The following is a 56,674-nucleotide window of genomic DNA, read 5'->3' as shown; positions in this document are numbered from 1 at the left end:
TTACTTATGGAAACGATCTATCAGCCACGGAAGTAACGTTGCGGTACAAATGGCATTTTACTTACACGTAATGGCACCTTTTTCCCACGCACCAGCGCAGAAACCTCGGTATCCAGTGCGGTAAAGGCGCTGTCCAGGTAACCCATCGCCAACGGTCCGCCCAGCGTGGGACCAAAGCCACCGCTGCACACGCTGCCAATCACCGCGCCCTCGGCATCGACGATTTGCGCGCCTTCACGTACCGGAGTGCGCTCCTGGGGCAACAAGCCAACGCGCTTGCGGCTCACGCCGGTTTGCTGCTGGGTGAAGATTCGGTCTGAACCGGGGAAGCCGCCGGCACGCGCGCCATCGGCACGGCGCGCTTTGGAAATCGCCCACAGCAGGCTGGCTTCGATTGGGGTGGTCTCGGTGTCCATGTCATGCCCGTACAGGCACAGGCCGGCCTCGAGGCGCAGGGAGTCGCGCGCACCCAGGCCGATCGCCTGCACTTCGGCTTCGGCCAGCAGGCTGCGGGCAAGGCTCTCGGCATTTTCAGCCGGTACGGAAATTTCGAAACCGTCTTCACCGGTATAGCCGGAGCGGCTGACGTAGCAGTCCACACCCAGCAGGCGCAGGGTGGCGAATTGCATGAACGTCATCTGGGTAACTTGCGGTGCCAGGCGCGCCAGCACCTTTACCGCCGCCGGGCCTTGCAGGGCCAGCAATGCGCGGGCTTCGAACAACGGTTCGATGCTGCACTGGTCGCCGATGTGCTGGCGCAGGTGCGCCAGGTCCTGGTCCTTGCAGGCGGCATTGACCACCAGGAATAGTTCGTCATTGCCCAGGTTGGCCACCATCAGGTCGTCGAGGATGCCGCCCTGCTCGTTGGTGAACATCGCGTAGCGCTGCATGCCTACCGGCAGGTCGATGATGTCGACCGGCACCAGGGTTTCCAGGGCTTTGGCGGCATTGGCGCCGGTCAGGCGGATCTGGCCCATGTGCGACACATCGAACAGGCCGGCCTGTTCACGGGTGTGCAGGTGCTCTTTCATGACGCCCAGCGGGTATTGCACCGGCATGTCGTAGCCGGCGAAGGGCACCATGCGCGCGCCCAGTTCGAGGTGCAGGGCGTGCAATGGGGTTTTCAACAGGGTTTCGGTGGACATGTTCAGCTCCTGAAACTTATTTTTCGAGGCCGACTCGGTCAAGTGTGGGAGGGAGCAAGCCCCTCCCAGATTTTTTGACCCCTTTCAGTCAGGCGGGTTACGCGTAGCTCTCGATTGACGGGCACGCACACACCAGGTTGCGATCGCCAAACACGTTGTCGACCCGGCCCACCGGCGGCCAGTACTTGCCTTCGATCAACGAGGCTACCGGGTACACCGCCTGTTCACGGCTGTACGGGTGCGTCCACTCGCCCACCAGTTCCGCTGCGGTATGCGGGGCGTTCTTGAGCGGGTTGTCGTCCTTGTCCAGGGTGCCGTTTTCCACGGCGCGAATCTCTTCGCGAATGGCGATCATGGCCTCGCAGAAGCGGTCCAGTTCTTCCCTGGATTCACTTTCGGTCGGCTCGATCATCAAGGTGCCTGCTACCGGGAACGACATGGTCGGCGCGTGGAAGCCGAAGTCGATCAGGCGCTTGGCCACGTCGTCCACGCTGATGCCGCTGCTGTCCTTGAGCGGGCGCAGATCGAGGATGCATTCGTGCGCGACCAGGCCGTTGCTGCCGGTGTACAGCACCGGGTAGTGCTCTTCCAGGCGACGGGAAATGTAGTTGGCATTCAGGATCGCCAACTGCGACGCGCGCTTGAGGCCCGCGCCGCCCATCATGCTGATGTACATCCAGGTGATCGGCAAAATGCTTGCGCTGCCGAACGGTGCGGCACACACCGCGCCTTCCTTGCGCGCCATGGCCGCATGGCCTGGCAGGAAGGGCGTGAGGTGCGACTTGACGCCAATCGGGCCAACGCCCGGGCCGCCACCGCCGTGGGGAATGCAGAAGGTTTTGTGCAGGTTCAGGTGGGAGACGTCGCCGCCGAACTTGCCCGGTGCGCACAGGCCCACCATGGCGTTCATGTTGGCGCCGTCGATGTACACCTGGCCGCCGTTGTCGTGGATGATCGCGCAGATGTCGCGAATGCCTTCCTCGAACACACCGTGGGTGGACGGGTAGGTGATCATCAGCGCGGCGAGGTGCTCGCGGTGCTCGATGGCCTTGGCGCGCAGGTCCTCGATGTCGACGTTGCCCCGTGCGTCGCAGGCGGTGACCACCACGCGCATGCCGGCCATGTTGGCGGTCGCCGGGTTGGTGCCGTGGGCCGATGATGGGATCAGGCAGATGTCGCGACGCGCTTCGCCACGGCTCTGGTGGTAGGCGCGGATCGCCAGGAGGCCGGCGTATTCACCCTGGGAACCGGCGTTCGGTTGCAGGGAAATGGCGTCGTAACCGGTGGCCGCGCAGAGCATGGCCTCCAGTTCGCTGGTCAGTTGCTGATAGCCGGCGCTTTGTGCGGCCGGGGCGAACGGGTGCAGGGCACCGAACTCGGCCCAGGTCACCGGGATCATTTCGCTGGCGGCGTTGAGTTTCATGGTGCACGAACCCAGCGGGATCATGGTGCGGTCCAGCGCCAGGTCCTTGTCGGCCAGTTTGCGCAGGTAGCGCATCAGCTCGGTTTCCGAATGGTAACGGTTGAACACCGGGTGGCTGAGGATCGGCGACTGGCGCAGCAGGGCGCTCGGCAGGGTGCTTTGGGTGGCGGCAAAGGTGGGAAGGGCCTTGCCGTCGGCGAAGATGGTCCACAGGGCTTCGATATCGGCCTGGGTGGTGGTCTCGTCGATCGACAGGCCAACGCGCTCGCCGTCCACTACGCGCAGGTTGATGCGCTGGGTGCGTGCCTTGTCGTGCAGGGCGGCGGTGTTTGCGCCGGTGTTCAGGGTGATCGTGTCGAAGAAGTGTTCCTGCTCGACCTTCAGGCCCAGGGCGGTCAGGCCCTTGGCCAGGATCGCGGTCAGTTGGTGAATGCGCTGGGCGATCTGGGTCAGGCCTTCAGGACCGTGGTAAACCGCGTACATGCTGGCGATGTTGGCCAGCAGCACTTGGGCGGTGCAGATGTTGCTGGTGGCTTTCTCGCGGCGGATATGTTGCTCGCGGGTCTGCATGGCCAGGCGCAGGGCCGGCTTGCCGAAACGGTCCACCGACACACCGACCAGACGGCCCGGCATGTCGCGCTTGAACGCATCCTTGGTGGAGAAGTACGCCGCATGCGGGCCGCCAAAGCCCAGTGGCACGCCGAAGCGCTGCGCGCTGCCGATGGCTACGTCGGCGCCGAACTCGCCCGGCGGGGTCAGCAGGGTCAGGGCCAGCAGGTCGGCGGCCACGGCGACCAGCGCATTGGCGGCGTGGAAGCGCTCGGTCAACTCGCGATAATCGAACACATCACCGTTGCTCGCCGGGTATTGCAGCAGGGCGCCGAAAAATGCGCTGACGTCGCTCAGTTCGCGCTCATCCCCCACTACCACATCGATGCCCAGCGGCTCGGCGCGGGTGCGCAGAACGTCGAGGGTTTGCGGGTGGCTGTGCACCGAGGCGAAGAACGCGTTGCTGCCTTTGTTCTTGCTCAGGCGCTTGCAGAAGGTCATGGCTTCGGCGGCGGCGGTGGCTTCGTCGAGCAAGGAGGCGTTGGCGATCGGCAGACCGGTGAGGTCGCTGATCAGGGTCTGGAAGTTCAGCAGCGCTTCCAGGCGGCCCTGGGAAATTTCCGGCTGGTACGGGGTGTAGGCGGTGTACCAGGCCGGGTTTTCCAGGAGGTTACGCAGGATCGGCGATGGCGTATGGCAGTTGTAGTAGCCCTGGCCGATATAGGTCTTGAACAGTTGGTTCTGGCCGGCGATGGTCTTGATCCTGGCCAGGGCCTGGGCTTCGCTCAGGCCGTCTTCCAGGCCGAGCACGCTGGTGCCCTTGATGCTTTCCGGGATCACGCTGGCGCTCAGGGCTTCGAGGGAGTCAAAACCCAGGCTGGCGAGCATCTGCTGCTCGTCTTCCTGGCGCGGGCCGATGTGGCGGGCGATGAATTCGTTGGCGGTGGTCAGATTAACGGTCATGGCGCGCTCCTCAGGCTTCAGCGTTGGCTTTGATCAGGCGGTCGTACGCATCCTGATCCAACAGCTTAGCCACTGCATCGGCGTCGGCTGGTTTAAAGCGGAAGAACCAACCTTCGCCCATCGGGTCTTCGTTGACCAGTTCGGGGCTGCCATCGAGTTTGTCATTCACTTCGAGGACTTCACCGTCCAGGGGCATGTAAACGCCGCTGGCGGCCTTGACCGATTCCACGGTGGACGCTTCGGCGCCCTTGTCGTAGGCCTGCAGCTCAGGCAGTTGCACGAAAACCACATCACCCAGCGCGTTCTGCGCAAAAGCGGTAATGCCCACGGTGACGCTGCCATCGGCTTCGGCGCGCAGCCATTCGTGATCTTCAGTGAAACGCAACTCGCTCATGGAAACTCCTCAGGGCCAGATTCGTCTGGTGGACGGGATTGGAATAATGGGGAGTTGCTTAGCAATATCGCGGCCAAGGTTATTAAAGTGTTACAAAACAATGGGTTATCAAAAGGGGTGGTGATGCTTTGGGTTTTGGCTGTAGCGATTTCGCTACAGTTCGACCTGAGAAAAAAAGACTATGTGGATCAAAGCCTTGCATGGCGCGCGAAAAGCAGGGTTGTAGCGATATCGTTACGCTGTAGCGCTTTCAGTACACAGAATGTCGTTCTCAGACCAAAAATTGGCAATACATTCCAAATGTGGGAGGGGGCTTGCCCCCGATTGCGGTGGATCAGCAATGGATGAGTTGACTGACACAATGCTATCGGGGGCAAGCCCCCTCCCACATGGGTTTGTATTCCACATTTAAATCTGCTGACTTTTGGAGCTAGGGCTTGTTTGGAATGCCGTACTTGCGCAAACGATGGGCAATCGCGGTATGGGAGGTTTGCAGGCGGCTGGCCAGTTGGCGGGTCGAGGGGTAGCTGGTGTAGAGCTTTTCCAGCAGGTCGCGCTCGAAGTGTTCCACCGCTTGTTCCAGGCTGTCGATTTCGCCGTCGCTCTGGCGGGCGACGGACGTGCCGGCGATGTCGAGGTCGCCGATGTCCACCAGGCTGCTTTCACAAATGGCGGCGGCGCGGAAGATCACGTTTTGCAACTGGCGCACGTTGCCCGGCCAACGGTTGCCCAGCAGCGCCGGGTAGGTGCCAGGCGCCAGGCGGCAGACGGGGCGCTGGATCTGCGCGCAGGCCTGCTGCATGAAGTAGCGCGCCAGCAGCAGGATGTCCTGGCCGCGTGCGCGCAACGGCGGTACTTCAACGTTGAGTACGTTGAGGCGGTAGAACAGGTCTTCGCGAAAGGTGCCTTCGCTGACCATCTTTTCCAGGTCGCGGTGGGTGGCGCTGAGGATGCGCACATTGACCTTCACTTCGCGGTCGCCGCCCACCCGACGAAAGCTGCCGTCGTTGAGAAAGCGCAGCAACTTGGCCTGCAGGTACGGCGACATTTCGCCGATTTCATCGAGGAACACCGTGCCCTGGTTGGCCAACTCCATCAGCCCCGGCTTGCCGCCGCGCTGGGCGCCGGTAAAGGCCCCGGGGGCATACCCGAACAATTCACTCTCGGCGAGATTCTCCGGCAGTGCGGCACAGTTCAGTGCCAGGAACGGTGCACTGTGACGGGCGCTGATCGCATGGCAGGCACGCGCCACCAGCTCTTTGCCGGTGCCGGTTTCGCCCTGGATCAACAGCGGGGCATCCAGCGCCGCCACGCGTTGCGCGCGCGCCTTCAAGGTGCGGATGACCGGGGATTCGCCCAACAGCGCGTCGAAACCTTCGGCATGGTCGTGGTGCAGCGCCGACAGTTGCTCGCCGATGCGGTTGGGCGGGTAGAGGGTGAGCAGGGCGCCGGCATCGGTGATCGGCGTGGCGTCCAGCAACAGGGTCTGGCCGTTGACGCTGATCTCGCGCAACGGCAGGCGAAAGCCATGTTCCAGCAAGGTGTCCAACAGCCCTGGGTCGCTGAACAGCTCGGCGATGCTTTCCCCGGCCGGTTCGCGCCCGTATAGAGCGATCAACGCCGGGTTGGCCAACAGGATCGTGCCCGCGCTGTCCAGGGCCAGCACCGGGTCGGTCATCGCCGCCAGCAGCGCGTCGAGTTGCAGGTGGCGGCGCTGGCCGGGAAGGATGTCGACCACCGTCACCGCCTGCACGCCCTGCACGCTGAACAACGCATCGCGCAGTTCCTCGAGCACCTCGGCGCTCAAGGTCGGTGCGTCGATATAGACGTTGGGCGGCATCATCTCCACCGCATCCAGGTTGAGGTTGCGCCCACCCAGCAGGGCCAGGACTTCCTGGGTGATGCCGACGCGGTCGATGAAGCTGACGTGGATACGCATGGGGCGATTGCAATTCTGGGGAGCAGAGGCGGCAAGTATGCCTTGGCGCGGGGCGCAGGTGAAATCTGACAACTGATGGAGATCAAATGTGGGAGGGGGCTTGCCCCCGATGCGGTGTGTCAGCTACAGACTTGTTGGCTGATTCACCGCTATCGGGGGCAAGCCCCCTCCCACATTTTGCACAGTGTTGTGTCAGTGCAGTGGGGTTACTCCAGGTGTTCGGGCTTGACCGGGTCGCCGGATTTCACATCCAGCTGATGGCGCACATCTTCGAACATCAAGTCGTACTGCTTGTGCATCGACCCGTTCAGCACGGCCATTTTCGGCATGCCGTATTTCTGCGCGATGTTCATCGCATGCCGGGCAAAGTCGAACGCCTGGTCCTTGGGCAGGAAGAACTCTTCCTTGAGGTCCTTGCCCTGCACCGAACCGTGCAGCTTGAACAACATGCCCTTGCCTTCCTTGGGGTCCTGGCTGACTTCATAGTCGATGCACAGGTTGTAGCTGTAGTCATGCTCGTTGAGTGCGTGACGTTCGACGTGCAAGTGTCCCGGTTCAAAGGTAGCCATAGGCAAATCTCCTCTACTTCACAGATAGGTGATGCCAGGTGTCGCCGTGCTGATGCGGGTGCCGGCGTGGCCCTGGACGATGGCTTCGATGTCCGAGAGTGAACCGATCACGGCGGTTTTGCCAGTCTGACGGGCGAACTCGCAGGCCGCTTGCACCTTGGGCCCCATGGAGCCGGCGGCGAAGCCGAGTTTTTCCATTTCGTCCGGGTGGGCGTGGCCGATGGCCTTCTGGGTGGGCTTGCCGTAGTCGATAAAGGCGGCGTTGACGTCGGTGGCGATCACCAGCAGGTCGGCGTCCAGTTGCGAAGCCAGCAAGGATGAACACAAGTCTTTATCAATCACGGCTTCAATACCGCGCAGCTTGCCGTCTTCGCCATACATCGTCGGAATGCCGCCGCCGCCGGCGCAGATCACGATGGCGTTTTTTTCCAGCAGCCACTTGATCGGGCGGATTTCAAAGATGCGTTTCGGGCGGGGGCTGGCCACCACACGGCGGTATTTGTCGCCATCCGGGGCAATCGCCCAGCCTTTTTCAGCGGCGAGTTTTTCGGCTTCGGCTTTGGTATACACCGGGCCGATGGGCTTGGTCGGGTTCTGGAAGGCCGGGTCCCTGGCGTCCACTTCAACCTGGGTAAGCAGGGTGGCGAACGGCACTTCGAAGTCCAGCAGGTTGCCCAGCTCCTGTTCGATGATGTAGCCGATCATGCCTTCGGTTTCGGCGCCCAGCACGTCCAGCGGGTAGGGCGAGACGCTGGTGTAGGCCGCCGCCTGCAACGACAGCAGGCCGACTTGCGGGCCATTGCCGTGGGCGATCACCAGCTCGTTGCCGGCGTGGATCTTGGCGATCTGTTCGGTGGCGATGCGGATATTGGCGCGTTGGTTGTCCGCGGTCATGGGTTCACCACGGCGCAGGAGGGCGTTGCCGCCCAGGGCTACGACGATGCGCATAATGCAATCCTTCTAGAGCTCGCAATCCTGTGTAGGAGCGAGCTTGCTCGCGAAGGAGGTCAACGATAACGCGCCCATTCTGAATGAACGCGGTGCCCTTGAGTTTTTCGCGAGCAAGCTCGCTCCTACAGTGTGATCGCAGCAGGGTTTAGATATCCGCCAACGCCGACACCAGGATCGCCTTGATGGTGTGCATGCGGTTTTCCGCCTGCTCAAAGGCAATGTTGGCCGGCGATTCGAAGACTTCCTCGGTCACTTCCACGCCATTGGCCAAGTGCGGATAGCGTGCGGCGATGTCCTTGCCGACCTTGGTTTCGCTGTTGTGGAACGCCGGCAGGCAGTGCATGAACTTCACCCGTGGGTTGCCCGAGGCCTTCATCATCCTGGCGTTGACCTGGTACGGCAGCAGTTGCTCGATACGCTCGTCCCAGGCTTCCACCGGCTCGCCCATGGACACCCAGATATCGGTGTGGATGAAGTCCACGCCCTTGACCGCTTCGGCCGGGTCTTCGGTGATGGTGATGCGTGCGCCGCTTTCTTCAGCGAAGGCCTGGCACTGCTTGATGAAGTCGTCGTGTGGCCACAGCGCTTTTGGCGCGCCGATGCGCACGTCCATGCCGAGCTTGGCGCCGATCATCAGCAACGAGTTGCCCATGTTGTAGCGCGCATCCCCGAGGTAGGCGTAGCTGATGTCATGCAGCGGCTTGTCGCTGTGTTCGCGCATGGTCAGGGTGTCGGCGATCATTTGCGTGGGGTGGAATTCGGCAGTGAGACCGTTGAACACCGGCACGCCGGCGAACTTGGCCAGCTCTTCGACGATCTCCTGCGCAAAGCCACGGTATTCGATGGCGTCGAACATGCGGCCCAGTACACGGGCCGTATCTTTCATGCTTTCCTTGTGGCCGATCTGCGACGACACCGGGTCGATGTAGGTGACGTGGGCGCCCTGGTCATGAGCCGCCACTTCGAACGCGCAACGGGTGCGGGTCGAGGTTTTTTCAAAGATCAGCGCGATGTTCTTGCCTTTGAGGTGTGCACGCTCGGTGCCGGTGTACTTGGCGCGCTTGAGGTCGCGGGACAGGTCCAGCAGGTAGTTCAACTCGCGGGTGGTGTGGTGCATCAGCGACAGCAGGCTGCGGTTGCGCATATTGAAAGCCATGATGGAATCTCCTTAATAGTCGATAGGGTCGCGGATGATCGGGCAGGTCATGCAGTGGCCGCCGCCACGGCCTCGGCCCAGTTCACCGGCGCTGATGGTGATGACTTCCACCCCGGCCTTGCGCAGCAGGGTATTGGTGTAGGTGTTGCGGTCGTAGCCGATCACCACGCCAGGTTCCACGGCCACCACGTTGTTGCCGTCATCCCACTGCTCGCGTTCGGCGGCGAAGCTGTTGCCGCCGGTCTCGACCACACGCAGGGCCTTGAGGTTGAGCGCTGCGGCGACGGTCTCGAGGAAGTTGGTTTTCTCGCGTTGGATATCGATACCGTGCGGCTTGCTCTCGTCAGGGCGCAGGGTGAAGGGCACGATCTGGTTGACCACTTCGGGGAAGACGGTGACCAGGTCGCGGTCGCAGAAGCTGAACACCGTGTCCAGGTGCATCGCCGCGCGGGATTTGGGCAGGCCGGCGACGATTACCCGTTCCACCGCGTTGTTCTTGAACAGATTGCGCGCCAGTTGGCCGATGGCCTGGTGCGACGAGCGCTCGCCCATGCCGATCAACACCACGCCGTTGCCGATTGGCATCACGTCACCGCCTTCCAGCGTGGCGGCGCCGTGGTCCTGGTCGGGGTCGCCGTACCAGATCTGGAAGTCGGCGTGGGTGAACTCCGGGTGGAATTTATAGATGGCGCTGGCCAGCAGGGTTTCCTGGCGTCGCGCCGGCCAGTACATCGGGTTGAGCGTCACGCCGCCGTAGATCCAGCAGGTGGTGTCGCGGGTGAACTGGGTATTGGGCAGCGGCGGCAGGATGAAACTGGCGTGGCCGAGGAAGTCGCGGAACATCTCGATGGTCCTGCCGCCGAAGCTGCTCGGCAGATCATCGGCCGACACGCCACCGATCAGGAACTCGGTGATCTTGCGCGGCTCCAGGCTGCGCAGCCAGGAACCGACTTCTTCGACCAGGCCCAGGCCAACCGTATTGGCGGTGATCTTGCGCTGCAGAATCCAGTCCAGGGCCTCGGGAATGGCGACGATGTCGGTCAGCAGGTTGTGCATTTCCAGCACATCAATGTCCCGCTCGCGCATCTTGGTGACGAAATCGAAGTGGTCGCGTTTGGCCTGGGCCACCCAGAGCACGTCATCGAACAGCAGTTCGTCGCAGTTGTTGGGGGTCAGCCGCTGATGGGCCAGGCCTGGGGAGCACACCATGACTTTACGCAGTTTGCCGGCTTCGGAATGGACGCCGTATTTCACTTTTTCCGTGGTCATTACAGATCCTCCAGTGAACAACAATTACAGGGTCAGGAAGCCGTCGTAGAGCCCATAGGCCGCCACCAGGGCGCCAATGACCACTGCGGTGAAAATCAGCTTCTCGACGTTGGTGAATATCGGTTTGCCCAGTTCACGCTTGGCCTTGGCGAACAGGATCGCGCCGGGGGCGTAGAGCAGGGCCGAAAGCAGCAGGTATTTGGTGCCGCCGGCGTAGAGCAGCCAGATCGCATAGATCAGCGCGAGGGCGCCGATGAACAGGTCTTTGCGCCGCTCTTTGAAGGCGTTCTCGTAGGTTTCGCCGCGTACCGCCAGCAGCAGGGCGTAGGCCGCCGACCACAGGTAGGGCACCAGGATCATCGAGGTGGCGAGGTAGATCAGCGACAGGTAAGTGCTGGCGGAAAACAGTGTGATGATCAGGAACAGTTGCACCATTGCGTTGGTCAGCCACAGGGCGTTGACCGGCACGTGGTTGGCGTTTTCGCGGCGCAGAAACGCCGGCATGGTGTGGTCCTTGGCGGCGGCGAACATGATCTCCGCACACAGCAGCACCCATGACAGCAACGCGCCCAGCAGGGAAATGATCAAGCCGACGCTGATCAGCACCGCGCCCCAGTGGCCCACCACATGCTCCAGCACGGCGGCCATTGACGGGTTCTGCAGCTTGGCCAGTTCCGGCTGGGTCATGATCCCCAGGGACAGCACGTTCACCAGCATCAGGAACAGCAGTACGGTGATAAAACCGATCACGGTGGCCTTGCCGACGTCGCTGCGTTTTTCCGCCCGGGACGAGAAGATGCTCGCGCCCTCGATACCGATGAACACCCACACGGTGACCAGCATCATGTTGCGCACCTGGTTCATCACGCTGCCCAGGTCCGGGTTTTTCACGCCCCAGATGTCCGCGGTGAAGATGTCCAGCTTGAACGCGAACACTGCGATCAACACGAACAGCACCAGTGGCACCACCTTGGCGACGGTGGTCACCAGGTTGATGAACGCCGCTTCCTTGATCCCGCGCAGCACCAGGAAATGCACGGCCCACAGCAACACCGACGCGCCAATCACGGCGGCGAGGGTGTTGCCTTCGCCAAAGATCGGGAAAAAGTAACCGAGGGTGCTGAACAGCAGTACGAAGTACCCGACGTTGCCCAGCCAGGCACTGATCCAGTAACCCCAGGCGGACGAGAACCCCATGTAGTCGCCGAAGCCGGCCTTGGCGTAGGCGTAGACACCGCCGTCCAGGTTTGGCTTGCGGTTGGCGAGGGTCTGGAACACGAAGGCGAGGGTCAACATGCCGATCGCGGTAATCACCCAGCCAATCAATACCGCGCCGACGTCGGCACTGGCGGCCATGTTTTGCGGCAATGAGAAGATCCCACCGCCAATCATCGAGCCCACCACGAGTGCAACCAGTGCGCCAAGCCTTAGTTTTTCGGGTGAATCAGACATTGTGTGACTCCAATGCAGGAGAGAGAGATCACAGAATAATTCCGTGGGCTAATCAAATAGCTGACTCAGATCACTTCATTGGCACATTCCATTGTAAATTAATGACTTGGCATGGAAGTTCGTGGGACGATGAAAATCCCGAAGAAGCGCTTTGCAGAGCGCTTCTTGCGTGTTGATTAATCATTTGGTGTGGCGTGGATGTATGACGCTAGTTCGTATTCGCGAATGTGCAAACTTCTTAATGAAGTTTGACGACTGCGTCATGTCGCGCTTATTTAAATTCTAAATACGCCTGAACTTTCTGTGTTTACATGCCTTTATGTTATGAGTGCGCTGCATGCATTAATTGAATTGATAGTGTGCCCAAGTGTCTGCTGAGAAACTTATTCGAGGAACTTCAATGTCCCAGCCCGCGCAGAAACTTCGGCTCGGTGCCCTGATCGCCTTGGTGGTGGGTTCGATGATCGGCGGTGGGATCTTTTCCCTGCCGCAGAACATGGCCGCACGCGCTGGCGTGGGCGCTGTGCTGATCGGCTGGGCGATCACCGCCATCGGCATGCTGACCCTGGCCTTCGTATTCCAGACCCTGGCCAACCGCAAGCCGGAACTGGATTCCGGCGTGTACGCCTACGCCAAGGCCGGGTTTGGCGACTACATGGGGTTTTCGTCCGCCTGGGGTTACTGGATCAGCGCGTGGCTGGGCAACGTCGGGTACTTCGTCTTGCTGTTCAGCACCCTCGGCTACTTTTTCCCGGTGTTCGGCCAGGGTAATACGCCGCTGGCCATCGGCTGTGCGTCGGTGCTGCTGTGGGCCGTGCATTTTCTGGTGCTGCGCGGTATCAAGGAGGCGGCGTTCATCAACCAGGTCACCACGGTGGCGAAAATTGTGCCACTGCTGATGTTTATCGTGATTGCTGCCGTGGCGTTCAAGGCCGACATCTTCAGTCGCGATATCTGGGGCCTGGGCAACCCGCAAATGGGCAGTGTGACGGAGCAGGTGCGCCACATGATGCTGGTCACGGTGTTTGTGTTCATCGGTATTGAAGGCGCCAGCGTCTACTCGGCGCGGGCCGAGAAACGCGCGGACGTGGGCCGGGCCACGGTGATTGGGTTTCTCGGCGTGCTGGCGCTGTTGGTGCTGGTGAATGTGCTGTCCCTGGGGATCATGAGTCAGCCGGAACTGGCGCAATTGCAAAACCCCTCCCTGGCCGGGGTGCTGGAACATATCGTCGGGCCCTGGGGGGCGATATTGATCAGCCTCGGCCTGGCGGTTTCGTTGCTGGGGGCGCTGCTGTCGTGGGCGTTGCTGTGTGCCGAAATCCTCTACGCCACCGCCCAGGACAAGACCATGCCGGCGTTCCTGAAGAAGGAAAATGCCAACCAGGTGCCGGTCAACGCGCTGTGGCTGACCAACGTGATGATCCAGGTTTTCCTGGTCATCACGCTGTTTTCAGCCAGTACCTACACCACCCTGATTTACCTGGCATCGTCGATGATTCTGGTGCCGTACCTGTGGTCGGCGGCCTATGCGGTGCTGTTGAGCGGGCGTGGGGAAACCTACGAAGGCGCCCAGCGTCGACGCATCAAGGACCTGCTGGTGGGCCTGATTGCCCTGGCTTACGCCGTATGGCTTTTGTATGCCGGCGGCCTGAAATACCTGCTGCTGTCGGCGCTGTTGTATGCCCCCGGTGTGATTCTGTTCGCCCAGGCCAGGCGCGAGCAGGGCCAGGCGTTGTTCACCCCGGTGGAAAAAGGCATTTTCGGGTGTGTACTGGCAGGCGCCGCAGTGGCGGCCTACGGGCTGTACAGTGGGGTGTTGTCGTTGTGACATGTCGGAAATTGATAGTGGGTGTACTGGCCCCATCGGGGCATAGGTATCTACACAACTCAGCAGCGCCCAACCGTAACCACGATGCGAAGCGAGCCGCTCTTGATCTTGCTCTGCTTTTGATCTTGATCTCAGGCGCCCCGTTAAACCACGCTGGCCGAACGCAGGCTTGAATCCGTGGGTAACCCGGCAGGACGCCGGGTTAGCCGCACTGGGCCATGGATGGCCCATTGCGGCGGCCCACGGATTCAAGCCTGCGTTCGGGCACACCGAGCCTAGGCGAGGTGCCGAGTGGTGGGGCAAGAGCGTTTTGCTTACTTTTGCGCTTTTCAAAAGTGAGCCGCCGTCAGGGCGGAACCCTAAGTGGCCGTTACCACAGAAACGGATATGTACTCGATCTGATCCAACATCCCGGTCGGCCCAGAGGCCGCCATCGGGGGCAAGCCCCCTCCCACATTTTGATTTGTGAACCCATTCAAAAGTGGGAGGGGGCTTGCCCCCGATGGCGGTCTTCAGATCACCACTGCGCTCGGTGTGACCCCAATTCCCCCGCCGGCAAATCCCATTGCAGCGGCGTACCGCTGATCGTCAGCGGCGCCAGCAATCGATGCGCCTGGCCCCAGGCGGTCTGTTCCACCACCAGACCTTGATCACCCGCCTCTTCAGCCCGCAACGCCGGTTGCTCCGGCACCTGCCCCGCATCCACCAATAACTTCGCCGTACGGGCCAGCGACAATCGCGCCGAACCCCCGCGCCCGGACTTCAAACGTTCGCTCAACGCCCGGATCGCACTGGCCGCCATCAGATACCCGGTCGCGTGGTCCAGCGCCTGCACCGGCAGCGGCGACGGTTTGTCCACCTGTTTCCAGGCCATCCCGGCCTCGGCAATCCCGCTGCTCATCTGCACCAGGCTGTCAAAGCCGCGCCGATTGCGCCACGGGCCGCTCCAGCCGTAGGCATTGAGGCTGACATCGATCAGGCCCGGCGCGATGCGTTGCAGCGCGTCGCCCGCGTAGCCCAGTTGCTCCAGCGCATCGGCGCGGTAACCGTGGAACAGAATGTCGGCGTTTCTGAGCAACGCTTCGAAGACCTGCCGACCCTCGGCGCTTTTCAGGTCAAGACGCGCGCAGCGCTTGCCCAGGGTCATTTCCGGTACCACGCCGGGTTCGTCCCAGGTGGGCGAGTCGATGCGCAATACGTCCGCGCCCAGGCCCGCGAGAAAACGACTGGCGACCGGGCCGGCCAGGACGCGGGTCAAATCCAGCACCTTGATACCGGCCAGCGGTCGGGCCGTGGTGCCGAGCCAGGGTTGGTTGCCGGCGGTGGCGAAGGCCTGCCGCTGTATCAGTGGCTCGGCATTCACCGCCAAGCCCTGGGGGTGGCCCTGCCAGGCTTGCCAGGTGCGCATTTGCGCCGCACAACCGCCTTCGTCGACCACCGCCTGTTCCAGTTCGGCGGCGTTCCACTTGGCGACGTTATGCGCCATTTGCGCGCGTTCAGTGACCTTGCCCAACACCCGTTCGGCCGCTGCGCGGTGATGGGGCGCGTTGGTGTGCAAGCGAATCCAGCCGTCGGCGCTTGCGTAGTCACCGGCTATCGGGTCCCACAGCGGCGGCACTTGCCAACCCAGCGGGCGAATCGATGAGGAAAACCACAACGAGGCGAGGCGACGGTCTACGCTGATGCTCGGCAAGCGAGCGGTCTGTTGACGGATAAGCTCGGCAACGGCCTGGCCGGCGGCGCCGATGCTGGCGGCGGCCAGGTCAGTCACGGCAAAGGCCGAGGGCAGGGCGCCGGGCTCGCTCAGGATCAGTGGGGTAGGAGGCAGATCGAGTGCGGCTTGGATGGGTGTCAGCAGGTCGGTCATCGAAGGCCCTCCATAAGAGAAGGGCCACTATAGAAGATCGTCAGGCCGGTGTGGCAACCCCGGGCACCAATGGCAGTTCGAGACTGGCGACAAAGCCGCCGCCCTGATGATTGGCCAGGATCAGTTGGCCGCCATGGCGTTCAGCGGCGCGACGTGCGATCGCCAGGCCCAGGCCGTGACCTTGCGCGGTCTGGCCGGGTGCGCGGTAGAACGGCTCGCCCAGTTGGTTCAGGTGCTCGGCTTCAACGCCGGGGCCGTGATCGCGCACGCTGATCAGGATCCGTTCGCCCTGACGCTGCGCGTGCAACTCGATGGCTTGGCCGGCCGGGTTGAAGCGCTGGGCATTGCGCAGCAGGTTGTCCACGGCGCGCTCGATCATGGTCGGCCAGCCCTTGAGGCGCAGGTCGGGTTCAGCCGTCAGTTGCACCTCTTGCTCCGGCGCGCTGAGCTGGGCGTCTTTTTGCAGGGTCTTGAGCAGTGGGTTGAGGTCGATCTCTTCGGCGCTGGCGTTGTCGGCATCCACCCGGGCCAGGACCAGAATCTCACTGATCAAGGCTTCCAGGCGGTCGCATTCGCGGGTCAGGCGCGGCCAGAGTTTTTCCCGATCTTCGGGGCTGGCGCGTTCGGCCAGGGCCAGGGCGATACGCAAGCGGGCCAGGGGCGAGCGCAGTTCGTGGGAGACGTCGCGCAACAGTTGGCGCTGGCTGCCGATCAGGCTTTGCAGGCGGGCGCCCATGCGGTTGAAGTCGGTGGCCAGGACGCCGAATTCATCGCGGCGGTTGGCCAGTTGCGCCAGGCTGTTCTGTTGATACGTGGCCTGGCCCAGGTCATGCACCGCGCCGCGCAGTCGGCTGAGCGGGCGGGTGATCGACAACGTCACCAACAGGCTGAACAGCGTCAGCACCACCAGGGCAATGGCCAGGGCGCTGAACGGCCATAACAGGCTGCTGCGGTGCCAGGCGTCCAGCTCCGGATGAGGAATGCGATAGATCAGCAGGTAGGTGTCGCCGGTTTTTTCGCTGGTGTATTCGGCGGTCAGGCGGCGCCAGGGCAGGTGGCTGTCCTGGCTGTCATTCTGCCGGGCTTCAAGGGCGGCGGCGCGGCGCGGGAAGGTGCCGCGTACCACCGGCTCGCCGCCCTCGTTGAGCACTTGCACGTCAATGTGGTACTGGCGCTTGCGTTGCTGCAGCAACTCCTGGGCAGCCTCTTCGCCCTGGGCTTCGTAGAGTTGCGTCCACTCTTGGGCCAGATTGTTGAGGCCGGGATGGCGGCTGAGAATCCAGGCGTCCTGATTCAGCATATGCCCAAGCAGGATCGACAACCCCGCAACCAAGGCGATGGCCAACCAGAAACTCGCCAGGATGCGCCAGAACAATGACCGCACGGGAAACCCTCAAAAAGGAAAAGCCCAGCGGCGGGGAGCCACTGGGCTGGGAGCATTAACGCTGGGGCATTATTGCGCTTTTTGTGGCTGTTGCGCTTTCCAGGCCTGGAATTCCTTCCATTCGGCACGACGCTGCTCTTGTTGCTTGACGATCTCGTCGAACTTCTTCTGCTGGTCGGGCTTGAGGATGGCGCGAATATCGGCCTGGGTTTTCTGCTTGCCGGCGGCGATCTCGTCCTGCATGGCTTTCTGGTCGGCGGCCGGCAGTTTGTCCAGGTACTTGCGGGTCAGGTCTTTGCGAGCGTGCCATTGGTCACCCATCAGCTTGCGGATCTGCTCGTGTTGTTCCGGGCTCAAATCCAGCTGGCGGAACGGGCCGCCTTTACCACGCGGGCCGTGTTCACCGTGACCCGGGCCACCCATCATGTGGCCTTCCGGACCGCCCATCGGGCCTGGGCCTGGACCTGGGCCTTCCGGCATGGCGGCCATGGCGACGGTAGGCAGTGCAGCGGCGAACATCAAAGCGATAAGGGTCTTGCGCATGGTGATTCTCCTGTCTCTATTCCGGTGAGTCCGGATGTGAGTAGATTACCCAGGGCAAGGTCAGCCGCCGTCAGCGGAGCGTAAAGGTTTGGTAAGGTTGAGGCGGCGGCTCCGATCGTTCCCACGCTCTGCGTGGGAATGCATCCCGTGACGCTGCGCGTCACCCAGGCTCAAGGTGCGTAGTAGTAACCACGACTACGCAGCGCCACGATCCGCGGCCGGCCGTCCGGGTGCGGGCCGATCTTCTTGCGCAGGTTACTCACGTGCATGTCCAGGCTGCGATCGTACAGGGTCAATTTGCGGCCCAGGGCGATCTGCGCCAGTTCCTGTTTATCCAGCGGTTCGCCGGGTTGGCGCAGCAAGGCCTCGAGCAGGCGGCTTTCGGAGACCGTCAGGGTAAATTCCTGTTCGTCGATGCTGACCACCCCGCGCACCGGGCTGAAGCACAGGTCGCCCAGCTCCAGTTGGGTCGACACCGCAGCCGGATGACTGCGGCGCAGTACGGCGCGCAGGCGCGCAGTGAGTTCGCGCGGGTCGCAAGGCTTGGCCAGGTAATCGTCGGCGCCCAGTTCCAGGCCGAGGATGCGGTCCAGGGGTTCGCCCCGGGCCGACAGCATCAGCACCGGCAACTCCGGGTGGTCGTTGCGCAACTGCTTGAGCAACTCCAGGCCACTGCCGTCGGGCAGCATCACGTCGAGCACCACCGCCGCCGGAGCGGCTTCGGCCAGGGCCTTGCGGGCGCTGGAGCCGTCATGGCAGGCGCGCACCTGGAAACCTTCCTGGCTCAGCCAACTGACCAGCAGCTCGCAGAGCTCCTGGTCATCATCTATCAGTAACAGCTCGCTCATGACTCACTCAATTTAGCCATTGTCGACGACGACGGTGCCCACCGCTGGCGAAGATGCCACACAGCAGGGCGATCAGTGCGACGCCCGCACCGGTGACAAACCACTGCTGCTGCTCGGTCAACCATCGGGTCAAGGCGCCGTCCTGTGTCTCTTTGAGTTGCTGGGCCAGGCGTTGGTTCTCCTGGCGCAGACGACTCAGTTGCGCGCTTTCGCGGGTGGCCTGCGCGCTTTGCAGTTGCTTGCTCAGCTCTTCGCGCAGCCCTTCGCTTTCTTTCAAACGTTGCTGCAGTTCGGTGACCTGGCTGTGGGGACTCAAGGACAGCGGCGTGGCGCTGCCGCTATTGGAGGTCTCTTCAGCCTGGGCCGTCGCCCCGAGGGTTAACACTGCCAACAGACACAACTGACGTAAGCGCATCGGAACTCCTGATTCCACACGAATATTCAGAACGTTATCGGCAGGTTACCGGGAATAATGAGCCATCAGGCGGGCGCCCAAGCGTTTTGGTCGGGCGCCACCGGGCTCAGGGCAGGACTTGCTTGAACGGCTTGATCACGACATCAGCGTAGACACCCGCCGCGACATACGGATCAGCCTTGGCCCACGCCTGGGCATCGGCCAGGGACGCGAACTCGGCAACGATCAGGCTGCCGGTGAAACCCGCGTCGCCCGGGTCGTTGCTGTCGACGGCCGGGTGCGGGCCGGCCAGTACGATGCGGCCTTCGGTTTGCAACTGCTTGAGGCGTTCGACATGGGCGGGGCGCACGCTCAGGCGTTTTTCCAGCGAGTTGGCAACATCGGTGGCAATGATGGCGTAGAGCATGTCAGTCCTCGGTTTTCGGCGTGGTGGCGGCAGTGTCATGCAGGTGGCGCGACAGGTAGATACCCTGGCCGACCAGGAACAGCAGGGTCATGGCCAGGCTGCCGAACACCTTGAAGTCGACCCAGTAGTCTTGAAAGGTAAACGCCACGAACAGGTTGGCGGCACCGCAGAAGAGGAAGAACACGATCCAGGCCACGTTCAAGCGTACCCAGATCGGCTCCGGCAAGGTCAGCGCGTGGCCCATGATCCGCTTGATCAGCAGGCGATCACCAATGAAGTGGCTGCCGATGAAGACCAGGGCGAACAGCCAGTTGACCACCGGGGCTTTCCACTTGAGGAAGGTTTCGCTGTGGAAGGCCAGGGTCAGGCCGCCGAATACCAGGCAGGCGACGAGGGTCAGCCACTGGCTTTTTTCCAGCTTGCGCTGGGAGATGAAGATGGCGCCGTAAACCACGATGGAGCTGATGATCAGCACGGCGGTGGCGCTGTAGATGCCGCCGAACGAGAGTTCGTGACCGGCGATGTCTATGACCCTGGGGTCGAGTTTGGTAACGATGAAAAACAGCAACAGCGGGATGAAGTCGATGAATTGTTTCACAGTAAGAGCCAGAAGCTGGATGTGGCGGCATAATAACAAACATCCTTGGTTGCGATAGCGCCAGCTGACTTGAGGTTACACACTCCCGTGAATGTTGATTTGCACTGCCACAGCACGGCCTCCGACGGCGCCCTGGCGCCTGCGGTACTGGTTGCGCGTGCGTTTGAAAAAGGCGTGCGAGTCCTGTCGCTGACCGACCACGACACCCTCGAAGGCCTCGACGAGGCCCGCACGGCGGCCCATGCACTGGGCATGCAACTGGTCAACGGCGTGGAATTGTCCTGCACCTGGGGCGGCGCCACCATTCATGTGCTCGGCTACGGTTTCGAGCAGAACGCCCCGGCCCTGGTGGCCGCCATCGCCCAATTGCACGATGGCCGCTGGCTGCGGTCCGAAGAAATAAGCCGCAAGCTCAGCCTCAAAGGCATGCCCGGCGCCCTTGACGGCGCCCGCGCCATCCAGCAGGAACTGGGCGACAGCGGTAACGCGCCGGCCCGTCCGCACTTTGCCGACTGGATGGTGCGTGAGGGGTTCGTCAAGGATCGCGCCGAGGCCTTCCGTAAATGGTTGGGCGCGGGCAAGCTGGGCGATGTGAAGCAGCACTGGCCGACCCTGGAAGACACCGTCGGCACCCTGCGGGCCGCCGGGGCCTGGGTCAGCCTGGCGCACCCCTGGCATTACGATTTCACCCGCAGCAAGCGCCGCAAGCTGATCGGCGACTATATTGGAGCGGGCGGCCACGCGATCGAAGTGGTCAACGGGCATCAACCTGCCGAGCAGGTTGGTAGCCTGGCGATCCTGGCGCGCGAATTTGGTCTGCTGGTCAGTGCCGGCAGTGATTTTCATGGCCCAGGCGGCTGGTCCGAGATCGGCGAGTATCGCCAGGTCCCGGAAGATCTGCCGCTGTTGTGGGGGCGATTCAAGCATGACCCCATTATTGCCACCGTCTGAACAGGTAGAACACGTGAGTCAATTCTTCCAGATTCATCCGGAAAACCCCCAGGCGCGCCTGATCAAGCAGGCGGTCGAGATCATTCGCGCCGGCGGCGTGGTGATCTATCCAACTGATTCGTCCTACGCCATCGGCTGCCAGATCGGCGACAAGGGCGCGGTCGAGCGGGTCAGACGCCTGCGTGAGCTGGACAAGAATCATAACTTCGCGCTGATCTGCAGCGACTTGTCGCAGTTGGGGCTGTTCGCCAAGGTCGACACGGGCACCTTCCGCTTGCTCAAGGCGCACACGCCGGGGCCCTACACCTTTATTCTCAACGCCACCCGCGAAGTGCCGCGCCTGCTGCTGCACCCGAAGAAGCGCACCATCGGCCTGCGCGTGCCGGAACACCCGATCGCCCTGGCTCTGCTGGCCGAGCTGGGCGAGCCGCTGATGAGCGTGTCGTTGATCATGCCGGGCGATACCGAACCGCTGGAAGACCCGTATGAAATGCGCCAGTTGCTGGAGAAGCAGGTGGATCTGATCATCGATGGCGGCTTCGGGGGCGGCAAGGCGTCTACCGTGATCAACCTGGCCGACGGCGAGCCTGAAGTGATCCGTGTGGGCTGCGGCGACCCTACGCCGTTTATGGTCGAGGCCTGAATGTCGGTCGTGGAAACCGTCGATCCCCAGGCGGGCGCCCAGCAGGAACTGCCATTTGCCATGGTCTATGGCCAGGCGGTCATGGAAATGCCGCTGGATTTGTACATCCCGCCCGACGCCCTGGAGGTCTTTCTCGAGGCCTTCGAAGGCCCGCTGGACTTGCTGCTGTATTTGATTCGCAAACAGAACATCAACATCCTCGATATTCCCGTGGCGGAAATCACCCGCCAGTACATGGGCTATGTCGAATTGATGCAGTCGGTGCGCCTGGAACTGGCCGCCGAATACCTGGTGATGGCCGCCATGCTCGCCGAGATCAAGTCGCGCATGCTGCTGCCGCGCTCGGAAGCGGTCGAAGCCGAAGAAGATGACCCGCGCGCCGAACTGATTCGTCGCTTGCAGGAATACGAGCGCTTCAAGGCAGCGGCCGAAGGTATCGACGGTTTGAGTCGGGTTGGCCGCGATGTAGTGGTGCCCAAGCTGGACGCGCCCGAGGCGCGCGCGCGCAAGTTGTTGCCTGACGTCAGCCTGGAAGAGTTGCTGATGTCCATGGCCGAGGTGCTGCGCCGTGGCGACATGTTCGAAAGCCACCAGGTCAGCCGTGAAGCCCTGTCCACCCGCGAGCGTATGAGCGATGTGCTGGAGCGCCTCAAGGGCGGCGGGTTTGTGCCGTTTGTCGAACTGTTCACCGCAGAAGAAGGGCGCCTGGGCGTGGTGGTGACCTTCATGGCGATCCTGGAGCTGGTCAAGGAGTCCTTGGTCGAGCTGGTCCAGAATGAGCCGTTTGCGGCTATCCATGTGCGGGCGCGAGCCGAATAACGAGCTGAATCGATGAATCTGACTGAACCCCGCGAACTGGCGCCCTTGCTGGAAGCTTTCCTCCTGGCCTCGGGCAAGCCGCAATCCCTGGAGCGCCTGTTCGAACTTTTTGAAGAGGCCGAACGCCCCGAACCGCCTGTGTTCAAGAAGGCGCTGGAGATCCTGCGCAAGTCCTGCGACGGTCGTGCCTTTGAGTTGCGTGAAGTGGCGTCGGGGTATCGCCTGCAGATCCGCGAGAAATTTTCCCCGTGGGTGGGACGCTTGTGGGAGGAACGCCCGCAGCGTTATTCACGGGCGATGCTGGAGACCATGGCGTTGATCGCCTATCGCCAGCCGATCACCCGGGGCGAGATCGAAGATGTGCGGGGCGTGGCGGTCAACAGCCATATCGTCAAGACGCTGCTGGAACGCGAGTGGATTCGCATCGTCGGCTACCGTGACGTGCCGGGCAAACCGGCGATGTTCGCCACCACCAAAGTGTTCCTCGACCACTTCAACCTGAAAAACCTCGACGACCTGCCGCCGTTGGCCGAGCTGCGCGAGATGGAAGCCGAGCCGGTGCTGGACTTCGACGACGCGCCGGTGCCGCAGAGCCTGCAGGAGCTGGCCGATGCCAGTGCCGAGCCGGAGGAGCCCAAGGACGAAACCAGTTTCCATACCTTGCTGCTGGAACTGGACGACATGGAGCAGGGGATCAAGACCGACTTTGATGATTTGCTGCGTGATGGCGCCGCTGAGCCGCAAACCGAGGTGAACGTTGAGCCCGAGCCCGACGTCGAAGAAGATATCCTCGGCGTCGCCGATGCCCGCGAAAAACTGCTGGCCGCCGTCGCCGCCCTCGAACAGCCGCCGCTGAGCGACGAGGAAGACGAAGCCCGGGCGCTGGCCGAGGCGATCGAAAACGAACGCCGCCAACTCGAAGACTGACAAGATCCAATGTGGGAGGGGGCTTGCCCACGATTGCAGTGTGTCAGTCAGCACAACCATCACTGATACACCGCAATCGGGGGCAAGCCCCCTCCCACATTTTGATCGCCGTTGTCCGAGAGCAACTATGACTTCGACCAAAGACCCCTGCATCAGCATCTGCAAGTTCAGCGACGACATCTGCGTCGGCTGTGGCCGCAGCAAGCGTGAAATCCGCGCCTGGAAGAAACTCGACAAAGTCGACAAGCGCACGGTGCTGGCCGAAGCCGAACTGCGCTTGCTGGCGTTGGGCGCCACCGGTCGGCGGAAAAGCAAATGACTTGGGTGTTATCGACTACTCTCTGATGCGCAACACGCGCCATGCGCGTATGATTCGCGACCCTTTGCCGACCTATTCGGCCAAAGCCCCGCTTTCAACACTCTTCAGGCCACGCCTGAATCGACCCACCGGGAGGTGCTTAAGATGAACGACAAAGACCAGAACGACAGCCAGGAAATCGGCCCAGCAGGCGAAAAACTGCAAAAGGTGCTGGCGCGTATCGGCGTGGGCTCGCGCCGCGACGTCGAAGCCTGGATCACCCAGAAGCGAATCAAGGTCAACGGCGTCGAGGCCACCCTCGGCCAGCGCGTCGACCTGCATGACGCGATCACCATCGATGGCAAGGTCATCAAGCGCGAAGAAGCCGCCGAATCGGTACGCCGCGTGATCATGTACAACAAGCCCGACGGCGAGATCTGCACCCGTGACGACCCGGAAGGCCGTCCGACCGTGTTCGACAAGATGCCCAAGCCCAAGGAAGGCCGCTGGATCAACATCGGTCGCTTGGACATCAACACCACCGGTTTGCTGATGTTCACCACCGACGGTGAATTGGCCAACCGCCTGATGCACCCCTCCTACGAGATGGACCGCGAATACGCCGTGCGCGTACGTGGCGAAGTCGATGACGAGATGATCGAGCGCTTGAAAGCCGGTGTGGTCCTTGAAGACGGCCCGGCCAAGTTCACCGACATCAAGCAGGCGCCGGGTGGCGAAGGGTTCAACCACTGGTACCACTGCGTGGTGATGGAAGGCCGCAACCGTGAAGTCCGTCGCCTGTGGGAATCCCAGGGCCTGGTGGTCAGCCGCCTGAAACGCGTGCGTTTCGGCCCGGTGTTCCTCAACTCCGACCTGCCGATGGGGCGCTGGCGCGAAATGAGCCAGTACGAAGTCGACATCCTCAGCGCCGAAGTCGGCCTGACGCCGGTCGCGATGCCGCAGATGAACGCCAAGAGCAAAGACAAGCTTGAGCGTATGCAGCGTAAATCGTCGCGCCCTGTGCCGCGTACCGAGCGCGTTGCCCGCACCCTGCGCCCGGCGTTGAATGCACCGGCAACCGGCGGGCGTATTTCCCGCGAGCCGCAGATTGAAGGTGAGCGCCGTCCAACCGCGCCATCGCGCCAGGAAGGCGAGCGTGCTCCACGCGCCCCGCGTCCGGCTCCGTCGGGTGGTCGCAGCAACCGTGGTGAAGCCGACCGTCCGGCCGACAACGCCAGCACCAAGCGTCCGGCCAAGCCAGCGGCGAACAAGCGCCCTGGCCCGAAGCTGGTGGCTGACGAGCCGTCGGGCAAGCGCCGTGGCGCTCCGGCGGGGTCCGGTCAGCGTCCGGGTTTTGGTCGTAAGAAGCCGCAGTGAGGCCGTAGCCGCTGCATAAAAAAGCCAACCCTGGGGTTGGCTTTTTTTTCCTCTAAATTTGAAATGCAATCAACTGTGGGAGGGGGCTTGCCCCCGATGGCGGCATCTGGGCCGACCAGGATGCTGGGTTGAGTACATATCCGTTTCTGCGGTAACGGCCACTTAGGGTTCCGCCCTGACGGCGGCTCACTTTTGAAAAGCGCAAAAGTAAGCAAAACGCTCTTGCCCCACCACTCTGCACCTCGCCTAGGCTCGGTGTGCCCTCACTCCGGCTTGAATCCGTGGGCCGCCGCCACGCGCCATCCATGGCGCGGGGCGGCTAACCCGGCGTCCTGCCGGGTTACCCACGGATTCAAGCCTGCGTTCGGCCAGCGTGGTTTAACGGGGCGCCTGAGATCAAGATCAAGATCAAGAGCGGCTCGCTTCGCATCGTAGTTACGGGTGGGCGCGGCTGCGTTGTGTAGATACCTATGTCCCGATGAGGGAGTGCCAGTGAACGCATCTACAGCTGACACACTGCAATCGGGGGCAAGCCCCCTCCCACAGTTGGATCTCCGGTGTTTTCGAGTGCTTTGCTCAGAAGGCAAACGTCCCATCAAACACCGGCTTGTCATCCAGCGCCAACACGCCGCTGGCAAAGATCAGGTCCAGGTGGTGACTGCCTTTCTGCCCGCCGCCCAAGCCCAGATGCAACCCGCAATGGCGTTCTTCAAAGCCTGCATTGCGCGCGTACAAATCCTTCACGCCTTCATTGGTGCCGATGCCCAGTTCTTCCACGCGGCGGTTGGACGGGTTGGCATTGAGGTACTTGTTGAAGTCATCCACCAACCCCGGCACGTCGCTGGCCACGCTGCAGATGGTGGAGTTCTCGATCCACAGTTCCAGGGGTGACTCCAGCACGCCGTATTTACGCGCAAAGGGGATGGTGCTGAGGAACGTCCCGACAAACCGCACTTGCCCGTTGATGGCCTCGCTGTGGGTGGCGATCTCGCCCGGGGCCAGGTCGTGGTTGCCGACGCCGTTGATATTGGTCCACTTCTTGATGCTGCTCATGGGGGCTTCAAGGCGTGAGCCGTGCTTGTCGGTGAAGCTCAGCACGGTGGCTTCGGACATGCGCCGGATCAAGGTGGCGTTGAGGTCGGCAATGCGCTGCGGTTCGACGCTGAAGGTGTCGTAGAAGTAGTCGCCATAATCCTTGAACAACAGCGACTTTTTCCAATGTTCGGCCATCACGCCCTGCAATGCGCGGATAAAATCCGGGCCTTCGGCTCGGGGGTTGGGCAGGGTCGAGGAATCGTAGAGAAACAGGTACAGGTCGCAGGCTTCGATGGCCTGGGCCAGGGTTTCACTGGCGCTCAGGTCCAGGCGCTGCACCTGGAAATTGAAACGGGCGGCGCTGCCGTGGGTGATTGCCTGGGCGATGGCGTCGTAGCGTTCGGTATGGCCCAGCAGTACGGTAGGGCGGCTCAGGCCTTGGAGGGCCGGGTGATGAGCGAGGTAGTAAAGAAAGTGTTCGACGGCGCGGGCCTTGTCCATGACGGGAGTCCTTCGGTGCCTTGGGTAAGGGGGCAGGTGCCGTGCACGGCACCTGCCGGATGCCTGCCGGGTATTAGAACGGCCACATCGCGGTGCCAAATGGCACAACGGCGTCGGCTTGCATCATTTCAACGGCGGCCTCATGGGTCGGCGCTTCAAACCAATCGTCGAGTTGCAGTTCGGTTTCCAGGTCTTTTTCCAGTGCTTGCATGGTGTATCTCCTAGAGGACGTTGTTTGAGAACGGCTTGCCAACGGGCTTCGCGGGCAAGTGCAGAGAACCTAGGAGAGAGTGTTTCAAAATGCAAAATATTTATTGACACGGTTTCATTTGGACTTTTTTTTCGGTTTTTTTGAAGAGATTTTTTATCGAGAAAAAACAGTTGATTGGCTGAACCGATTCTTCAGTTATGTCTGACCGACAATTTTCCGTAGACCGCCCCCTGAGCGTGGCCGTAAAGAAAACGTTCCGCACTGTAACGTCAGGTTTACGACGATAGTCGCGTAACGCTGGGTAGAAAATCCCTGTAAGGAATACCTGACAGATTGCCGAGTGCGCGTTGGTGGTGCGTGCCGAACCTGTCGAGCGGTGTACAATGCGCCGCGTTTTACTGTGACCCCCCCTTGCGTAACCACGCAAAAGGCCAAGACCCAGGGTTTACCTTCCCTGATCACTCCGCCTGGCCACGAGCCAGACGGGTTCGATTTCGTCACAGATAAAAACAAACAGGTGACGCATGACCGTTAGAAAGACGCTGTACTCCTGGTACCTGCGCTGGGGTTTGAGCGGCGCTGCTTGAGGCGGTAATTCAACGCAGCAACCTGCATTCAACATTCTCAAACCTTGCGTGAGACTCTTTTCATGAGTGGACCCCATTCCTCTTCAGGCGAGCTGAAACGCGGCCTGAAAAATCGGCATATCCAGTTGATCGCCCTCGGTGGCGCCATCGGTACCGGCCTGTTCCTCGGTTCGGCCGGGGTACTCAAGTCCGCCGGCCCGTCGATGATCCTGGGCTATGCCATCTGCGGCTTTATCGCCTTCATGATCATGCGCCAACTCGGTGAAATGATCGTAGAAGAGCCGGTCGCCGGCTCCTTCAGCCATTTCGCCCATAAATACTGGGGCGGGTTTGCCGGCTTCCTGTCGGGCTGGAACTGCTGGATCCTGTACATCCTGGTGGGCATGTCGGAGCTGACGGCCGTCGGTAAATACGTGCACTTCTGGTGGCCGCAGATTCCGACCTGGGCCTCGGCGGCGGCCTTCTTCGTGCTGATCAACCTGATCAACCTGGCCAATGTCAAAGTCTTCGGTGAGGCCGAGTTCTGGTTTGCGATCATCAAGGTGGTGGCGATTGTCGGCATGATCGCCCTGGGCAGCTATCTGCTGGTGAGCGGCAGCGGCGGGCCACAGGCGTCGGTGACCAACCTGTGGGAGCACGGCGGCTTTTTCCCCCATGGCGTGGGTGGGTTGGTGATGGCCATGGCGATCATCATGTTCTCCTTCGGCGGCCTGGAAATGCTCGGGTTTACCGCTGCCGAAGCCGACCAGCCACGCACGGTGATCCCCAAGGCCATCAATCAGGTGATCTATCGCATCCTGATTTTCTACATCGGTGCCCTGGTGGTGCTGTTGTCGCTGATCCCGTGGGACAGCCTGCTGGCCACCCTTAACGCCTCCGGCGACCCCTACAGTGGCAGCCCGTTCGTCCAGGTGTTCTCGATGCTGGGCAGTAAAACGGCCGCGCATATCCTCAACTTCGTGGTGTTGACCGCAGCGCTGTCGGTATACAACAGCGGCACCTACTGCAACAGCCGCATGTTGCTGGGCATGGCCGAGCAGGGCGATGCACCCAGGGCCCTGGCGAAGATCGACAAGCGCGGCGTACCGGTGCGTTCGATCCTGGCGTCGGCGGCAGTGACCCTGGTGGCGGTGCTGATGAACTACTTCATCCCGCAGCATGCGCTGGAGTTGCTGATGTCCCTGGTGGTAGCCACGTTGGTGATCAACTGGGCGATGATCAGTTATTCCCACTTCAAGTTCCGCCAGCACATGGACCGTAACGGCCAGGTGCCGTTGTTCAAGGCGCTGTGGTATCCCTACGGCAACTTTATCTGCCTGGCGTTCGTGGTGTTTATCCTGGCGATCATGCTGATGATTCCGGGGATCCAGGTGTCGGTGTATGCGATCCCGGTGTGGGTGGCGTTCATGGGGGTGTGCTACTGGATCAAGAACAAGCGCAAGGCGCAAGCGGCCTTGAGCACAGCAGGGACGGTTCTGGAGTAGGACGGTTCCGGTAAATGGAAAACCCGGCCGTGTGCCGGGTTTTTTGTGGGCGCGGGCAGGTTAGACTCCACCCCCCGTTTTTATCGATCCTTGCCCGGAGGCCCTATGCAGCACACCGAGATTGACGGCGGCGCCCTGCAGCGCGACGCGCTGGAAGACCTGATCGAGCAGCACCGCAGCCCTTTGCGCTTGCTCGGCGTCGACCTGAGTGGTGCCGATCTGTCGCGCATGCAATTGGACCACTGGGTGTTTGAGCGGTGCATTCTGACCCAGACGTCCTTCCTCGGTTCGCGCCTGGAAGGCACGCAATGGAAAAGCTGCCGGGCCGGCCACGCCATCTTCGAGGCCGCGAACCTGTTGGAAGCGCAGTTCAGCAGTTGCGACCTGAACAACACGCGCTGGCAGCGCAGCAAGCTGTCCCAGGCGAATTTCACCCAGTGCAAGCTGACCGGCGCCAACTTCACCCATTGCGCGTCCCTCGGCCTGAGCTTCAGCGAAAGCCTGCTCAACAGCGCCTTTTTGTCCGGGTTGTCGTTTACCCGAACCCTGCTTAACAACCTGGATTTTTCCGATAGCGATTTGTCGGATACCGACTTTCGCAAGGCAGAGCTGGTGGATTGCAGCCTGGCCCATGCCCGTATCAACGGTGCCAATTTTGCCGGTGCCGACCTGCGCGGTGCAGATTTGAGCGGCTTTCGTCTCAATGATGCCAAACTGTTCAAAGGCGCCGTGATTTCCAAAGCCCAGGCGTCGATGTTGTTGTCTGAGTTGGGCTTGTCCGTTGCCTAGGGTTCTTGATTGATGCTGGTAATTTCCAACAATGTGCACCTGCCTGACGCCGAGATCGAACTGACCGCCATTCGTGCCCAGGGTGCCGGCGGGCAGAACGTCAATAAGGTGTCGAGTGCGGTGCACCTGCGCTTTGACATTCCGGCGTCGTCGTTGCCGCAGTTCTACAAGGAGCGCTTGCTGGCGCTGCGTGACAGCCGTATCACCAGCGAGGGCGTGCTGGTGCTCAAGGCCCAGCAATACCGGACCCAGGAACAGAACCGTGCGGATGCGCTGGAGCGTCTGGTGGAATTGATCCTCAGTGCCACCAAGGTCGAAAAGAAGCGCCGGCCGACCAAACCCACCCTGGGTTCAAAGAAGCGCCGGCTGGAGTCAAAAACCAAGCGCGGCAGCATCAAGGCCGGGCGTGGCAAGGTCGACTTTTAAGCGTCGCGAGACTCGCGGGCCTGAGGTGCCTGGCGATACAGATAGAGGCTCAGCAACAAGCCACCGCAGGCGGCGAGGGCGGCGAAGAGGAAGATCGACGCAAAGCCGAAACCTGCCGCGACGGCGCCGGCCAGTGGGCCGGTGATCCCCAGTGACAGGTCAATGAACAACGAATAAGCGCCCACCGCCGCACCACGGCTGGAGGCCGGCACCAGGTTGACGGCCTCAACCCCCAGCGCCGGAAACACCAGGGAAAAACCGAAGCCGCTCAAGGCCGCGCCGGCCAGCGCCCAGGGGGCATCCGGCGCCAGCCACAGCAACAGCAGCCCCAGTATCTCAACCGACAGGCAGGCGATTGCCACGCGGAAACCGCCGATCCGGTTGATCAGATTGCCGAACAGCAGGCGCGCGCCGATAAAACTGGCACCGAACAGGCTCAGTGCCCATACCGCGTTGTCCCAGTGCTGGGTGGTGTAATACAGGGTGATAAAGGTGGCAATGGTGCCAAAGCCGATGGAGCCCAACGCCAATGCGCACCCATGGGGCAGCACGCGGCCCAGCACATTCATGAACGGCAGGCGTACACCGGCCACAATCGGCGCCGCTTCTTTGTTCCACGCCAACAGCACGCCCACAAGCGCCAGCACAATGATGCTGACGCCCATGCTCCACAGGCCGAACCGGCTGACCAGCAGCACGCCCAGCGGTGCCCCGACGGCCAGCGCGCCGTAGCTGGCGATGCCGTTCCACGAGATGACCTTGGCGGTATTCGCCGCACCGACACGCCCTATGCCCCAACCAATCGCACCGGAACCCACCAGGCTTTCAGCGCTGCCCAGCACCAGGCGACCGATCAGCAGACAACCGAGACTGAAGGCCGGCAGGCTGGAAAAACCGGCGGCGAGCAACATGAACACGCCGCTCAAGCCGCAACCGACCAGGCCGATGAGCACCGCGCGCTTACTGCCCAGGTTATCGATGATTTTGCCGGCATACGGACGGCTCAGCAGGGTCGCCAGGTATTGCACGCTGATCACCAGCCCGGCGATAACCGCGCCATAGCCCAGTTGGCTATGCACATAGCCCGGCAACACCGCCAGAGGGATGCCGATGTTCAGGTAGCCGATAAAGGTGAACAGCACGATGGAAACGACTTGCAGCGTGACCGCCATGGGTCGCTGGGTATCTGGCATGGGAGAGGTCCACTGTCGCAGCAGGTAAAGATAGGCTGCTAATGATACCGGTGGTTTGGCTCGCGCAGGGCGCTAAAGCGCAAAAACCTCAGCGCAGGAACGCTTCAGGCTTGCTCAGGGGCCAGCAATTGGGTGGTGACCAGGGCGGCCAGGGCGTTTTCCTGGGTGCCGAAGCGCTTGAGCAACACGGCTTGTTTGTCCGCGCTGAGGCGGTTCCAGACCTCGACCATCTGCAGGGCAGCGTCGAGTACGGCGGTATCCGGGGTATCGGTCATTTTTACGGGGGTCTCGAATGATTCAGGCAGTGTGGAAAGCGCTCAAAGCTGCGCTTTCCACACGGTCTGGTACGGCGTCAGTCCTGGCTTTCGCTGTCGACTGGTTTTGCTTCTTTGGCTTCGGGCCGTGTGTCGCTGGCCTGTTGCGGTGCTGGCTGCTCTGTAGGCTGCAGGCTTGGGAAGGGGAGATTAGGTATCTCGTGCATCGTCGTCGCTCCTCGCAAGGTCTGTTTCAATCGCAGGTGATTGCGCGCTCTCAAAAAGCCTTGGCAGGATACAGCACTATAAATGACAAATAGACTTTTATATCGACCGTGCCTAGAACGCCACTTTGCCCAGGATCATGTCGCGATACATCACAAAATCACCGAGCAGGCTGTAAAACGGGTGCTGGAAGGTGGCCGGACGGTTCTTCTCGAAGAAGAAATGGCCGATCCAGGCGAAGCTGTAGCCGGCGATCGGCACGGCCAGCAACAGGCCTGGCGAGCCTCGGCCGATGGCGTAGGCCAGGATGCCGATCACCAGTGTAGTGCCGATAAAATGCAGGCGCCGGCAGGTGCTGTTGCCGTGCTCCTCCAGGTAATACGGGTAAAACTCGGCGAAGCTGTTGAATCGCTTGACGTTTTCCACGGTGACAGGCCCTCTGATTGTTGTGCGGCCCAACAGATGTTCGGCGGGGAGCTTATTTGAGTCTAGAGTGATCAGTGGTGACAGCCAGTGACAATAGATGCCACTTTAGTATCCTTGGCCTCCTGGCTACCGTTTAAGCCTGCCAGCACAAGAAGACGCCATGAGCGAACGAACAACGTCTGCAAGCTGGGCGATGGGGATAGTCAAGGCCCTGGAAATGGACGGCCTGGATTGCCGGGCCCTGTTCAAGCAACTGGGATTGGACTATGCCGACCTCAGTAACCCCGACGCGCGTTTTGCGCAGGATGCCATGACCCGTTTATGGCAGCGCGCAGTGGAGTTGTCGGGCAACCCGGCCATTGGCCTGAACATGGGCAAAGTGGCGCGTCCGGCCTCGTTTCATGTCGCCGGTTATGCCTTGATGTCCAGCAACACCCTGGCCGACGGCTTCAGGCGCCTGGTACGTTACCAGCGCATCATCGCCGAAAGCGCCGACTTGAGTTTCCGCCTGCTCCCCGAGGGCTACGCGCTGATCCTGACGGTGCACGGCGATCACCTGCCGCCCACCCGACAAAGCGCCGAGGCCTCGCTGGCCAGTGCGTTGGCGCTGTGCGGCTGGCTCACAGGACGAACCCTGCAACCGCATAAAGTGATGCTGCAGGGCGATCAACCGGTCGATCTGGCGCCCTACAAAGAGGTGTTCCATGCGCCGCTGGAATTCAATGCGCCGTATGACGCGCTGATTTTCGAGCAGGCCGACATGGATGCGCCATTGCCTACGGCCAACGAGGCCATGGCGCAGTTGCACGATCGTTTTGCCGGTGAATACCTGGCGCGCTTTTCCGAAAGCCGTGTGACCCACAAGGCACGGCAGGTATTGTGCCGCCTGCTGCCCCAGGGCGAACCCAAGCGCGAAGTGGTGGCGCAGACCTTGCATCTGTCCCAGCGTACCTTGCAGCGGCGTTTGCAGGAGGAGGGCACCAGCTTCCAGGCTCTGCTCGACGACACCCGCCGTGAGCTGGCCGAGCAATACCTGGCGCAGCCGAGCATGACCTTGCTGGAAATCGCCTACCTGTTGGGGTTCGCCGACCCCAGCAACTTCTTTCGCGCGTTTCGCCGCTGGTTCGACGCCACGCCCGGCGAATACCGGGCGCGGTTGCAGCAGATGTCGACCGTCAGTGACGCCAGAACGCCGGAATACAGAGCACAAACACCGTAATGATTTCCAGCCGTCCCAACAGCATGCCCAGCGACAGAATCCACTTGGCCGCATCCGGCAGGCTGGCGAAGTTGCCGGCCGGGCCGATGGTTTCACCCAGGCCCGGGCCGACGCCGGATACGGTACTGGCTGCGCCGGTCAGCGCGGTCATCCAGTCCAGGCCCAGCAGTGACAGGGCCAGCGCGATGGCGCAAATGGTGATGGCGAAGAAAAACGAAAAGGTCAGGATCGACCGCACGATTTCCTCGTCGAGACGGTGACCGTTGTACTTCTGTTTGATCACCGCGCGCGGGTGAATCAACTGGTTCAGGTTGGCCTTGAGCAGGATGTAGGCGACCTGGAAGCGGAAGATCTTGATCCCGCCGGCGGTAGAGCCCGAACAGCCGCCGATAAAGCCCAGGTAGAAGAACAGCATCAGTGAGAAGTTGCCCCAGAGGCTGTAGTCCCCCAGCGCAAAACCGGTGGTGGTCACCACCGAGGTGACGTTCAGCGCCACGTGGCGCAGGGCATCCAGCCAGTGCAGGTTGGTGGTCCACCAATACCAGGTGCCGAGCACCAGCCAGGTCACCACCAGCAAACCGAGCAAGCCCTGCACCTGCTGGTCCCTGAGCAGCGCGCGACGGTTGCCGCGCAAGGTCGCCACGTACAGGGTGAACGGCAGGCTGCCCAGGATCATCACCACCACCGCCACCCAGTGCACCGCCGGTTGCTTCCAGTGCGCCAGGGATTCATCGGAGGTGGAAAACCCGCCGGTGGAAATCGCCGACATGGCGTGGTTGATCGCATCGAACAGCCCCATCCCGGCCCACCAGAACGCCAGGCTGCCAAGGATGGTGATGCCCACATACGCCGCCACGATCAGCCGCGCGACCATATGAGAGCGCGGCATGACCTTTTCCGAACGGTCCGACGACTCGGTCTGGAACAGGCGCATGCCACCGATGCGCAGCAGCGGCAGGATCGCCACCGCCATGCCGATAAACCCGATACCGCCGAGCCAGTGCAACAGCGAACGCCACATCAGGATGCCCGGCGACATGTTGTCCAGCCCGCTCAACACCGTGGACCCGGTGGCCGTGATGCCGGACATGCTTTCAAAAAACGAGTCGGTGTAGCTGATGTGCTGAGTCAGCAGGAACGGCAGCGCGGCGAAGACGCACACCACCACCCAGCTTGTTACTGTAAGAAGGTACATGTCCCGGGGGCGCAGGTGTACATGCTCCGGGCGCCCGGGAATGACCAGGGCCAGACCGGCAATAAAGGTGATCATGCTGGCCCACAGGAACGAGGGCAGGTCGCTGGTGCGTTCGAAGATCACCAGGGTGGCCATGGGCACGACCATGGCGATCGCAAGCGTGATCAGGAAGATGCCGATGATGAAACCGATGATGCGCAGGGTCGGCAACGCCATGAAATTCGCTCGGGTGGTGTGGGCAGAGGCGCCATTCTACCTGCGGTGGAGGTCTTGTAAACCAAGGGCTGGGGCAACATGTAGGAGGGGGCTTGCCCTGATACCGATCAGTTGGCGCAGAGCCCCTGTGGGAGGGGGCTTGCGCCCGATGGCGGCCTCTGGACCGACCAGGATGTTGGATCGATCCCGGTCCCATGTGGGAGGGGGCTTGCTCCCGATGGCGGCCTCTGGACCGACCAGGATGTTGGATCGATCCCGGTCCAAATGTGGGAGGGGGCTTGCTCCCGATGGCGGCCTCTGGGCCGACCAGAATGTTGGATCGATCCCGGTCCCATGTGGGAGGGGGCTTGCCCCCGATGGCGGTCTCAGGACCGACCAGGATGTTGGATCGATCCCGGTCCAAATGTGGGAGGGGGCTTGCCCCCGATGGCGGCCTCAGGACCGACTAGGATGTTGGATCGATCCCGGTCCAATGTGGGAGGGGGCTTGCTCCCGATGGCGGCCTCTGGGCCGACCAGGATGTTGGATCAGATCGCGTACATATCCGTTTCTGCGGTCATGGCCACTTAGGGTTCCGCCCTGACGGCGGGTCACTTTGGAAAAGCCCCAAAGTAACCAAAGGGCTCTTGCCCCACCACTCGGCACCTCGCTTGGGCTCGGTGTGCCCGAACGCAGGCTTGAATCCGTGGGCCGCCGCCACGCGCCATCCATGGCGCGGGGCGGCTAACCCGGCGTCCTGCCGGGTTACCCACGGATTCAAGCCTGCGTTCGGCCAGCGTGGTTTAACGGGGCGCCTGAGATCACAAGCAGATCAAGATCACGAGCGACTCGCTTCGCATCGTGCTTACGGATACCTATGCCCCGATAGCAGAGTGTCAGGCGGTCAATTTTTGGCTGATACACTGCTATCGGGGGCAAGCCCCCTCCCACAGGGGATCTGCGGTGTATGAAAAAGGCGACCCGAAGGTCGCCTAGTTCAACTGCGCCTTGATCAGAACTCGTGATCGGCGCTGTCCGGGTTCAGGTCGCTGATGCCCAGCTTGCCTGCGGCGGCTTCGATCGAACCGGTCTGCTTGACCAGCGCAGCGATGGCGTCACGCACGATCTGGTTGCCTGCATCGTTACCGGCTGCGATCAACTGGTCGTAGTGCTCGCCCTTGTCGGCGTGGTTGACCATCACCTGGATCTTCGCTTCGGTCGCCGCCAGGTCAGCCTTGAGGGCTGCATCGGCTGCCGGGTCGGCTTTGGCGACCAGGGACGACAGGCTCGGGCCGGTCAGCTTGTTGCCGTCGACGCGGGTGTACTCGCCCAGGTAGACGTTGCGGATGCCTTTGGCGTCATAGAAGTGCGAGTAGTGGGTGTTGTCGCTGAAGCAGTCCTGCTCGTCTTCCGGCGAGTTGGCCTCCAGGGAGACCTTCATGCGTTCGCCGGCCAGCTCGCCAAGCGACAGGCTGCCCATGCCGAACAACATCTTGCGCAGGCCGTCGGTAGCCGGTTCCGACTCCAGGGTGGCGCGGTAGTTGTCTTCGACGTTGGGCTTCCAGTTGCCGACCATTTCCTGCAGGTCGCTGACCAGCAGTTGGGTCACGGCACGCAGGTAGGTACGACGACGCTCGTTATGGCCGCCGGTTGCACCGTCACCGGTCATGTAGTCCGAGGCTGGACGGTTGCCCGCGCCTGGGCCGGTGCCGTTGAGGTCCTGGCCCCAGAGCAGGAATTCGATGGCGTGATAGCCGGTGGCGACGTTCGCTTCGGAGCCGCCCAGCTCATTGAGGCTGGCGAGTTTTTCCGGGGTGATCTCCTTGACGTCGACCTTGTCTTCGCCGACCTGGATTTCGTTGTTGGCGATGATATTGGCGCTGGCGCCCGGGTTACCCAGTGCGTGCTCGTAGGACTTGTCGACGTAGTCGATCAGCCCCTCGTCCAGGGGCCAGGCGTTTACCTGGCCTTCCCAGTCGTCGATGATGGTGTTGCCGAAGCGGAACACTTCACTCTGCAGGTAAGGCACGCGCGCGGCGATCCAGGCGGTACGGGCTGCCTTGAGCGTGTCGTCGTTGGGGTTGGCCAGGAAGGTGTCGATGGCGGTCTGCAGGGTTTTCGCGGTGGACTCGGCGTCGCTGTACACCGCAAACACCATGTCGGCGTAATGCGCGACCACGGCCTTGGCGGCCGCTTCGTCGACCTGGCCTGCAGGCGTGGCAGCCGCTGGAGCGGTAGTGCTGGCAGCGGCAGGCGCCTGAGGCGCGGCGGCCTTGTCTTTACCTTCGCCGCAACCGGCGAGAGAAATAGCAATGGCCAGCAGACTGGCGGTGGCCAGGGGCATACGAATCATGGCGAACATCCTGCTTCGGTTGTTGATAGGGCGCGCGGGGGCGCAAAAGCTGCGACATAATGCGAAAGATTTGCATTTTGTGTAAAGGCTTATACGCGGGAAATATTTGGTATCGTTCTGCCCGCTCAAAGAATCGCCGCGTTATCGCGTTCCGATTGCTTCAGGAAAGCCGCCAACTCCCGGGCCTGCAGCGGTTTGCTGTAGTGGTAGCCCTGGCCTTCATGGCAACCCTCGGAGATGATGTAGGCCTCTTGCTCGGCGGTCTCTACGCCCTCGGCAATCACCTGCATGCCCAGGCTTTTGCCCAGTTGGATGATCGCTCGCACGATGGTCGCGTCGTCGTCATCGTCCAGCAGGTCCTGGACGAAGCTCTTGTCGATCTTGATCTTGTCCAGCGGCAGGCTTTTGAGGTAGCTCAGGGATGAGTAACCGGTGCCGAAGTCATCGATGGCGATCAGCGCCCCCGAACGGCGCAGGCTCAACAGGTGCTGGGCGGCGGTGCTGATGTCTTCCATCAGGCCGGTTTCGGTGACTTCCAGTTCCAGGCTGCGCGGCGGCAGGCGGTAAATCTGCATCAGGTTGTTGACCACCCGCGGCAACTCGGTGTGGTGCAGTTGCACCGTGGACAGGTTGACCGCCATGCGCAGTTCGGTGAAGCCCAGGTCATGCCATTCGCGCAGTTGGCGGCACGCCTGATCCAGCACCCATTCACCGATGGGAATGATGGTGCCGTTCTGTTCCGCCAACGGGATGAACAGGTCCGGTGGAACCAGGCCGTGTTCCGGGTGCTGCCAGCGAATCAGCGCTTCGACACCGACCACGCGGTGATCGCGGTAACTGATCTGCGGTTGATACACCAGGTGAAACTGGTCACGGCTCAGGGCATCGCGCAGGTCTTTCTCCAGCTCGCGGCGCCGACGCATTTCGCTGTCGACGCTGGCGATGTAGAACTGGTAGCGATTGCGCGAGCGGCTTTTGGCCAGGGTCATGGTCTGTTCGGCTTTCTGCAGCAGTTTCTCCGTGCTGTCGCCATCTTCCGGGAACAGGGTGATGCCGATGGTGGCGCGCAGGCGAATCTGGTCCTGATCCAGGGCAAACTCCGCTTCCAGGTCATCCAGGATACTTTGCGCAAGTTCCGCCGCTTCGTAGGGCTGGTCGATATCGGCTTGCACCAGGGCGAACTGGTCGCCCCCCAGGCGGGCGAGCGCGCCCAGGCGCCCACTGTGGGCGCGCAAACGATCGGCCAGGGCCAGCAGCAACTTATCGCCATTCTGATAGGTGAACTGCTCGTTGACGCTCTTGAAGTCATCCAGCCCCACGCACAACACCGCTACGCGACGCTGGCGCCGGCCGGCATCGGTGAGGATCCGGTCCAATTGCTCCTGCAACTTCTGGCGGTTCGGCAGGCCGGTGAGAAAATCATACTGGGCCATGCGCAACAGGCTGGACTCGGCCTCGTGGCGCAGGTGGGTATTGCGTTCGATGGATTCGAGCAACTGGTTGGCGGTGTTTATCCACAGCCCCAACTCGTCGCGCTCATGGCCCTTGATCTGCGGGATCTTGTGCTCGCTGGGCCGGTCCGGGTTGATCGACGTCAAGTGCCCGATAATCCGCGAAAGCGGTTTGGTCAGCAGCCAGTGATACACCAGGTACAGCACCAGCCCCATGGCCAGGGCGCGCAGCACTCCGGAAATAAAGATGATCACCGAACTGACCAGGAAGCCTTCGCCGTAGGTGGCGGTGTCGAGGGTAATGCTCAGGTCGCCGTAATACTCGCTGTAGGGGCCCTTGCCTACCAGTGGGGTGGTAAAGGTGCGTTCCTGCCCAAGAATCAGGTCGGTTAACCAGCGGCTGGAAGAAGGCTGCAAGGTGCGGCTTTTTTCCGCGAGCATGGTCTCGTTGGGGTGGCCGATGGATGCGACGCGTACGGCGTCATCCTGAAACAGGCCTTCGATCACCTGCATGCCCATTTCGCGGTCCAGGCTGTAGACGGCCTGGGTCGAGGGGTCGCGAAACATGTCGAGGATACGTTGGGCATCGCCCGCTACGGCCTGGCGCGTCTTATAGGCATCGAAAACGATCTGCGCCACGCTCAGCGCCACGCCCACGATCAGTGCCGAGAGCAAGACAACCCGTAGCAACTTCACCGACAAGCTGTTTTTGAGTTCCAGCTTCAAAGGGGCATTCCTTGTCTCATGCGGGTGGCCTTCAATATGCCATGAGTATTGGCAATCTGGGGAGGGCAGTCAAAGGAACATTGGAGCAGCAGGCACCTTCAAGGCTGGAGGGGAGAAAAAACCAAAAAAAACGGCGGATGTGCTCCGCCGTCTGACTGTTCGACCAGGATGCCGCATGCCAACGTGGCTGGCATCGCGGGCGCAGTTGTCAACTCACTGAAAAGTCGATCTTTGGCGGCGCCGGTGGCATGTTGTCCTCGCCGGGGCGTTCTGGTGCTTTCGCGCCACCGTCATCACCGCCGCCGCCTGCACCACCGGCAAGACCTTTCATGAGGCCGCTGATGAGTTGCATCGCCATCTGCCCGCCTGCTTTTCCGATTTCTTCCATCTTTTTTCTCCAGAAGAGCGCGAGAGGGTTATTCCTCTCACTCACTGCGTGGCAATTTCTCTTCTGCGAGTTCCACCACGACCAGTAGCTTGCTGCTTGTTAGCGCCCATGAAAAAGCCCGGCAATGGCCGGGCTCTTTCTACTGCAAGCGCTGCTTAGGCAGTGAAGGTCTTGCCTTCGAACTGCTCAGCCACGAACTTCCAGTTGACCAGGTTCCAGAACGCTTCCACATACTTGGGACGCACGTTGCGGTAGTCGATGTAGTAGGCGTGTTCCCAGACATCGCAGGTCAGCAGCGGGGTGTCGCCGTTGGTCAGCGGGTTGCCGGCGCCGATGGTGCTGGCCAGGGCCAGGGAACCGTCAGCCTTTTTCACCAGCCAGCCCCAACCGGAACCGAAGGTGCCGACCGACGTCTTGGTGAACTCTTCCTTGAACTTGTCGAACGAACCGAACGCGGCGTTGATGGCTTCAGCCAGAGCGCCGGTAGGTTGGCCGCCGGCGTTTGGCGCCAGGCAGTTCCAGTAGAAGGTGTGGTTCCAGACCTGAGCGGCGTTGTTGAAGATACCGCCTGAAGAAGACTTGACGATTTCTTCCAGGGTCTTGCCTTCGAACTCGGTGCCTGGCACCAGGTTGTTCAGGTTCACGACATAGGTGTTGTGGTGCTTGTCGTGGTGATACTCCAGGGTTTCCTTGGAGATGTGCGGCTGCAGGGCATCGTGTGCGTAGGGCAGCGGCGGCAATTCGAAAGCCATGATGATTCTCCTAATCAGGTCAGTTGCGGTGAGCGCAAGGCCGATCACGGGCGGCCAAACAAGCGCCGGCGAGTCTGTACTCTTTGCGGCGCAAGTCCGGGATCATAGCACCGGGGGTGCGGCAAAACCACGCAACAACTGTGTGGGATAGAGGTTCCAGAGCCTTTTGGAATAAGTTCATGGCGCGCTGATTAATTGGTAGGCCACGCTGAACATCATTACGGCCACCAGCAGGTCGAGCAGACGCCAGGTAGCCGGGCGCGCCAGCCACGGCGCCAACCACGCCGCACCCAAGGCCAGGGTGGTAAACCACAGGAACGACGCACTGGCCGCGCCGGCGACGTAGGCCCCGGGCTCCGTCTGTTGTGCGCCCAGTGAGCCGATCAGCAGCACGGTGTCCAGATAGACATGGGGGTTGAGCAGGGTCACCGCCAGCGCGCTCAACAGCACGGCGCGCAATGAGCGGGTCTTGAGGCTGGCGTCCTGATCCAGACGTTGTGTCGAACAGGCCCTGCGCAGCGCGCACGCGCCGTACCACAGCAGAAACGCCGCGCCGCCCCAGCGCGCCACCCCAAGCAGTATCGGGCTCTGCGCCAGCACGGTGGCCAAGCCGAATACCCCGGCCGCCACCAGCAGCGCATCGCAGATCACACACAGGGCGGCGACCGGCAAGTGATGTTCGCGGCGCAGGCTTTGCGCCAGGACGAACGCATTCTGCGTGCCGATTGCCATGATCAGTCCCAGGGCTACCAGCAACCCGTTCATATAGCTTTGCCACATAGCGCCAATCCTCAAGTCATGCTCAAAAGATGCTGGCTAGGGTGGCGGTCAAGCCTGTATAAGAAAAACCAATATTGCTGATCGCTCATTAGGAAAACTGATGTTCGACTATAAATTGCTTTCCGCTTTGGCGGCCGTGGTGGAGCAGGCCGGCTTCGAGCGCGGCGCACAGGTACTGGGGCTGTCGCAGTCGGCCGTGTCCCAACGCATCAAGTTGCTGGAGGCGCGCGTCGGCCAGCCGGTACTGGTGCGGGCGACCCCGCCGACCCCCACCGATATTGGCCGGCGCCTGCTCAACCATGTGCAGCAGGTGCGCCTGCTGGAGCGCGACCTGCAAAGCCAGGTGCCGGCGTTGGACGAAGAGGGCATGCCCGAGCGCCTGCGCATCGCGCTGAATGCCGACAGCCTCGCCACCTGGTGGGCGCTGGCGGTCAGCGATTTCTGCAGCGAACAGCACCTGCTGCTGGACCTGGTGGTGGAAGACCAGACCGTGGGCCTCAAACGCATGCGTGCCGGTGAAGTGGCGGCCTGTATCTGCGCCAGCGAGCGCCCGGTTGCCGGCGCCCGCAGCCTGGCCCTTGGCGCCATGCGTTACCGCGCATTGGCCAGCCCCGCGTTTATAACGCGGCACTTCCCGGCCGGGGTACAGGCCGACCAATTGGCCGGTACGCCGGCACTGGTGTTCGGTCCGGATGATTTCCTGCAACACCGTTACCTGGCTTCGCTGGGTGTGACCGGCGGTTTCGAGCACCATTTATGCCCGTCATCCGAAGGCTTCATCCGCCTGATGGAAGCTGGCCTCGGCTGGGGCCTGGTGCCTGAATTGCAGGTGCGCGACGCGCTGGAAAAAGGCCTGCTGGTCGAATTACTGCCAGATAAGCCCATTGATGTGCCGCTGTACTGGCATCATTGGCGCAGTGGCGGGCACCTGTTGGGCCTGTTGACCGAGCATCTGGCCCGGGTCTGTGGGCAATGGTTGGTGCCGTTGAAGTGATGGCGTGCGTCAAGGCAACAGCGATGAAAAACGAAAGAACATGGGGTAGTGCATGAAAATTCTGGTCACCGGCGCAAGCGGCTTCATCGGCGGGCGCTTTGCGCGTTTCGCCCTGGAGCAGGGCCTGGACGTGCGGGTCAACGGGCGACGGGCCGAGGGTGTCGAGCACTTGGTACGACGCGGTGCCGAGTTTATCCAGGGTGATCTGAACGATGCCGACCTGGTGCGCACCCTGTGCCGTGACGTCGAGGCCGTGGTGCACTGTGCCGGTGCGGTCGGGCTGTGGGGCAAGTATCAGGATTTCCATCAAGGCAATGTGCTGGTCACCGAGAACGTCGTCGAAGCGTGCCTCAAGCAGCGGGTCGGGCGGTTGGTGCACCTGTCCTCGCCCTCCATCTACTTCGATGGGCGCGACCACCTGGGGCTGACCGAAGAGCAAGTCCCCAAGCGCTTCAGGCATCCCTATGCCGCGACCAAATACTTGGCGGAGCAGAAGGTGTTCGGCGCCCAGGAATTCGGCCTCGAGGTGCTGGCCCTGCGCCCGCGTTTCGTCACCGGCGCCGGTGACATGAGCATCTTCCCGCGCCTGTTGAGGATGCAGCGCAAGAACCGCCTGGCCATCGTCGGTGACGGCCTGAACAAGGTCGACTTCACCAGCGTGCACAACCTCAACGAGGCGCTGCTCAGCAGCTTGCTGGCTCCCGGTTCGGCACTGGGCAGGGCCTACAACATCAGCAACGGCACGCCGGTACCGGTGTGGGACGTGGTCAACTATGTGATGCGACAAATGGACATGCCTCAGGTCACGCGCTACCGCTCCTATGGCTTGTCCTACAGTGTGGCGGCCTTGAACGAGGCGTTCTGTGCGCTGTGGCCGGGGCGGCCGGAACCGTCGTTGACGCGCCTGGGCATGCAGGTCATGAACAAGGATTTCACCCTCGACATCAGCCGGGCGCGGCATTATCTCGATTACGAGCCCAAGGTCAGTCTGTGGAGCGCCCTCGACGAGTTCTGCCTGTGGTGGAAAGCCCAGGCTCCGGGCCACTCATAAGCCACAACCTGCAACATATCGGGAACCGAGTGGCGCAGCGCTTGTTGACCCATGCACCGGGAGCACGGTTTATACTCCCGCCGCTCGGCCCCTCGGTCGGCCATCTTATTGATTCAGGATAGATTCATGCGTAACGATGCTAAAGACGATTTCGACAACGTTCCCAGCCTGCGGGCCGATACCGGGGACGATGATGATTTCGTGCCGACAGCCGCCACCTCGGTGCGCTCGCGCACGACGCCTGTGGTCAAGGTGAAAAGGGCCAGCAACGGTCCGTTGTGGGCGTTGGTCGGCGCGTTGCTGATCGCCTTTGCGGGCCTCGCCTGGTGGAGCTTCCAGCAGATTTCCCTGATGGGCCAGCAACTGGTCGCCACCCAGGAAAGCTTTGCGCGTATCAGCGAAGAAGCGGCGGGGCGCCTGCAGGATATTTCCGGCAAGGTCGTGGCCAGCGAGGCCAATGTGAACAACGGCAGCGAAGCCCTGAAAGTGCAGATCAAACAGCTGGAAACCCAGTTGCTTGAGCAGGGCAGACAACAAGTGGGTGTGGCCGGCCAGGCCACCGAGCTGGACCAGCGCCTGGCGCAGATGAGCGCCAGCACCGCCGAACTGACGAGCGCCAATGCCAAGTTGCAGGGCCAGGTTCAGGCGCTGACCGATGCCGTTGCCACGCTCAAGGCGGCCCAAGGCGAGATCAAGGATCTGGCCAATGAGGTAGCGACCTTGAAGAAACAAGGCAATCCGGCTGCCGCCATCGCCCGACTCGAGCAGGACGTGCTGGTGCTCAAGAGTGCACAGGAAAACCAGCCCGCCAACACCGATGCGCCGACCAATAAAGAGTTCGACGTATTCCGCATCCAGACCACGCGCAATATCACCACATTGCAGAGCCAGGTGCAGAATTTGAACCAGCGCCTCAACGCGCCGGCGGCGGCCACGCCACTGGGTCAATGACTCGTTCTGTGGACTGTGAATGCAATCAAACTGTGGGAGGGGGCTTGCCCCCGATTGCGGTGTGTCAGTCACGAAAATATTGACTGATTCACCGCTATCGGGGGCAAGCCCCCTCCCACATTTGAACCCGTATTAGTCAGCTAAATCGCTGTCGCTCTCAGATTTGTCACCGCCCGGTGACATTTCTTGTCCCCTTCGTTACTTGCCACTCCCGCGCCCTTGTTTAGACTCCGGCCACCCCACAAAAAACAATAAGGGCCCCCCATGACCATGCAACCACTGCCTCCCAGCAGTTGGCTGAACGCGCCTGCCCATCACGCCTGGCTCGCGGCCGAAGGCCAGCGCCTGTTGACCTTTGCCAAGGCGTCGCGCCTGCCGGACGGCTTCGGCAATCTGGATGACACTGGCCAACTGCCGGCCGGTGCCCGCGCCGAAACCATGAACACCGCCCGCATGACCCACAGCTTCGCCATGGCCCACGCCATGGGGTTGCCCGGCTACGCCGATTTGGTGGCGCACGGCGTGGCGGCCCTGAGCGGCCCGTTGCACGATAGCGAACACGGTGGCTGGTTTGCCGCGGCCGATGCCCTTGATGGCAATACCGGCAAGGCCGCTTACCTGCATGCCTTCGTGGCCCTGGCCGCCAGCTCTGCCGTAGTGGCCGGTGCACCCGGCGCGCAGACCCTGTTGAACGATGCGGTGCATATCATCGACCAGTTCTTTTGGAGCGAGGAGGAGGGCGCCATGCTCGAATCCTTTGCCCGGGACTGGAGCGGCGTCGAAGCCTATCGCGGTGCCAACAGCAACATGCACGCTACCGAAGCCTTTCTGGCTCTCGCCGATGTCACGGGCGACACGCGCTGGCTGGACCGCGCGTTGCGGATCGTCGAACGTGTCATCCATGCCCACGCCGCCGGTAACCGCTTCATGGTGATCGAGCACTTCGATACCCAGTGGAACCCGCTGCTCAGTTACAACGAAGACAACCCCGCCGACGGTTTCCGTCCCTATGGCATCACCCCCGGCCACGGCTTCGAATGGGCGCGGCTGGTGTTGCACCTGGAAGCGGCGCGGCTGGCCGCCGGGTTGGTCACGCCACAGTGGTTGCTGACCGATGCCCAAGGGCTGTTTGCCAGTGCCTGCGAGTATGCCTGGGCGGTGGATGGCGCGCCGGGCATTGTCTACACCCTGGACTGGAACCAGCGCCCGGTCGTTCGCGAACGCCTGCACTGGACCCATGCCGAAGCCAGCGCGGCTGCCCAGGCGCTGCTCAAGCGCACTGGCCAATTGCATTACGAGACCTGGTACCGGCGGTTCTGGGAGTTTTGCGAAACCCACTTCATCGACCGGCTCCAGGGCAGCTGGCACCACGAACTCAACCCACACAACCAACCCAGCAGCAAAATCTGGGGCGGCAAGCCGGACCTGTACCATGCCTGGCAAGCGGTTGTGCTACCGGCATTACCCTTGGCACCCAGCCTGGCCAGTGCATTGGGCAGCGGATGCTATGTCACCAGCTGGTGACATTTGTGCGTCCCTTTGTTACCTGCGCCGGGAAAATCCCTGTTTAAACTCCTTGCAGCGCAAGCTCTAGACTTGCATGCATAACAACAAGAAAAGGTACTCAGATGAATGCGATTAATCGCCTCGCCGTTGCTATTTCCATGGCCTCGTTGTTTCCCCTCAGTGCATTTGCCGCCGACTCCAAAGGCACGATTGAAGTAGTGCATTGGTGGACGTCGGGCGGTGAAAAGGCGGCAGTGGATGTCCTGAAGGCCCAAGTTGAGAAAGACGGCTTCACCTGGAAAGACGGTGCAGTCGCAGGTGGCGGTGGCGCCACGGCCATGACCGTGCTGAAAAGCCGCGCGGTAGCCGGCAACCCGCCAGGCGTTGCCCAGATCAAGGGCCCCGACATCCAGGAATGGGCGTCCACCGGCCTGCTCGACACCGACGCGCTCAAAGACGTCGCCAAAGAAGAAAAGTGGGACTCCCTGCTCGACAAGAAAGTCTCCGACACCGTCAAGTACGAAGGTGACTACGTGGCCGTTCCGGTCAACATCCACCGCGTGAACTGGCTGTGGATCAACCCGGAAGTCTTCAAGAAAGCCGGCATCACCAAGAACCCGACCACCCTCGAAGAATTCTATGCCGCCGGCGACAAGCTGAAAGCAGCGGGTTTCATCGCGCTTGCTCACGGCGGCCAGCCTTGGCAGGACAGCACCGTGTTCGAAGCGGTGGTGCTCTCGGTCATGGGCGCCGATGGCTACAAGAAAGCCCTGGTCGACCTGGATAACGCTGCGCTGACCGGCCCGGAAATGATCAAGTCGCTGACTGAGCTGAAAAAGGTCGCGACCTATATGGACGTCGACGGCAAAGGTCAGGACTGGAACCTGGAGGCCGGTAAAGTCATCAACGGCAAGGCCGGCATGCAGATCATGGGTGACTGGGCCAAGTCCGAATGGACCGCCGCCAAGAAAGTCGCTGGCAAGGACTACGAGTGCGTAGCCTTCCCGGGCACCGACAAGGCCTTCACCTACAACATCGACTCCCTGGCCGTGTTCAAGCAGAAAGACAAAGGCACCGCTGCCGGTCAGCAGGACATTGCCAAAGTCGCGCTGGGTGAAAACTTCCAGAAAATCTTCAGTATCAACAAGGGCTCGATCCCGGTGCGCACTGACATGCTCACTCAAATGGACAAACTGGGCTTCGACTCCTGCGCCCAGGCCGCCGCCAAGGACTTCCTGGCCGACGCCAAGACCGGCGGACTGCAGCCAAGCATGGCGCACAGCATGGCCACCAACCTGGCGGTGCAAGGCGCGTTCTTTGACGTGGTGACTAACTACATCAACGACCCGAAAGCCGACCCGGCCGACACGGCCAAGAAATTGGGCGCTGCGATCAAGTCGGCCAAGTAACGCTGCTGCTATCTGTAGGAGCGAGCTCGCTCGCGAAAAACTCAAGGTCACCGCGTTCATCTCTATGCACGCGCTATCGTTGAAGTCCTTCGCGAACACGCTCGCTCCTGCAGGGTTCGGTTCACCTGTCAGTCCTTTTTCCCTGTACTGGATTTTCCCATGAGTTCTGTTGCTGTGTTCAGCAAGGCCTCGCCGTTCGATGCATTGCAGCGCTGGCTCCCCAAACTGGTGCTGGCGCCGAGCATGTTCATCGTGCTGGTGGGCTTCTACGGCTACATCCTGTGGACGTTCGTGTTGTCGTTCACCACCTCCACGTTTCTGCCCAACTACAAGTGGGCGGGCCTGGCGCAATACGAGCGCTTGTTCGACAACGACCGTTGGTGGGTGGCGAGCAAGAACCTGGCCGTGTTCGGCGGGATGTTCATCGGCATCACCCTGGTGATCGGTGTGACGCTGGCGATTTTCCTCGACCAGAAAATCCGCCGCGAAGGTTTCATTCGCACGATCTACCTGTACCCGATGGCGCTCTCGATGATCGTCACCGGTACTGCGTGGAAATGGCTGCTCAACCCGGGCATGGGCCTGGACAAATTATTGCGCGACTGGGGCTGGGAAGGCTTCCGTCTCGACTGGCTGATCGACCCCGACCGCGTGGTCTACTGCCTGGTGATCGCCGCTGTGTGGCAAGCCTCGGGCTTTATCATGGCGATGTTTCTGGCGGGCCTGCGTGGCGTTGATCAGTCAATCATCCGCGCCGCGCAGATCGACGGCGCGAGCCTGCCGCGCATCTACTGGAGCGTGGTGCTGCCAAGCCTGCGTCCGGTGTTCTTCAGTGCGGTGATGATCCTGGCGCACATTGCGATCAAGAGCTTCGACCTGGTGGCGGCGATGACAGCCGGCGGCCCGGGCTATTCCTCCGACCTGCCTGCCATGTTCATGTACTCGTTTACCTTCAGCCGCGGCCAGATGGGCATGGGCTCGGCCAGTGCAATCCTGATGCTCGGTGCGATCCTCGCGATCATTGTGCCGTACCTGTATTCCGAGCTGAGGACCAAGCGTAATGACTAGTCTCGCCGCTAAACCTGCCATCAGCCTGAGTCGTATCGCGATCTACGCGGTGCTGATCCTCGCGGTGCTGCTGTACCTGGTGCCGCTGGTGGTGATGCTGCTCACCAGCTTCAAGACCCCGGAAGACATCAGCACCGGCAACCTGCTGAGCTGGCCGACTGTGGTCAGTGGCATCGGCTGGGTCAAAGCCTGGGGCACCGTGGACGGCTACTTCTGGAACTCGATCAAGATCACCGTGCCGGCTGTGCTGATCTCCACGGCCATCGGCGCGTTGAACGGCTACGTCCTGTCGTTCTGGCGCTTCCGGGGTTCGCAGTTGTTCTTCGGCCTGTTGCTGTTCGGCTGCTTCCTGCCGTTCCAGACGGTGCTGCTGCCGGCCTCGTTCACCCTCGGCAAGATGGGCATGGCCAATACCACCACGGGCCTGGTGTTTGTGCATGTGGTCTACGGCCTGGCGTTTACCACGCTGTTCTTTCGTAACTACTACGTGAGCATTCCGGATGCGCTGATCAAGGCGGCTCGCCTGGACGGTGCCGGTTTCTTCACCATCTTCCGTCAGATCATTCTGCCGATGTCGACGCCGATCATCATGGTCTGCCTGATCTGGCAGTTCACCCAGATCTGGAACGACTTCCTGTTCGGCGTGGTGTTTTCCAGCGGCGACTCCCAGCCCATCACGGTGGCGCTGAACAACCTGGTCAACACCAGCACCGGGGCCAAGGAATATAACGTGGATATGGCGGCGGCGATGATCGCCGGGCTGCCGACCCTGCTGGTCTATGTGATCGCAGGCAAGTATTTCGTGCGCGGCCTCACGGCCGGCGCGGTCAAGGGGTAATCATGGCTACGCTTGAACTTCGCAATGTAAACAAGACCTATGGTGCCGGCCTGCCCGACACCTTGAAGAACATCGAACTGTCGATCAAGGAAGGCGAATTCCTGATCCTGGTCGGCCCTTCGGGTTGCGGCAAGTCCACCTTGATGAACTGCATCGCGGGCCTTGAGACCATCTCCGGCGGCGCGATCATGATCGGTGATCAGGATGTGAGCGGCATGAGCCCCAAGGACCGTGACATCGCCATGGTGTTCCAGTCCTACGCGCTGTACCCGACCATGAGTGTGCGCGAGAACATCGAGTTCGGCCTGAAGATTCGCAAGATGCCCCAGGCCGACATCGACACCGAAGTGGCGCGCGTGGCCAAGCTGCTGCAGATCGAGCATCTGCTCAACCGCAAGCCGGGCCAACTCTCCGGTGGTCAGCAACAGCGCGTGGCCATGGGCCGGGCGTTGGCGCGCCGGCCGAAGATCTACCTGTTCGACGAGCCGCTGTCGAACCTCGACGCCAAGCTGCGCGTCGAGATGCGTACCGAAATGAAGCTGATGCACCAGCGCCTGAAAACCACCACTGTCTACGTGACCCACGACCAGATCGAAGCGATGACCCTGGGCGACAAAGTGGCGGTGATGAAGGACGGAATCATCCAGCAATTCGGTACGCCGAAGGAAATTTACAACGACCCTGCTAACCTGTTTGTGGCAAGCTTTATCGGTTCACCACCAATGAACTTCGTTCCCATGCGCCTAAAACGCCAGGACGGTGTTCTGGTGGCGGTGCTCGACAGCGGCCAGGCCCGTTGCGAGTTGGCGTTGAACATGAATGACGCAGGTCTGGAAGATCGCGATGTGATCCTGGGCCTGCGCCCGGAGCAGATCGTGCTCGCGGCGGGCGAGGGCAATGGCGCGTCGAGCATTCGCGCCGAAGTCCAGGTAACCGAGCCGACCGGCCCGGACACCCTGGTGTTCGTGCAGCTCAACGACACCAAAGTCTGCTGCCGTCTGGCGCCGGACGTGGCACCGCAGGTAGGCGAGACCCTGACCCTGCAGTTCGACCCGGCCAAGGTGTTGCTGTTCGACGCCAAGACCGGTGAGCGATTGGGCACTGCTGCTTCATTGCCGGCACAGGGGCATGCCGGCAACGTGACCCAGTTCAAGGGCCGTTGAAGCATTTGTAGGCGCGAGCTTGCTCGCGAAGGTCGTTAACGATGACGCAGCGCTCCTGGTTTAGCGTGGCGCTCTCGGGTTTTTCGCGAGCAAGCTCGCTCCTACAGTACTGTGGTTAATGGTTAACTTGTTGTTTTAGCTAAAAAAAGTAAACCGCGTTAGATAAAAACAGTTTAATAACAATAAAGACGAGGATGTAGGGATGAAAAAGCAACACAACAACACTCGGCTGTTCTGCCAACTGTCAGCAGCAGCAGCCCTTGTATTGTCCGCCAATGCGATGGCGGCCGATGCGTTCAGCGCCGATTCCAAGTGGATGACCGGCGATTGGGGCGGCGAGCGTACCAAGCTGATCGAGCAAGGTATCGACATCAAGGCCGATTACGTAGGGGAAATGGGCTACAACGCCCACGGTGGCTACAACGACGACAAGACCGGTCGTTACTCCGACCAGTTCGGTCTGGGTGTAGCGCTGGACCTGCAAAAGCTGTGGGGCTGGGATAATACCCAGGCCAAGATCCAGCTCACCAACCGTAATGGCCAGAACATCTCCAACGACCGCATCGGCGACCCGCGTGCCGGCACGCTCAGTTCGTCGATGGAAGTCTATGGCCGTGGCCACATGGTGCGCCTGACCCAGTTCTGGATCCAGCACCAGATGTTCGACAACAAGCTGGACGTGAAACTCGGCTACTTCGGTGAAGGCGAGGACTTCAACACCTTCCCGTGCGACTTCCAGAACCTGTCGTTCTGTGGCTCCCAGGTCGGTAACTATGTAAACACCTGGTACAACTGGCCGGTCAGCCAGCCGGCCATCCGCGTGAAGTACAACATCACGCCTGAGTTGTATGCACAGATCGGTGCCTACAGCCAGAACCCGTCGCAGCTGGAGCACGGCAACGGCTTCAAACTCAGCGGCAGCGGTACCAAAGGTACTGTGATTCCGGTGGAATTGGTCTGGTCGCCGAAAGTCAACAACCTGCCGGGCGAATACCGCGTGGGTTACTACAAGAGCGCGGCCGATGCTCCGGATGTACGTGAAGACGTCAACGGCAACGATGCGGTCCTCACTGGCGCAAACTTGCGCACCCGCAGCAGCAAGAAAGGCTACTGGTTCGTTGCCCAACAGCAACTCACCACGCACAACGGCGACGCTACCCGTGGCCTGAACATTGCGGCCAACGCGACCTTCCACGACAAGGAAACCAACCTGGTCGACAACTACCAGTCGTTGATGCTGGTGTACAAGGGCCCATTCGACGCACGTCCAAAAGATGACGTCGGCATTGGCGTCGCGCGTCTGCATGTCAACGATGACGTGAAGAAGAACTCGCAGTTGCTCAATGCCGCCAATGGCATCAGCGACTACGACAATCCGCTTTACACGCCGATTCGCGAGACCGAGTACAACGTCGAATTGAACTACGGCTTCCACGTTACCAACTGGCTGACCGTGCGTCCTAACTTGCAGTACGTTGTCCAGCCGGGCGGCGTGGACAAAGTCGACAACGCGCTGGTAGCGGGCCTGAAGATTCAGTCTACGTTCTAACGCGGTTGCGATAAGCTCCTTCTCTCTGTGCGCATTTTGCGGGTAGCCATGGCTATCCGCTTTTTTTTGGGTGGCACTGTGATATTCGGAACCTGTGCACATGCATGAGCAACCGCTGCAACGCTTTTTCAAGTCCCTGCGCGAGCGTCCGGTGTTCGCCTGGGAGCGCTTTCAGATGCGCGATGTGTTGGTGATCGACCACCCGCTGTGCCAGGCGGTGTTCAGTCGCCAGGGCGCGCAACTGCTGCACTTTCAGCCCACCGGCCAGAAACCCTGGCTGTGGTGTGCGGCCAAATGGCCACAAGTCGGCGCGATCCGCGGCGGCGTACCGGTCTGCTGGCCGTGGTATGGCCGTCACCCCAGCGAAAACGCCTGGCCGTCCCACGGCTGGGCGCGCTTGATCGACTGGAAACTGCTCGACAGCAGCACCGATGACGATGGCGTGCGCCTGCATTGGCAGTTGCAGTTGTGCGACTGGCAGGTGGACCTGCACGCGCAATTGGGCGACACCCTGGAACTGCGCCTGAGCACCGAGCATCAGGACGAGCTGCCGTGCCAGTTGAGCCATGCTTTGCATGCTTATTGGCGTATTGGTCACGTTGACGAGGTAGCGCTGTCTGGGCTCGACGGCGCGCAGGGTTATGACCAGCTCAATCGCCAGGTTTGCCAGCAGGAGGGCGAGTTGCGCGTTGATGGCGGGTGCCAGCGGGTGTTCCAGCACGAGGGCGAATTGCAGCTCAAGGACCATGCCTGGCAGCGTGAACTGTGCATCGATACCGGCGACAGCGCCGACACGGTGGTGTGGCACCCCGGTAGCCGGCCGCTATTGGGCGTGAGTTTTAACGAAGCGTCAGGATTTGTGTGCGTGGAGTCGGCGATGGCCGGGGCGAGCCTGGCGCCCGGGGAGCGGGCGCATTTGAGTCTGCAGGCCAGGGCAGGGGTCTAGTGGTGTGGCTGATGGCCTCATCGGGGGCAAGCCCCCTCCCACTTTTGAATGGGTTCACAGATCAAATGTGGGAGGGGGCTTGCCCCCGATGAGGCCAGTAAAGCCAACACAGATGCCGGCTTAGTTGAACTCATCCCCCACCGGATACCGGCTGTCATTCAAGCTCTCTTTGATTTTGCGCAAGTGCGGCTGGAAATCCACACCACGGCGCAACGTCATGCCGGTCGCCAGCACATCCAGCACCGTCAGCTGAATGATCCGCGACGTCATCGGCATGTAGATGTCGGTGTCTTCCGGCAACGGAATGTTCAGGCTCACGGTACTGGCCTTGGCCAGCGGTGAGTTCTCGGCCGTCACCCCCAGCACCGACGCGCCGTTTTCCCGCGCGATACGCGCCACTTCCACCAACTCGCGGGTACGCCCGGTGTAGGAAATGATCACGAACAACTCACCCGTGTGGGCGACCGAGGCGATCATGCGTTGCATCAGCACGTCGGCGTGGGCGGTCACCGCCAGGTTGAAACGGAAGAATTTGTGCAGCGCGTCCATCGCCACCGGTGCCGAGGCGCCGAGGCCGAAAAAGTGGATCTGCCGCGCCTGGATCAACAAGTCCACGGCCTTGCTGATCAGGGCCGGGTCCAGGGCCTGGCAGGCGCTGTCCAGGGAGGCGATGGCGCTGCCAAAGATCTTCTGGGTGTAGGCCTCGGGGTTATCATCGGCTTCCACGGCGCGACTGACATAGGCCGCGCCACTGGCCAGACTTTGCGCCAGCTGCAATTTAAGTTCAGGGTAACCGCTGACGCCGAACGAACGGCAGAAACGGTTGACCGTCGGTTCACTGACCGAGGCGGCCTGGGCGAGGGCGGCGATCGAGAAGCGGGTGGCCTGCTGCGGGTTGAGCAGGATGACCTCGGCGACTTTTTTCTCGGCCTTGTTCAATTCTTCGAGGCGGTTCCGGATCTGTTCCAGAAGATTTCGCACGCGGTCCATTCAGTCTTTCCTTCGGGCGACGATGCAAATAAAAAGGCGGTAACCAATCGATGAGTGGCTTCTCGCGGTGGCCTATCCTACTGAGGGTAGCGGAACACCACCACTCGCAATGCGTATTGGCGGAAAATGTTGTGGTTATTACTACATTTTTCCTTGAGTGATGCCTTGAAAAAAGGTATTTGTAGCTTAACTTGATAAAAGAACAAACATCATGCCTTCGATAACCGTAGAACCCTGCACCTTTGCCCTGTTTGGCGCCTTGGGTGATCTGGCGCTGCGCAAGTTATTTCCTGCTCTCTATCAACTCGATGGCGCCGGCCTGCTGCACGAAGACACGCGCATCCTGGCCCTGGCCCGCGAAGCCGGGTCCGAGCAGCAGCACATGGCCCACATCGAACAAGAACTGCGCAAATACGTCGGCAAGGAACTCGACGAAGCCGTGGCCCAGCGTTTCCTGGCGCGCCTGGCGTATGTGCATGTCGACTTCATGAAGGCTGACGACTACGTCGGCCTTGCCGAAAAGGTCGGTAGCGAACAGCGCCTGATCGCCTACTTCGCCACTCCGGCTGCCGTCTATGGCGCGATCTGCGAGAACCTGTCCAAGGTCGGCCTGGCGGAAAACACCCGTGTGGTGCTGGAAAAACCGATTGGTTCTGACCTGGAATCCTCGCGCAAGGTCAACGACGCCGTCGCGCAGTTTTTCCCGGAAAACCGCACCTATCGCATCGACCACTACCTGGGTAAAGAGACGGTACAGAACCTGATCGCCCTGCGTTTCGCCAACAGCCTGTTCGAAACCCAGTGGAACCAGAACTACATTTCCCACGTGGAAATCACCGTGGCCGAGCAGGTCGGCATCGAAGGCCGTTGGGGCTACTTCGACAAGGCCGGCCAACTGCGCGACATGATCCAGAACCACCTGCTGCAGTTGCTCTGCCTGATCGCCATGGACCCGCCGGCCGACCTGTCCGCCGACAGCATCCGTGACGAGAAGGTCAAGGTGCTCAAGGCCCTGGCGCCGATCAGCCCGGAAGGCCTGACCACCCAGGTGGTGCGCGGCCAGTACATCGCCGGCTACAGCGCCGGTAAAGCCGTGCCGGGCTACCTGGAAGAAGAGAATTCCAACACCCAGAGCGACACCGAGACCTTCGTTGCCCTGCGCGCCGATATCCGTAACTGGCGTTGGGCCGGGGTGCCGTTCTACCTGCGCACCGGCAAGCGCATGCCGCAAAAGCTGTCGCAGATTGTCATCCACTTCAAGGAACCGTCCCACTATATTTTCGCCCCCGAGCAGCGCTTGCAGATCAGCAACAAGCTGATCATCCGCCTGCAGCCGGACGAAGGTATTTCCTTGCGTGTGATGACCAAGGAGCAGGGCCTGGACAAGGGCATGCAACTGCGCAGCGGTCCGCTGCAACTGAATTTTTCCGACACCTATCGCAGCGCACGCATCCCCGATGCCTACGAGCGTTTGCTGTTGGAAGTGATGCGCGGCAATCAGAACCTGTTTGTTCGCAAAGATGAAATCGAAGCCGCGTGGAAGTGGTGTGACCAGTTGATCGCCGGGTGGAAAAAATCCGGTGATGCGCCCAAGCCGTACGCGGCGGGTTCCTGGGGGCCGATGAGCTCGATTGCACTGATCACGCGGGATGGGAGGTCGTGGTATGGCGATATCTGAATTGAAACTGCCTCAGGGCGTCACTGCCCATGAGTACCGCACGCCCGTGTTGTTGGCGGACGGCCTGGCCACTGACGTGGCCGAGCAACTGCGCGCGGCCATCAGCGCGCGCGGCGCGGCGACATTGGTCGTGTCCGGCGGCCGCAGCCCCGTGGCGTTCTTCCAGAACCTGGCCAGGCAGGTGCTGGACTGGTCCAGGGTCACCATCACCCTGGCCGACGAGCGCTGGGTGCCGGTGGAACACGCCGACAGCAACGCCGGCCTGTTAAAGCAGCACCTGTTGCAAGGCCCGGCGGCCGAGGCCCGGTTCCTCAGCCTGTACAGCGCTGCCGCCAACCTGGAAGACGCTGCCGAGCAGGCCGATCGCCTGCTGGCCGAGTTGCCGGCGATCGATGTGCTGGTGCTGGGCATGGGCGATGACGGCCACACCGCTTCGCTGTTTCCCGACAGCCCGAACCTTGCCCAGGCCTTGCAGGCCGACGGTACCCGCCGTTGCTGGCCGATGCTGGCGCCGACCGTGCCGCACCAGCGCCTGACCATGAGTCGCGCGTTGCTGGCGACGGCCCACTACACCGTACTGTCGATTTCCGGCAGTTCGAAGTTGACCACCTTGAGCGCCGCGCTGGCCGGTGACGATGTCGCCGCCATGCCGATTCGCGCGTTTTTGCAACCTACATTAGAGATTTACTGGTGCCCATGAGCCAAGGATCAGCCGCTATGAAAAGCCCTCAACCGACCGTGTCCATGGCGGATAAAGTTGCCCTGATCGACAGCCTATGCGCCAAGGCGCGGATCCTGCCGGTGATCACCATCGCCCGTGAACAGGACATCCTGCCGCTGGCCGATGCCCTGGCCGCCGGTGGCCTGACCGCATTGGAAGTGACCCTGCGTTCCGAGTTCGGGCTCAAGGCTATCCAGGTGCTGCGCGAGCAGCGCCCTGAACTGTGCACCGGTGCCGGCACTGTGCTGGACCGTCATATGCTCGAAGCGGCAGAAGTGGCCGGCTCGCAGTTTATCGTCACCCCCGGCATCACCCGCGACCTGCTGGAAGCCTCGGTACACAGCCCGATCCCGCTGCTGCCCGGCATCAGCAACGCTTCCGGCATCATGGAAGGCTATAGCCTGGGTTATCGCCGCTTCAAGCTGTTCCCGGCCGAGGTCAGCGGCGGTGTGGCGGCGATCAAGGCCTTGGGTGGCCCGTTCGTTGAAGTGAAATTCTGCCCGACCGGCGGCGTCGGCCCGGCCAACATCAAAAACTACATGGCGTTGAAAAACGTGATGTGCGTGGGCGGTAGCTGGATGCTTGATCCCGAGTGGGTCAGGAACGGCGACTGGGCGCGCATCCAGGAAGTCACCGCCGAGGCGCTGGCGCTGCTGGATTGATCTGATTTATCGAATCGTTGTTGCTGTGCTTAACGGCATTTTTGCGGTGCACTTGGTCGGTGTACCGCTTTTTTTTGCCTGTAGATCCAGGCCACCACACATTCCAATGTGGGAGGGGGCTTGCCCCCGATGGCGGCCTCTGGGCCGACACAGGATGTTGGATCAGATCGAGTACATATCCGTTTCTGCGGTAACGGCCACTTAGGGTTCCGCCCTGACGGCGGCTCACTTTTGAAAAGCGCAA

The 56,674-nt window shown here is 61.5% G+C and carries 52 protein-coding genes; 24 read left to right on the top strand and 28 right to left on the bottom strand.

Annotated elements, in window-relative coordinates; all coding sequences use genetic code 11:
* Nucleotides 1-20 precede the first annotated feature (20 nt).
* The 9 genes from gcvT to arcD (BFP93_RS23025) form a co-directional block, all read right to left on the bottom strand.
* On the bottom strand, nt 21-1,145 hold the full coding sequence (gcvT, locus tag BFP93_RS23065; protein WP_065895068.1) for a glycine cleavage system aminomethyltransferase GcvT: 1,125 nt from the start codon (nt 1,143-1,145) through the stop codon (nt 21-23).
* A gap of 97 nt (nt 1,146-1,242) precedes the next feature.
* The gene (gcvP, locus tag BFP93_RS23060) at nt 1,243-4,080 is read right to left on the bottom strand and encodes an aminomethyl-transferring glycine dehydrogenase (RefSeq protein ID WP_065895067.1); all 2,838 of its coding nucleotides are present in this window, start codon (nt 4,078-4,080) and stop codon (nt 1,243-1,245) included.
* A 10-nt stretch (nt 4,081-4,090) separates the two neighbouring features.
* Entirely contained in the window at nt 4,091-4,474 is a 384-nt protein-coding gene (gcvH, locus tag BFP93_RS23055; protein WP_005790845.1) for a glycine cleavage system protein GcvH, read from the bottom strand.
* A gap of 430 nt (nt 4,475-4,904) precedes the next feature.
* Nucleotides 4,905-6,413, bottom strand: coding sequence for a sigma-54-dependent transcriptional regulator (locus tag BFP93_RS23050; RefSeq protein WP_065895066.1), 1,509 nt, complete (start codon nt 6,411-6,413; stop codon nt 4,905-4,907).
* A gap of 206 nt (nt 6,414-6,619) precedes the next feature.
* The gene (locus BFP93_RS23045) at nt 6,620-6,982 is read right to left on the bottom strand and encodes a DUF5064 family protein (protein WP_065895065.1); all 363 of its coding nucleotides are present in this window, start codon (nt 6,980-6,982) and stop codon (nt 6,620-6,622) included.
* A gap of 18 nt (nt 6,983-7,000) precedes the next feature.
* Complete coding sequence (gene arcC / locus BFP93_RS23040; RefSeq protein ID WP_065895064.1) at nt 7,001-7,930, bottom strand: carbamate kinase; 930 nt, start codon at nt 7,928-7,930, stop codon at nt 7,001-7,003.
* A 148-nt stretch (nt 7,931-8,078) separates the two neighbouring features.
* Nucleotides 8,079-9,089 (bottom strand): ornithine carbamoyltransferase, encoded by a 1,011-nt coding sequence (locus BFP93_RS23035; protein ID WP_057723821.1) that lies wholly within the window; start codon nt 9,087-9,089, stop codon nt 8,079-8,081.
* 12 nt (nt 9,090-9,101) lie between these two features.
* A complete protein-coding gene (gene arcA / locus BFP93_RS23030; RefSeq protein ID WP_065887625.1) occupies nt 9,102-10,358 on the bottom strand; it encodes an arginine deiminase in 1,257 nt (418 codons plus the stop codon).
* 24 nt (nt 10,359-10,382) lie between these two features.
* Nucleotides 10,383-11,810 (bottom strand): arginine-ornithine antiporter, encoded by a 1,428-nt coding sequence (gene arcD / locus BFP93_RS23025; protein WP_065895063.1) that lies wholly within the window; start codon nt 11,808-11,810, stop codon nt 10,383-10,385.
* Between the two features lie 400 nt (nt 11,811-12,210).
* Between arcD (BFP93_RS23025) and arcD (BFP93_RS23020) the strand changes: the two genes are divergently transcribed.
* Nucleotides 12,211-13,638 (top strand): arginine-ornithine antiporter, encoded by a 1,428-nt coding sequence (arcD, locus tag BFP93_RS23020; RefSeq protein WP_065895062.1) that lies wholly within the window; start codon nt 12,211-12,213, stop codon nt 13,636-13,638.
* A 517-nt stretch (nt 13,639-14,155) separates the two neighbouring features.
* Here the strand turns inward: arcD (BFP93_RS23020) and BFP93_RS23015 are convergent.
* The 7 genes from BFP93_RS23015 to BFP93_RS22985 all read right to left on the bottom strand — a co-directional run bounded on the left by BFP93_RS23015 (nt 14,156) and on the right by BFP93_RS22985 (nt 19,699).
* On the bottom strand, nt 14,156-15,505 hold the full coding sequence (locus BFP93_RS23015) for a CoA transferase (protein WP_065895061.1): 1,350 nt from the start codon (nt 15,503-15,505) through the stop codon (nt 14,156-14,158).
* A gap of 40 nt (nt 15,506-15,545) precedes the next feature.
* Nucleotides 15,546-16,889 carry a sensor histidine kinase gene (locus BFP93_RS23010; protein ID WP_065895060.1) on the bottom strand — a complete coding sequence of 448 codons (1,344 nt, stop codon included), beginning with the start codon at nt 16,887-16,889 and terminating at the stop codon, nt 15,546-15,548.
* A gap of 69 nt (nt 16,890-16,958) precedes the next feature.
* On the bottom strand, nt 16,959-17,432 hold the full coding sequence (locus BFP93_RS23005) for an LTXXQ domain protein (protein ID WP_065887630.1): 474 nt from the start codon (nt 17,430-17,432) through the stop codon (nt 16,959-16,961).
* A gap of 170 nt (nt 17,433-17,602) precedes the next feature.
* On the bottom strand, nt 17,603-18,280 hold the full coding sequence (locus BFP93_RS23000) for a response regulator transcription factor (RefSeq protein WP_065887631.1): 678 nt from the start codon (nt 18,278-18,280) through the stop codon (nt 17,603-17,605).
* A 7-nt stretch (nt 18,281-18,287) separates the two neighbouring features.
* Nucleotides 18,288-18,695 carry a translation initiation factor 2 gene (locus tag BFP93_RS22995; protein WP_065895059.1) on the bottom strand — a complete coding sequence of 136 codons (408 nt, stop codon included), beginning with the start codon at nt 18,693-18,695 and terminating at the stop codon, nt 18,288-18,290.
* A gap of 106 nt (nt 18,696-18,801) precedes the next feature.
* Nucleotides 18,802-19,101, bottom strand: a complete 300-nt coding sequence (locus tag BFP93_RS22990; protein ID WP_065887633.1) for a YciI family protein — start codon at nt 19,099-19,101, stop codon at nt 18,802-18,804.
* A gap of 1 nt (nt 19,102) precedes the next feature.
* Complete coding sequence (locus BFP93_RS22985) at nt 19,103-19,699, bottom strand: septation protein A (protein WP_065887634.1); 597 nt, start codon at nt 19,697-19,699, stop codon at nt 19,103-19,105.
* A gap of 87 nt (nt 19,700-19,786) precedes the next feature.
* Here BFP93_RS22985 and BFP93_RS22980 point away from each other — a divergent pair, with 87 nt between their 5' ends.
* From BFP93_RS22980 to rluB, 6 genes are all read left to right on the top strand, one after another.
* Nucleotides 19,787-20,650 carry a PHP domain-containing protein gene (locus BFP93_RS22980; RefSeq protein ID WP_065895058.1) on the top strand — a complete coding sequence of 288 codons (864 nt, stop codon included), beginning with the start codon at nt 19,787-19,789 and terminating at the stop codon, nt 20,648-20,650.
* A gap of 13 nt (nt 20,651-20,663) precedes the next feature.
* Nucleotides 20,664-21,293, top strand: coding sequence for an L-threonylcarbamoyladenylate synthase (locus BFP93_RS22975; RefSeq protein ID WP_065887636.1), 630 nt, complete (start codon nt 20,664-20,666; stop codon nt 21,291-21,293).
* A gap of 120 nt (nt 21,294-21,413) precedes the next feature.
* On the top strand, nt 21,414-22,112 hold the full coding sequence (locus tag BFP93_RS22970) for a segregation and condensation protein A (protein WP_170827597.1): 699 nt from the start codon (nt 21,414-21,416) through the stop codon (nt 22,110-22,112).
* Nucleotides 22,113-22,124: 12 nt separating this feature from the next.
* Nucleotides 22,125-23,039 carry an SMC-Scp complex subunit ScpB gene (gene scpB / locus BFP93_RS22965; protein ID WP_065887638.1) on the top strand — a complete coding sequence of 305 codons (915 nt, stop codon included), beginning with the start codon at nt 22,125-22,127 and terminating at the stop codon, nt 23,037-23,039.
* A 127-nt stretch (nt 23,040-23,166) separates the two neighbouring features.
* Nucleotides 23,167-23,358, top strand: a complete 192-nt coding sequence (locus BFP93_RS22960) for a DUF1289 domain-containing protein (protein ID WP_065887639.1) — start codon at nt 23,167-23,169, stop codon at nt 23,356-23,358.
* Between the two features lie 144 nt (nt 23,359-23,502).
* Nucleotides 23,503-24,714: a 23S rRNA pseudouridine(2605) synthase RluB gene (rluB, locus tag BFP93_RS22955; RefSeq protein WP_065887640.1), complete on the top strand. Its 1,212-nt coding sequence runs from the start codon at nt 23,503-23,505 to the stop codon at nt 24,712-24,714.
* Nucleotides 24,715-25,290: 576 nt separating this feature from the next.
* On the opposite strand, the gene BFP93_RS22950 is transcribed toward rluB, so the two are convergent.
* Nucleotides 25,291-26,250: a leucyl aminopeptidase gene (locus BFP93_RS22950; RefSeq protein ID WP_065895056.1), complete on the bottom strand. Its 960-nt coding sequence runs from the start codon at nt 26,248-26,250 to the stop codon at nt 25,291-25,293.
* A 73-nt stretch (nt 26,251-26,323) separates the two neighbouring features.
* Complete coding sequence (locus BFP93_RS28955; RefSeq protein ID WP_003237751.1) at nt 26,324-26,461, bottom strand: hypothetical protein; 138 nt, start codon at nt 26,459-26,461, stop codon at nt 26,324-26,326.
* 649 nt (nt 26,462-27,110) lie between these two features.
* Between BFP93_RS28955 and BFP93_RS22945 the strand changes: the two genes are divergently transcribed.
* From BFP93_RS22945 to arfB, 3 genes are all read left to right on the top strand, one after another.
* Nucleotides 27,111-28,532: an amino acid permease gene (locus tag BFP93_RS22945; protein WP_065895055.1), complete on the top strand. Its 1,422-nt coding sequence runs from the start codon at nt 27,111-27,113 to the stop codon at nt 28,530-28,532.
* A 105-nt stretch (nt 28,533-28,637) separates the two neighbouring features.
* Entirely contained in the window at nt 28,638-29,321 is a 684-nt protein-coding gene (locus BFP93_RS22940) for a pentapeptide repeat-containing protein (protein WP_065895054.1), read from the top strand.
* Nucleotides 29,322-29,333: 12 nt separating this feature from the next.
* A complete protein-coding gene (gene arfB, locus BFP93_RS22935) occupies nt 29,334-29,747 on the top strand; it encodes an alternative ribosome rescue aminoacyl-tRNA hydrolase ArfB (protein WP_065895053.1) in 414 nt (137 codons plus the stop codon).
* Here arfB and BFP93_RS22930 read toward each other — a convergent pair.
* The 3 genes from BFP93_RS22930 to BFP93_RS22925 form a co-directional block, all read right to left on the bottom strand.
* Nucleotides 29,744-30,940: an MFS transporter gene (locus BFP93_RS22930; RefSeq protein ID WP_065895052.1), complete on the bottom strand. Its 1,197-nt coding sequence runs from the start codon at nt 30,938-30,940 to the stop codon at nt 29,744-29,746. The genes arfB and BFP93_RS22930 overlap by 4 nt on opposite strands.
* 104 nt (nt 30,941-31,044) lie before the next feature.
* Entirely contained in the window at nt 31,045-31,215 is a 171-nt protein-coding gene (locus BFP93_RS28950; protein WP_163001606.1) for a hypothetical protein, read from the bottom strand.
* Between the two features lie 318 nt (nt 31,216-31,533).
* Nucleotides 31,534-31,845 carry a DUF962 domain-containing protein gene (locus BFP93_RS22925; RefSeq protein ID WP_065895051.1) on the bottom strand — a complete coding sequence of 104 codons (312 nt, stop codon included), beginning with the start codon at nt 31,843-31,845 and terminating at the stop codon, nt 31,534-31,536.
* A gap of 160 nt (nt 31,846-32,005) precedes the next feature.
* Here BFP93_RS22925 and BFP93_RS22920 point away from each other — a divergent pair, with 160 nt between their 5' ends.
* Nucleotides 32,006-33,064 carry an AraC family transcriptional regulator gene (locus BFP93_RS22920; RefSeq protein WP_065895050.1) on the top strand — a complete coding sequence of 353 codons (1,059 nt, stop codon included), beginning with the start codon at nt 32,006-32,008 and terminating at the stop codon, nt 33,062-33,064.
* On the opposite strand, the gene BFP93_RS22915 is transcribed toward BFP93_RS22920, so the two are convergent.
* The 6 genes from BFP93_RS22915 to BFP93_RS22890 form a co-directional block, all read right to left on the bottom strand.
* A complete protein-coding gene (locus BFP93_RS22915) occupies nt 33,021-34,475 on the bottom strand; it encodes a TrkH family potassium uptake protein (RefSeq protein ID WP_065887653.1) in 1,455 nt (484 codons plus the stop codon). The two genes, BFP93_RS22920 and BFP93_RS22915, sit on opposite strands and share 44 nt — an antisense overlap.
* Nucleotides 34,476-35,466: 991 nt before the next feature.
* Complete coding sequence (locus tag BFP93_RS22910; RefSeq protein WP_065895049.1) at nt 35,467-36,807, bottom strand: imelysin family protein; 1,341 nt, start codon at nt 36,805-36,807, stop codon at nt 35,467-35,469.
* A gap of 125 nt (nt 36,808-36,932) precedes the next feature.
* Entirely contained in the window at nt 36,933-38,984 is a 2,052-nt protein-coding gene (locus BFP93_RS22905; RefSeq protein ID WP_065895048.1) for a putative bifunctional diguanylate cyclase/phosphodiesterase, read from the bottom strand.
* 208 nt (nt 38,985-39,192) lie between these two features.
* Complete coding sequence (locus BFP93_RS22900; protein ID WP_065895047.1) at nt 39,193-39,372, bottom strand: hypothetical protein; 180 nt, start codon at nt 39,370-39,372, stop codon at nt 39,193-39,195.
* Nucleotides 39,373-39,527: 155 nt separating this feature from the next.
* The gene (locus BFP93_RS22895; protein ID WP_003175739.1) at nt 39,528-40,124 is read right to left on the bottom strand and encodes a superoxide dismutase; all 597 of its coding nucleotides are present in this window, start codon (nt 40,122-40,124) and stop codon (nt 39,528-39,530) included.
* 177 nt (nt 40,125-40,301) lie between these two features.
* Nucleotides 40,302-40,904, bottom strand: a complete 603-nt coding sequence (locus BFP93_RS22890) for a LysE/ArgO family amino acid transporter (protein ID WP_065895046.1) — start codon at nt 40,902-40,904, stop codon at nt 40,302-40,304.
* A gap of 100 nt (nt 40,905-41,004) precedes the next feature.
* Here BFP93_RS22890 and BFP93_RS22885 point away from each other — a divergent pair, with 100 nt between their 5' ends.
* The 10 genes from BFP93_RS22885 (at nt 41,005) to BFP93_RS22840 (ending at nt 52,379) form a co-directional block, all read left to right on the top strand.
* The gene (locus tag BFP93_RS22885) at nt 41,005-41,898 is read left to right on the top strand and encodes a LysR family transcriptional regulator ArgP (protein ID WP_065895045.1); all 894 of its coding nucleotides are present in this window, start codon (nt 41,005-41,007) and stop codon (nt 41,896-41,898) included.
* 52 nt (nt 41,899-41,950) lie between these two features.
* Nucleotides 41,951-42,949: an NAD-dependent epimerase/dehydratase family protein gene (locus BFP93_RS22880; RefSeq protein WP_065895044.1), complete on the top strand. Its 999-nt coding sequence runs from the start codon at nt 41,951-41,953 to the stop codon at nt 42,947-42,949.
* A 126-nt stretch (nt 42,950-43,075) separates the two neighbouring features.
* Nucleotides 43,076-43,900, top strand: a complete 825-nt coding sequence (locus tag BFP93_RS22875; RefSeq protein WP_065895043.1) for an ATPase — start codon at nt 43,076-43,078, stop codon at nt 43,898-43,900.
* Between the two features lie 264 nt (nt 43,901-44,164).
* Nucleotides 44,165-45,424 (top strand): D-mannose isomerase, encoded by a 1,260-nt coding sequence (locus BFP93_RS22870; RefSeq protein WP_065895042.1) that lies wholly within the window; start codon nt 44,165-44,167, stop codon nt 45,422-45,424.
* Nucleotides 45,425-45,528: 104 nt separating this feature from the next.
* A complete protein-coding gene (locus BFP93_RS22865) occupies nt 45,529-46,815 on the top strand; it encodes an ABC transporter substrate-binding protein (protein ID WP_065895041.1) in 1,287 nt (428 codons plus the stop codon).
* A 159-nt stretch (nt 46,816-46,974) separates the two neighbouring features.
* The gene (locus BFP93_RS22860) at nt 46,975-47,883 is read left to right on the top strand and encodes a carbohydrate ABC transporter permease (protein WP_065887673.1); all 909 of its coding nucleotides are present in this window, start codon (nt 46,975-46,977) and stop codon (nt 47,881-47,883) included.
* Nucleotides 47,876-48,721: a carbohydrate ABC transporter permease gene (locus BFP93_RS22855; RefSeq protein WP_065887675.1), complete on the top strand. Its 846-nt coding sequence runs from the start codon at nt 47,876-47,878 to the stop codon at nt 48,719-48,721. Before BFP93_RS22860 ends, BFP93_RS22855 begins: the two co-directional genes overlap by 8 nt.
* Nucleotides 48,722-48,723: 2 nt before the next feature.
* Nucleotides 48,724-49,884 (top strand): ABC transporter ATP-binding protein, encoded by a 1,161-nt coding sequence (locus BFP93_RS22850; RefSeq protein WP_065895040.1) that lies wholly within the window; start codon nt 48,724-48,726, stop codon nt 49,882-49,884.
* Between the two features lie 202 nt (nt 49,885-50,086).
* Nucleotides 50,087-51,433: a carbohydrate porin gene (locus BFP93_RS22845; protein WP_065895039.1), complete on the top strand. Its 1,347-nt coding sequence runs from the start codon at nt 50,087-50,089 to the stop codon at nt 51,431-51,433.
* A gap of 100 nt (nt 51,434-51,533) precedes the next feature.
* Nucleotides 51,534-52,379 (top strand): D-hexose-6-phosphate mutarotase, encoded by an 846-nt coding sequence (locus BFP93_RS22840; RefSeq protein WP_065887682.1) that lies wholly within the window; start codon nt 51,534-51,536, stop codon nt 52,377-52,379.
* Nucleotides 52,380-52,499: 120 nt separating this feature from the next.
* Here BFP93_RS22840 and BFP93_RS22835 read toward each other — a convergent pair whose 3' ends face one another.
* Nucleotides 52,500-53,360: a MurR/RpiR family transcriptional regulator gene (locus tag BFP93_RS22835; protein WP_170039859.1), complete on the bottom strand. Its 861-nt coding sequence runs from the start codon at nt 53,358-53,360 to the stop codon at nt 52,500-52,502.
* 220 nt (nt 53,361-53,580) lie between these two features.
* Here BFP93_RS22835 and zwf point away from each other — a divergent pair, with 220 nt between their 5' ends.
* Genes zwf through BFP93_RS22820 form a run of 3 tightly spaced genes read left to right on the top strand, consistent with a single transcriptional unit; the run spans nt 53,581 to nt 56,430 of the window.
* Nucleotides 53,581-55,047, top strand: coding sequence for a glucose-6-phosphate dehydrogenase (gene zwf / locus BFP93_RS22830; protein ID WP_065895038.1), 1,467 nt, complete (start codon nt 53,581-53,583; stop codon nt 55,045-55,047).
* Nucleotides 55,034-55,747: a 6-phosphogluconolactonase gene (gene pgl, locus BFP93_RS22825; RefSeq protein ID WP_065895037.1), complete on the top strand. Its 714-nt coding sequence runs from the start codon at nt 55,034-55,036 to the stop codon at nt 55,745-55,747. Before zwf ends, pgl begins: the two co-directional genes overlap by 14 nt.
* Before the next feature lie 17 nt (nt 55,748-55,764).
* Nucleotides 55,765-56,430: a bifunctional 4-hydroxy-2-oxoglutarate aldolase/2-dehydro-3-deoxy-phosphogluconate aldolase gene (locus tag BFP93_RS22820; RefSeq protein ID WP_065887687.1), complete on the top strand. Its 666-nt coding sequence runs from the start codon at nt 55,765-55,767 to the stop codon at nt 56,428-56,430.
* Nucleotides 56,431-56,674 lie beyond the last annotated feature (244 nt).

It is taken from the genome of Pseudomonas sp. 44 R 15 (genome assembly GCF_900004965.1).
Lineage (GTDB): Bacteria > Pseudomonadota > Gammaproteobacteria > Pseudomonadales > Pseudomonadaceae > Aquipseudomonas > Aquipseudomonas orientalis_A.
Note: the sequence above shows the minus strand (reverse complement) of the source record. Positions and strands in the feature narration are given on the sequence as shown.

Excerpts from the sequence above, each read along its gene's own strand:
- gcvT (WP_065895068.1), bottom strand. The coding sequence starts at position 1,145 with ATGTCCACCGAAACCCTGTTGAAAACCCCATTGCACGCCCTGCACCTC.
- gcvP (WP_065895067.1), bottom strand. The coding sequence starts at position 4,080 with ATGACCGTTAATCTGACCACCGCCAACGAATTCATCGCCCGCCACATC.
- gcvH (WP_005790845.1), bottom strand. The coding sequence starts at position 4,474 with ATGAGCGAGTTGCGTTTCACTGAAGATCACGAATGGCTGCGCGCCGAA.
- BFP93_RS23050 (WP_065895066.1), bottom strand. The coding sequence starts at position 6,413 with ATGCGTATCCACGTCAGCTTCATCGACCGCGTCGGCATCACCCAGGAA.
- BFP93_RS23045 (WP_065895065.1), bottom strand. The coding sequence starts at position 6,982 with ATGGCTACCTTTGAACCGGGACACTTGCACGTCGAACGTCACGCACTC.
- arcC (WP_065895064.1), bottom strand. The coding sequence starts at position 7,930 with ATGCGCATCGTCGTAGCCCTGGGCGGCAACGCCCTCCTGCGCCGTGGT.
- BFP93_RS23035 (WP_057723821.1), bottom strand. The coding sequence starts at position 9,089 with ATGGCTTTCAATATGCGCAACCGCAGCCTGCTGTCGCTGATGCACCAC.
- arcA (WP_065887625.1), bottom strand. The coding sequence starts at position 10,358 with ATGACCACGGAAAAAGTGAAATACGGCGTCCATTCCGAAGCCGGCAAA.
- arcD (WP_065895063.1), bottom strand. The coding sequence starts at position 11,810 with ATGTCTGATTCACCCGAAAAACTAAGGCTTGGCGCACTGGTTGCACTC.
- arcD (WP_065895062.1), top strand. The coding sequence starts at position 12,211 with ATGTCCCAGCCCGCGCAGAAACTTCGGCTCGGTGCCCTGATCGCCTTG.
- BFP93_RS23015 (WP_065895061.1), bottom strand. The coding sequence starts at position 15,505 with ATGACCGACCTGCTGACACCCATCCAAGCCGCACTCGATCTGCCTCCT.
- BFP93_RS23005 (WP_065887630.1), bottom strand. The coding sequence starts at position 17,432 with ATGCGCAAGACCCTTATCGCTTTGATGTTCGCCGCTGCACTGCCTACC.
- BFP93_RS23000 (WP_065887631.1), bottom strand. The coding sequence starts at position 18,280 with ATGAGCGAGCTGTTACTGATAGATGATGACCAGGAGCTCTGCGAGCTG.
- BFP93_RS22995 (WP_065895059.1), bottom strand. The coding sequence starts at position 18,695 with ATGCGCTTACGTCAGTTGTGTCTGTTGGCAGTGTTAACCCTCGGGGCG.
- BFP93_RS22990 (WP_065887633.1), bottom strand. The coding sequence starts at position 19,101 with ATGCTCTACGCCATCATTGCCACCGATGTTGCCAACTCGCTGGAAAAA.
- scpB (WP_065887638.1), top strand. The coding sequence starts at position 22,125 with ATGAATCTGACTGAACCCCGCGAACTGGCGCCCTTGCTGGAAGCTTTC.
- BFP93_RS22960 (WP_065887639.1), top strand. The coding sequence starts at position 23,167 with ATGACTTCGACCAAAGACCCCTGCATCAGCATCTGCAAGTTCAGCGAC.
- rluB (WP_065887640.1), top strand. The coding sequence starts at position 23,503 with ATGAACGACAAAGACCAGAACGACAGCCAGGAAATCGGCCCAGCAGGC.
- BFP93_RS22950 (WP_065895056.1), bottom strand. The coding sequence starts at position 26,250 with ATGGACAAGGCCCGCGCCGTCGAACACTTTCTTTACTACCTCGCTCAT.
- BFP93_RS28955 (WP_003237751.1), bottom strand. The coding sequence starts at position 26,461 with ATGCAAGCACTGGAAAAAGACCTGGAAACCGAACTGCAACTCGACGAT.
- BFP93_RS22945 (WP_065895055.1), top strand. The coding sequence starts at position 27,111 with ATGAGTGGACCCCATTCCTCTTCAGGCGAGCTGAAACGCGGCCTGAAA.
- BFP93_RS22940 (WP_065895054.1), top strand. The coding sequence starts at position 28,638 with ATGCAGCACACCGAGATTGACGGCGGCGCCCTGCAGCGCGACGCGCTG.
- arfB (WP_065895053.1), top strand. The coding sequence starts at position 29,334 with ATGCTGGTAATTTCCAACAATGTGCACCTGCCTGACGCCGAGATCGAA.
- BFP93_RS22930 (WP_065895052.1), bottom strand. The coding sequence starts at position 30,940 with ATGCCAGATACCCAGCGACCCATGGCGGTCACGCTGCAAGTCGTTTCC.
- BFP93_RS28950 (WP_163001606.1), bottom strand. The coding sequence starts at position 31,215 with ATGACCGATACCCCGGATACCGCCGTACTCGACGCTGCCCTGCAGATG.
- BFP93_RS22920 (WP_065895050.1), top strand. The coding sequence starts at position 32,006 with ATGAGCGAACGAACAACGTCTGCAAGCTGGGCGATGGGGATAGTCAAG.
- BFP93_RS22915 (WP_065887653.1), bottom strand. The coding sequence starts at position 34,475 with ATGGCGTTGCCGACCCTGCGCATCATCGGTTTCATCATCGGCATCTTC.
- BFP93_RS22910 (WP_065895049.1), bottom strand. The coding sequence starts at position 36,807 with ATGATTCGTATGCCCCTGGCCACCGCCAGTCTGCTGGCCATTGCTATT.
- BFP93_RS22900 (WP_065895047.1), bottom strand. The coding sequence starts at position 39,372 with ATGGAAGAAATCGGAAAAGCAGGCGGGCAGATGGCGATGCAACTCATC.
- BFP93_RS22895 (WP_003175739.1), bottom strand. The coding sequence starts at position 40,124 with ATGGCTTTCGAATTGCCGCCGCTGCCCTACGCACACGATGCCCTGCAG.
- BFP93_RS22890 (WP_065895046.1), bottom strand. The coding sequence starts at position 40,904 with ATGTGGCAAAGCTATATGAACGGGTTGCTGGTAGCCCTGGGACTGATC.
- BFP93_RS22885 (WP_065895045.1), top strand. The coding sequence starts at position 41,005 with ATGTTCGACTATAAATTGCTTTCCGCTTTGGCGGCCGTGGTGGAGCAG.
- BFP93_RS22880 (WP_065895044.1), top strand. The coding sequence starts at position 41,951 with ATGAAAATTCTGGTCACCGGCGCAAGCGGCTTCATCGGCGGGCGCTTT.
- BFP93_RS22875 (WP_065895043.1), top strand. The coding sequence starts at position 43,076 with ATGCGTAACGATGCTAAAGACGATTTCGACAACGTTCCCAGCCTGCGG.
- BFP93_RS22870 (WP_065895042.1), top strand. The coding sequence starts at position 44,165 with ATGACCATGCAACCACTGCCTCCCAGCAGTTGGCTGAACGCGCCTGCC.
- BFP93_RS22865 (WP_065895041.1), top strand. The coding sequence starts at position 45,529 with ATGAATGCGATTAATCGCCTCGCCGTTGCTATTTCCATGGCCTCGTTG.
- BFP93_RS22860 (WP_065887673.1), top strand. The coding sequence starts at position 46,975 with ATGAGTTCTGTTGCTGTGTTCAGCAAGGCCTCGCCGTTCGATGCATTG.
- BFP93_RS22855 (WP_065887675.1), top strand. The coding sequence starts at position 47,876 with ATGACTAGTCTCGCCGCTAAACCTGCCATCAGCCTGAGTCGTATCGCG.
- BFP93_RS22850 (WP_065895040.1), top strand. The coding sequence starts at position 48,724 with ATGGCTACGCTTGAACTTCGCAATGTAAACAAGACCTATGGTGCCGGC.
- BFP93_RS22845 (WP_065895039.1), top strand. The coding sequence starts at position 50,087 with ATGAAAAAGCAACACAACAACACTCGGCTGTTCTGCCAACTGTCAGCA.
- BFP93_RS22840 (WP_065887682.1), top strand. The coding sequence starts at position 51,534 with ATGCATGAGCAACCGCTGCAACGCTTTTTCAAGTCCCTGCGCGAGCGT.
- zwf (WP_065895038.1), top strand. The coding sequence starts at position 53,581 with ATGCCTTCGATAACCGTAGAACCCTGCACCTTTGCCCTGTTTGGCGCC.
- pgl (WP_065895037.1), top strand. The coding sequence starts at position 55,034 with ATGGCGATATCTGAATTGAAACTGCCTCAGGGCGTCACTGCCCATGAG.
- BFP93_RS22820 (WP_065887687.1), top strand. The coding sequence starts at position 55,765 with ATGAAAAGCCCTCAACCGACCGTGTCCATGGCGGATAAAGTTGCCCTG.